The 57,122-nt window shown below is 61.1% G+C and carries 51 protein-coding genes, 7 pseudogenes and 1 other annotated feature; of the genes and pseudogenes, 45 read left to right on the forward strand and 13 right to left on the reverse strand.

Features of this window, described 5'->3' with window-relative positions; all coding sequences use genetic code 11:
• Window positions 1-253: 253 nt before the first annotated feature.
• The 6 genes and pseudogenes from IVB50_RS34615 to IVB50_RS34640 all read left to right on the forward strand — a co-directional run.
• A pseudogene (locus IVB50_RS34615) lies at window positions 254-556 on the forward strand (zincin-like metallopeptidase domain-containing protein); the annotation flags it as partial.
• Between the two features lie 108 nt (window positions 557-664).
• Window positions 665-907 carry a hypothetical protein gene (locus tag IVB50_RS34620; RefSeq protein WP_247299363.1) on the forward strand — a complete coding sequence of 81 codons (243 nt, stop codon included), beginning with the start codon at window positions 665-667 and terminating at the stop codon, window positions 905-907.
• The gene (locus IVB50_RS34625) at window positions 907-1,968 is read left to right on the forward strand and encodes a toprim domain-containing protein (RefSeq protein WP_247299365.1); all 1,062 of its coding nucleotides are present in this window, start codon (window positions 907-909) and stop codon (window positions 1,966-1,968) included. The genes IVB50_RS34620 and IVB50_RS34625 overlap by 1 nt, the downstream gene beginning before the upstream one ends.
• A 328-nt stretch (window positions 1,969-2,296) precedes the next feature.
• Window positions 2,297-3,220 carry a DUF2493 domain-containing protein gene (locus IVB50_RS34630; RefSeq protein WP_247299368.1) on the forward strand — a complete coding sequence of 308 codons (924 nt, stop codon included), beginning with the start codon at window positions 2,297-2,299 and terminating at the stop codon, window positions 3,218-3,220.
• 134 nt (window positions 3,221-3,354) lie between these two features.
• Window positions 3,355-3,829, forward strand: a pseudogene (locus IVB50_RS34635) (hypothetical protein).
• 558 nt (window positions 3,830-4,387) lie between these two features.
• Entirely contained in the window at window positions 4,388-4,708 is a 321-nt protein-coding gene (locus tag IVB50_RS34640) for a DUF736 domain-containing protein (RefSeq protein ID WP_027562526.1), read from the forward strand.
• Window positions 4,709-4,860: 152 nt separating this feature from the next.
• Here IVB50_RS34640 and IVB50_RS34645 read toward each other — a convergent pair whose 3' ends face one another.
• Entirely contained in the window at window positions 4,861-5,088 is a 228-nt protein-coding gene (locus tag IVB50_RS34645; protein ID WP_007594546.1) for a helix-turn-helix transcriptional regulator, read from the reverse strand.
• Between the two features lie 230 nt (window positions 5,089-5,318).
• Here IVB50_RS34645 and IVB50_RS34650 point away from each other — a divergent pair, with 230 nt between their 5' ends.
• The 13 genes and pseudogenes from IVB50_RS34650 to IVB50_RS34710 all read left to right on the forward strand — a co-directional run bounded on the left by IVB50_RS34650 (window position 5,319) and on the right by IVB50_RS34710 (window position 17,330).
• Window positions 5,319-5,591: a DUF2285 domain-containing protein gene (locus IVB50_RS34650; RefSeq protein WP_247299371.1), complete on the forward strand. Its 273-nt coding sequence runs from the start codon at window positions 5,319-5,321 to the stop codon at window positions 5,589-5,591.
• A 165-nt stretch (window positions 5,592-5,756) separates the two neighbouring features.
• Complete coding sequence (locus IVB50_RS34655; protein WP_247299373.1) at window positions 5,757-5,951, forward strand: DUF6499 domain-containing protein; 195 nt, start codon at window positions 5,757-5,759, stop codon at window positions 5,949-5,951.
• 307 nt (window positions 5,952-6,258) lie between these two features.
• Window positions 6,259-6,531 (forward strand): DUF2285 domain-containing protein, encoded by a 273-nt coding sequence (locus tag IVB50_RS42825; protein ID WP_345956925.1) that lies wholly within the window; start codon window positions 6,259-6,261, stop codon window positions 6,529-6,531.
• Window positions 6,532-6,661: 130 nt separating this feature from the next.
• Window positions 6,662-6,940: a helix-turn-helix domain-containing protein gene (locus IVB50_RS34665; RefSeq protein ID WP_247299377.1), complete on the forward strand. Its 279-nt coding sequence runs from the start codon at window positions 6,662-6,664 to the stop codon at window positions 6,938-6,940.
• Between the two features lie 21 nt (window positions 6,941-6,961).
• Window positions 6,962-7,816 (forward strand): annotated as a pseudogene (locus IVB50_RS34670) (replication initiator protein A); the annotation flags it as partial.
• 191 nt (window positions 7,817-8,007) lie between these two features.
• Window positions 8,008-8,472, forward strand: coding sequence for a DUF2840 domain-containing protein (locus IVB50_RS34675; RefSeq protein ID WP_247299379.1), 465 nt, complete (start codon window positions 8,008-8,010; stop codon window positions 8,470-8,472).
• Window positions 8,469-8,981 (forward strand): S26 family signal peptidase, encoded by a 513-nt coding sequence (locus IVB50_RS34680; protein ID WP_247299381.1) that lies wholly within the window; start codon window positions 8,469-8,471, stop codon window positions 8,979-8,981. The genes IVB50_RS34675 and IVB50_RS34680 overlap by 4 nt, the downstream gene beginning before the upstream one ends.
• A 206-nt stretch (window positions 8,982-9,187) precedes the next feature.
• On the forward strand, window positions 9,188-9,865 hold the full coding sequence (locus IVB50_RS34685; protein WP_247299383.1) for a lytic transglycosylase domain-containing protein: 678 nt from the start codon (window positions 9,188-9,190) through the stop codon (window positions 9,863-9,865).
• 197 nt (window positions 9,866-10,062) lie between these two features.
• Window positions 10,063-11,114 (forward strand): annotated as a pseudogene (locus IVB50_RS34690) (IS110 family transposase).
• Window positions 11,115-11,661: 547 nt separating this feature from the next.
• Entirely contained in the window at window positions 11,662-13,425 is a 1,764-nt protein-coding gene (locus tag IVB50_RS34695; protein WP_247299503.1) for a DUF3363 domain-containing protein, read from the forward strand.
• Window positions 13,426-13,462: 37 nt separating this feature from the next.
• A complete protein-coding gene (locus tag IVB50_RS34700) occupies window positions 13,463-15,448 on the forward strand; it encodes a conjugal transfer protein TraG (protein ID WP_247299385.1) in 1,986 nt (661 codons plus the stop codon).
• A gap of 6 nt (window positions 15,449-15,454) precedes the next feature.
• Window positions 15,455-15,883 (forward strand): CopG family transcriptional regulator, encoded by a 429-nt coding sequence (locus tag IVB50_RS34705; protein ID WP_247299387.1) that lies wholly within the window; start codon window positions 15,455-15,457, stop codon window positions 15,881-15,883.
• Window positions 15,884-15,995: 112 nt separating this feature from the next.
• Window positions 15,996-17,330: an MFS transporter gene (locus IVB50_RS34710; protein WP_247299389.1), complete on the forward strand. Its 1,335-nt coding sequence runs from the start codon at window positions 15,996-15,998 to the stop codon at window positions 17,328-17,330.
• A 10-nt stretch (window positions 17,331-17,340) separates the two neighbouring features.
• Here the strand turns inward: IVB50_RS34710 and IVB50_RS34715 are convergent, their stop codons facing one another.
• On the reverse strand, window positions 17,341-18,660 hold the full coding sequence (locus tag IVB50_RS34715; protein WP_247299391.1) for a type II toxin-antitoxin system HipA family toxin: 1,320 nt from the start codon (window positions 18,658-18,660) through the stop codon (window positions 17,341-17,343).
• Complete coding sequence (locus tag IVB50_RS34720; RefSeq protein ID WP_018454777.1) at window positions 18,660-18,911, reverse strand: helix-turn-helix domain-containing protein; 252 nt, start codon at window positions 18,909-18,911, stop codon at window positions 18,660-18,662. Before IVB50_RS34720 ends, IVB50_RS34715 begins: the two co-directional genes overlap by 1 nt.
• A 440-nt stretch (window positions 18,912-19,351) precedes the next feature.
• On the opposite strand from IVB50_RS34720, the gene trbB reads away from it, so the two are divergent.
• From trbB to IVB50_RS34775, 11 genes are all read left to right on the forward strand, one after another.
• Window positions 19,352-20,266: a P-type conjugative transfer ATPase TrbB gene (gene trbB / locus IVB50_RS34725; protein WP_247299506.1), complete on the forward strand. Its 915-nt coding sequence runs from the start codon at window positions 19,352-19,354 to the stop codon at window positions 20,264-20,266.
• Between the two features lie 37 nt (window positions 20,267-20,303).
• Window positions 20,304-20,594 (forward strand): TrbC/VirB2 family protein, encoded by a 291-nt coding sequence (locus IVB50_RS34730; protein WP_018454775.1) that lies wholly within the window; start codon window positions 20,304-20,306, stop codon window positions 20,592-20,594.
• Complete coding sequence (locus IVB50_RS34735; protein ID WP_247299393.1) at window positions 20,594-20,857, forward strand: VirB3 family type IV secretion system protein; 264 nt, start codon at window positions 20,594-20,596, stop codon at window positions 20,855-20,857. Before IVB50_RS34730 ends, IVB50_RS34735 begins: the two co-directional genes overlap by 1 nt.
• 10 nt (window positions 20,858-20,867) lie before the next feature.
• Complete coding sequence (gene trbE, locus IVB50_RS34740) at window positions 20,868-23,309, forward strand: conjugal transfer protein TrbE (RefSeq protein ID WP_247299396.1); 2,442 nt, start codon at window positions 20,868-20,870, stop codon at window positions 23,307-23,309.
• Window positions 23,306-24,037, forward strand: a complete 732-nt coding sequence (trbJ, locus tag IVB50_RS34745; RefSeq protein ID WP_247299398.1) for a P-type conjugative transfer protein TrbJ — start codon at window positions 23,306-23,308, stop codon at window positions 24,035-24,037. Before trbE ends, trbJ begins: the two co-directional genes overlap by 4 nt.
• On the forward strand, window positions 24,037-24,393 hold the full coding sequence (gene trbK-alt / locus IVB50_RS34750) for a putative entry exclusion protein TrbK-alt (protein WP_247299400.1): 357 nt from the start codon (window positions 24,037-24,039) through the stop codon (window positions 24,391-24,393). The genes trbJ and trbK-alt overlap by 1 nt, the downstream gene beginning before the upstream one ends.
• Window positions 24,390-25,619, forward strand: a complete 1,230-nt coding sequence (gene trbL, locus IVB50_RS34755) for a P-type conjugative transfer protein TrbL (protein ID WP_247299402.1) — start codon at window positions 24,390-24,392, stop codon at window positions 25,617-25,619. The genes trbK-alt and trbL overlap by 4 nt, the downstream gene beginning before the upstream one ends.
• Before the next feature lie 98 nt (window positions 25,620-25,717).
• A complete protein-coding gene (gene trbF / locus IVB50_RS34760; protein WP_247299508.1) occupies window positions 25,718-26,401 on the forward strand; it encodes a conjugal transfer protein TrbF in 684 nt (227 codons plus the stop codon).
• 17 nt (window positions 26,402-26,418) lie between these two features.
• Window positions 26,419-27,432, forward strand: coding sequence for a P-type conjugative transfer protein TrbG (gene trbG, locus IVB50_RS34765; protein WP_247299511.1), 1,014 nt, complete (start codon window positions 26,419-26,421; stop codon window positions 27,430-27,432).
• On the forward strand, window positions 27,429-28,631 hold the full coding sequence (locus IVB50_RS34770; protein ID WP_247299404.1) for a TrbI/VirB10 family protein: 1,203 nt from the start codon (window positions 27,429-27,431) through the stop codon (window positions 28,629-28,631). Before trbG ends, IVB50_RS34770 begins: the two co-directional genes overlap by 4 nt.
• Window positions 28,632-28,635: 4 nt before the next feature.
• The gene (locus IVB50_RS34775; RefSeq protein ID WP_247299406.1) at window positions 28,636-28,881 is read left to right on the forward strand and encodes a DUF2274 domain-containing protein; all 246 of its coding nucleotides are present in this window, start codon (window positions 28,636-28,638) and stop codon (window positions 28,879-28,881) included.
• On the opposite strand, the gene IVB50_RS34780 is transcribed toward IVB50_RS34775, so the two are convergent.
• The 4 genes from IVB50_RS34780 to IVB50_RS34795 form a co-directional block, all read right to left on the reverse strand.
• Complete coding sequence (locus tag IVB50_RS34780) at window positions 28,848-29,807, reverse strand: LysR family transcriptional regulator (RefSeq protein WP_247299513.1); 960 nt, start codon at window positions 29,805-29,807, stop codon at window positions 28,848-28,850. The genes IVB50_RS34775 and IVB50_RS34780 overlap by 34 nt on opposite strands.
• Before the next feature lie 82 nt (window positions 29,808-29,889).
• Entirely contained in the window at window positions 29,890-30,522 is a 633-nt protein-coding gene (locus tag IVB50_RS34785; protein WP_247299408.1) for an acyl-homoserine-lactone synthase, read from the reverse strand.
• A gap of 83 nt (window positions 30,523-30,605) precedes the next feature.
• Window positions 30,606-31,358 carry a LuxR family transcriptional regulator gene (locus IVB50_RS34790; protein ID WP_247299410.1) on the reverse strand — a complete coding sequence of 251 codons (753 nt, stop codon included), beginning with the start codon at window positions 31,356-31,358 and terminating at the stop codon, window positions 30,606-30,608.
• A 751-nt stretch (window positions 31,359-32,109) separates the two neighbouring features.
• Window positions 32,110-33,012: a LysR family transcriptional regulator gene (locus IVB50_RS34795; RefSeq protein WP_247299412.1), complete on the reverse strand. Its 903-nt coding sequence runs from the start codon at window positions 33,010-33,012 to the stop codon at window positions 32,110-32,112.
• A 150-nt stretch (window positions 33,013-33,162) separates the two neighbouring features.
• Between IVB50_RS34795 and IVB50_RS34800 the strand changes: the two genes are divergently transcribed.
• The 12 genes and pseudogenes from IVB50_RS34800 to IVB50_RS34855 form a co-directional block, all read left to right on the forward strand.
• Window positions 33,163-34,365 (forward strand): pyridoxal phosphate-dependent aminotransferase, encoded by a 1,203-nt coding sequence (locus tag IVB50_RS34800; protein WP_247299515.1) that lies wholly within the window; start codon window positions 33,163-33,165, stop codon window positions 34,363-34,365.
• Window positions 34,366-34,400: 35 nt separating this feature from the next.
• The gene (locus tag IVB50_RS34805) at window positions 34,401-35,219 is read left to right on the forward strand and encodes a transporter substrate-binding domain-containing protein (RefSeq protein WP_247299414.1); all 819 of its coding nucleotides are present in this window, start codon (window positions 34,401-34,403) and stop codon (window positions 35,217-35,219) included.
• 21 nt (window positions 35,220-35,240) lie between these two features.
• Window positions 35,241-35,933 carry an amino acid ABC transporter permease gene (locus IVB50_RS34810; RefSeq protein ID WP_247299416.1) on the forward strand — a complete coding sequence of 231 codons (693 nt, stop codon included), beginning with the start codon at window positions 35,241-35,243 and terminating at the stop codon, window positions 35,931-35,933.
• Window positions 35,930-36,658 (forward strand): amino acid ABC transporter permease, encoded by a 729-nt coding sequence (locus tag IVB50_RS34815; protein WP_247299418.1) that lies wholly within the window; start codon window positions 35,930-35,932, stop codon window positions 36,656-36,658. The genes IVB50_RS34810 and IVB50_RS34815 overlap by 4 nt, the downstream gene beginning before the upstream one ends.
• Window positions 36,658-37,380: an amino acid ABC transporter ATP-binding protein gene (locus tag IVB50_RS34820; RefSeq protein WP_247299420.1), complete on the forward strand. Its 723-nt coding sequence runs from the start codon at window positions 36,658-36,660 to the stop codon at window positions 37,378-37,380. The genes IVB50_RS34815 and IVB50_RS34820 overlap by 1 nt, the downstream gene beginning before the upstream one ends.
• A gap of 23 nt (window positions 37,381-37,403) precedes the next feature.
• Complete coding sequence (locus IVB50_RS34825) at window positions 37,404-38,111, forward strand: ribonuclease activity regulator RraA (protein ID WP_247299422.1); 708 nt, start codon at window positions 37,404-37,406, stop codon at window positions 38,109-38,111.
• A 199-nt stretch (window positions 38,112-38,310) separates the two neighbouring features.
• The gene (locus IVB50_RS34830) at window positions 38,311-39,570 is read left to right on the forward strand and encodes a Glu/Leu/Phe/Val dehydrogenase (protein WP_247299424.1); all 1,260 of its coding nucleotides are present in this window, start codon (window positions 38,311-38,313) and stop codon (window positions 39,568-39,570) included.
• A 31-nt stretch (window positions 39,571-39,601) separates the two neighbouring features.
• Window positions 39,602-40,387 carry an SDR family oxidoreductase gene (locus tag IVB50_RS34835; RefSeq protein ID WP_247299426.1) on the forward strand — a complete coding sequence of 262 codons (786 nt, stop codon included), beginning with the start codon at window positions 39,602-39,604 and terminating at the stop codon, window positions 40,385-40,387.
• 1,035 nt (window positions 40,388-41,422) lie between these two features.
• Complete coding sequence (locus tag IVB50_RS34840; protein ID WP_247299428.1) at window positions 41,423-42,769, forward strand: MFS transporter; 1,347 nt, start codon at window positions 41,423-41,425, stop codon at window positions 42,767-42,769.
• Window positions 42,747-43,793, forward strand: coding sequence for a C-terminal binding protein (locus IVB50_RS34845; RefSeq protein WP_247299430.1), 1,047 nt, complete (start codon window positions 42,747-42,749; stop codon window positions 43,791-43,793). The genes IVB50_RS34840 and IVB50_RS34845 overlap by 23 nt, the downstream gene beginning before the upstream one ends.
• Before the next feature lie 321 nt (window positions 43,794-44,114).
• A pseudogene (locus IVB50_RS34850) lies at window positions 44,115-45,049 on the forward strand (IS3 family transposase); the annotation flags it as partial.
• Window positions 44,399-44,515, forward strand: a sequence feature (AL1L pseudoknot). Its footprint overlaps the pseudogene before it by 117 nt.
• A 46-nt stretch (window positions 45,050-45,095) precedes the next feature.
• Window positions 45,096-45,875 (forward strand): annotated as a pseudogene (locus IVB50_RS34855) (helix-turn-helix domain-containing protein); the annotation flags it as partial.
• Window positions 45,876-45,931: 56 nt separating this feature from the next.
• Here IVB50_RS34855 and IVB50_RS34860 read toward each other — a convergent pair.
• Window positions 45,932-46,828 (reverse strand): annotated as a pseudogene (locus tag IVB50_RS34860) (transposase); the annotation flags it as partial.
• Window positions 46,829-46,925: 97 nt separating this feature from the next.
• Here IVB50_RS34860 and IVB50_RS34865 point away from each other — a divergent pair.
• Entirely contained in the window at window positions 46,926-47,321 is a 396-nt protein-coding gene (locus IVB50_RS34865; protein ID WP_247299432.1) for a hypothetical protein, read from the forward strand.
• Window positions 47,322-48,313: 992 nt separating this feature from the next.
• On the opposite strand, the gene IVB50_RS34870 is transcribed toward IVB50_RS34865, so the two are convergent.
• From IVB50_RS34870 to IVB50_RS34880, 3 genes are read right to left on the reverse strand one after another with little or no spacing between them, the layout of a single operon-like run.
• Window positions 48,314-49,312 (reverse strand): SIS domain-containing protein, encoded by a 999-nt coding sequence (locus IVB50_RS34870; protein WP_247299434.1) that lies wholly within the window; start codon window positions 49,310-49,312, stop codon window positions 48,314-48,316.
• 11 nt (window positions 49,313-49,323) lie between these two features.
• Window positions 49,324-50,277 (reverse strand): N-acetylmuramic acid 6-phosphate etherase, encoded by a 954-nt coding sequence (locus IVB50_RS34875; protein ID WP_247299436.1) that lies wholly within the window; start codon window positions 50,275-50,277, stop codon window positions 49,324-49,326.
• A 19-nt stretch (window positions 50,278-50,296) separates the two neighbouring features.
• Complete coding sequence (locus tag IVB50_RS34880; protein WP_247299438.1) at window positions 50,297-51,235, reverse strand: BadF/BadG/BcrA/BcrD ATPase family protein; 939 nt, start codon at window positions 51,233-51,235, stop codon at window positions 50,297-50,299.
• 118 nt (window positions 51,236-51,353) lie between these two features.
• Here IVB50_RS34880 and nagA point away from each other — a divergent pair, with 118 nt between their 5' ends.
• Window positions 51,354-52,562 carry an N-acetylglucosamine-6-phosphate deacetylase gene (nagA, locus tag IVB50_RS34885; RefSeq protein WP_247299440.1) on the forward strand — a complete coding sequence of 403 codons (1,209 nt, stop codon included), beginning with the start codon at window positions 51,354-51,356 and terminating at the stop codon, window positions 52,560-52,562.
• Window positions 52,563-53,084: 522 nt separating this feature from the next.
• Window positions 53,085-53,465: a hypothetical protein gene (locus IVB50_RS34890; protein WP_249807136.1), complete on the forward strand. Its 381-nt coding sequence runs from the start codon at window positions 53,085-53,087 to the stop codon at window positions 53,463-53,465.
• Between the two features lie 131 nt (window positions 53,466-53,596).
• On the opposite strand, the gene IVB50_RS34895 is transcribed toward IVB50_RS34890, so the two are convergent.
• Entirely contained in the window at window positions 53,597-54,025 is a 429-nt protein-coding gene (locus IVB50_RS34895) for a heme-binding protein (protein WP_247299444.1), read from the reverse strand.
• Window positions 54,018-57,029: an FAD-binding and (Fe-S)-binding domain-containing protein gene (locus IVB50_RS34900; RefSeq protein ID WP_247299446.1), complete on the reverse strand. Its 3,012-nt coding sequence runs from the start codon at window positions 57,027-57,029 to the stop codon at window positions 54,018-54,020. Before IVB50_RS34900 ends, IVB50_RS34895 begins: the two co-directional genes overlap by 8 nt.
• Window positions 57,030-57,122 lie beyond the last annotated feature (93 nt).

Raw genomic sequence — 57,122 nt, forward strand, 5'->3', positions numbered from 1 at the left:
GGATCGATAGGTAGGTCTTGACCGTGCCGGCGCTGTAATTCTCCGCCGCAAAACTCGCTGCGAACGAGCCAAGATGCGGCTCGATGCAGGTCTGCAAATTTTGAGACATGATCTTCGTGCTCCTTGTTGTTGGAGCGACGAAGATTATGCCGAATGGGATTGGCGCGATCATGCCGCCAACCGGGCCCAGCCGAGCAGATGCGGCATAATCTGGATCGCGGCATTATGCATGTTATGCCGATATCGGCATAAGGCGCATGCCAGTGGCCATCCATCGCGTCTCAATCGCGACCTGTCAGGCAGCTACGGTACCAAGAAGTATGCCTTTGAGGAGCTGGTTGCGGAAATCTCGTCTGCGTTCAGTTGCGCCTCGCTCGGCATCGTGCCGACGGTGCGGCATGCTGACTATATCGGCTCATGGCTTGAAGTCTTGCGCGAGGACAATCGTGCCATTATCCGGGCTGCTTCCAAGGCCAGCAAGGTTGCCGATTATCTGCTTGGCTTTCTCCCAGAACCCGTCGGCGACATGCCGAGGGAGGGCCAGCAGGCGGCGTAAGGCTCTGCTCGGTGGCCGCGGGCACAAGAGTAAGAGGGGCAGGGTCGTTTCCGTGACGGGTTGGAGGCCGAGAGAGAGGCTCCCGGCTGCCCGTCGTGGAGAAGCAGCATGCCAAAAGCTGTCCAAAAAACCGCGTCGGCCGATGTCGCAGTGACCCGTGGAAAGCACATCGAAGTGTCGGGATCCAATGCCAAGATGCGCAAGATCTTGCGAGGTTACGGGCGCTTTGGAGAGATCATCTTCTGTAATCTCCGCATGTTCGTGCGGATGCACGCGAGCGGCATAGAGATGCTGTCGAAGGTACGCGACCGGTATCCAGCCGAAGGTGCCAGTTGGCAGGAGGCGGCCTGATGTCCCGCCAACCCTGCGAACTGGCACGCCGCCTCGCGCGCGAGGCGGAGGCGGTATGCCGACACTATCTCTCCAATGGCAAGCGGGCGGGGCGGTATTGGGTGGTCGGCGACGTCCACAACAACCCGGGCCGCTCACTATTTGTGCGGCTCCAGGAATCGCCGAAGGGAGCGGCGGGCAAGTGGACCGATGCTGCAACCGGCGCGCATGGTGATCTCCTCGACATCATCCGCGAAACTCTGGCCTTACGAGACTTTCGTGAGGTCGCCGAGGAGGCGAGGCGCTTTTTGAACCTGCCTCGCTCTGAGCAGAAACCCGCCCCAAGACGTATTCCCTCGGTCGTACCGCCCGGATCGCAGGAAGCCGCCCGTCGGCTCTTTGCGATATCTAGCCCGATCGAGGGGACCATTGCCGAGGCTTATTTGAAGGGCCGCGGCATAACCCGCATCCACCATGGCGGCAGTCTGCGCCTCCATCCACGCTGCTACTATCGGCCGGACGACCATCTGCCGACCGAAACCTGGCCGGCAATGATTGCCGGCGTCACGGATCTCGATGGTCGGATCACCGGCGTGCACCGGACCTGGCTCGATCCGGACGGCTTTGATCGCGTGCGGCTCGGTAAGGCTCCGATCGATACCCCACGACGCGCGATGGGCGATCTGCTCGGTAACGCCGTTCGGTTCGGCCTGGCGGATGACGTGCTCGCAGTCGGCGAAGGTATCGAGACCATGCTTTCGCTACGCTACCTGCTGCCGACTATGCCGATGGCGGCCGCGCTTTCGGCTAATCACCTCTCCGCCATGACGCTGGCGTCTAGCCTGCGCCGGCTCTACATTGCGCGCGATGCCGATGCCGCCGGTGGTGCGGTGGTGGCAACTCTCAGCCAGCGCGCAGCAGACGCCGGCATTGAAGCGATCGTGCTCTCGCCCCGGATGGGCGACTTCAACGAAGATCTGCAAGTCTTCCGTCTCCAGGCCCTCCGAGCAGCGCTGCGGTTTCAGCTTGTGCCAGAGGATGTCGTTCGCTTCCTGCATTCGCCGACGGCGGCCGCGGAATAGCTCCCGGTGTTCGATTAATGTTGATAGGCCGGTCACAAGCGAGGCCAATACCGGAAACGGACGCGACTTCGGCCTTCTAGAGGGCGATCAGACGGCAAGCGGCCCGGGCCGGCAATGGCTGCGTCCGGCTATTTTCCGCCGCGCGCCAGCGATGTGAGACACATCATGCAGTTGGCCGCGCGCTTTGCATCGCGAAGCAAAATAGCCGGCCTCCGCCATCCTCCGCTGCCGCTTCGGCCCTGTCGGGTTCTGGCCCGGTCCGCCCGCCGTCAGAGGATCGCCACGAAGGCCGCGAAGGGCGCGGCCGATCCGACAAAGGACCTCCTCCATGACCGACCACGACGACATCGAACCGCCGCACGCAACATCTTCGACCGACCACGTCCTCACCGAATTACAGCTCTTCGGCTACCGTCCCTTCGACGACCAGCCCGATCCAAGGCCGCTCCCCGAGGGCAAGATGATCGTCGGAGCCGTGGTCGATATCTTTGACGCCCTTGTCGCGACCCTGAACGACACGCGGCTTGAGCCGGACCTTGACGATCTGCTCTGGTCGACTGTCAACCTGTTCCATCGTGCCCTCGACCGCATCGAACGGCAGCTCGATAACAACGAACAGGCGCAGCATAAGAGCCAGCGCGAGCAGAATGGCTCGGAAGTGCGATCGGTCGAACTCGAGCGCCTGACGGCCGAAGGCATAACGCTGATCGAGCGCCGCAACTGCCTGGAGCTCTTCCGCGACCAGGCCATCGAACAATTTGAGGTCCACACCGGTTCAGCCTGGCGCCCACGATCGGGATCATTGGTCAATCACCGAACGCTCACCGCGGCAATGATCGACTCCCGCGACTTCATCGCCGCCAAGCGTCGTTCCGAGACCGAGGTCATGTTGCCACCAGGACCGAAAATTGCACTCACCGGTGGGCTCGACTTCAATGACCACAACCTCATCTGGGACCGCCTCGACAAGGTTCACGCCAAGCACCCCGACATGGTCCTCCTCCATGGGGGCTCCCCGAAAGGCGCCGAACTGATCGCCTCCAAATGGGCGACCACCCGCAAGGTACCTCAGATCGCCTTCAAGCCCGACTGGACGAAGCACGCCAAGGCAGCGCCCTTCAAGCGCAACGATGTTATGCTCGAACTCCTGCCGATCGGCGTCATGCATTTCCCGGGCACGGGAATTCAGGACAATCTCGCCGACAAGGCGAAGCGGCTCGGCATTCCCGTCTGGAAGTTCGGCGGCGCATGAGTGCCGTCGCCTCGAAGGCGCCAAGGTGGAGTTGCACGCCGCAACTCCGCCTCGTTTCGTTTTTACATTCAAAACTGCGCCGTGGTGGTGGTGGAAGGCGCGATTGATAAATCCATGCACATGGAGCCACCACCATGCTTGGCATTGGGCTTGTTCTCAACGCAGTCAGTATCGGTTTGTTTTGCTGGGCGATCTTTGCGCTCGCGGTGTACGCTTTGCCGTTTTTCGTCGCACTCAGTATCGGGACTTTGGCATTTCGCGATGGCGCGGGCGCCTTCGGCGCACTGCTTATTGGAGTTGCTTCGGGCGCGCTGACGCTTGCCGCTGGTCGGGTCGCCGTTGCCTTTAGTCGGTCCTTGGCGCGTCGCCATCGCAACCGTATTCGCGGTCCCTGCGGCAATCGCCGGCTATCATGTGGTGTTCGCCCTATCGCAGATCGGTGTGCCGTCATCGGCTCGGCGCCACGTCTTCGCTTGTTTGGGCGCCGCTTGCATCAGCGGCACGGCATCGGCGCGTTTGACTGTTTTCGCGAAGACCCGCCCGTCGAAGTCGGACGGGGTGCTGGAGAATACGGCTCGCCCAGTTCTTCCAGCAGCGACGCACGAGTGATGAGGCTTCGTCGCCATCATCGGCAGAGCAAGACCGCACAGGGCACCACGTTGAACGAGGGCGTCGAGCTTGAGCGAGAGGTAACCGCACTTCTCGTCAGAGCGCTCTAAGCAAGCCGTAGCAATCTCTGTCTGATCCACATAGTTGCGTGGAGCGGCGCGCCGCGCTCGATCATTCGTTCCGAGACGATACCGCCCTTTGCGGCAGATTGTTTCTCTTTGTGCGGCGAACCGTACCGACCTCTTGTTCTGCACAATCGAGATTCGCCAAATCTTCTCCCAAGGTTGCGGTTCAGCACGCGGACGCACGTGGCCTCTTTGATGGCTTGATCTGGCCGAAGACCGGCTGCGCCTCGATCGTCTGAGCCGCAACGCCGTTGATGCGACTTTCTTCCCCTGGGCTTACGCCCATTCCTCGCGAGGCAAGAAAGTCGCAACAACGGCGTCCTCCGCTGCGCTCCGGCCCGCGAGCGGGTGCGTCGCCGATCGTCCTCGGCCTCTAGATCGCCATCGAGGTCGCGGTGGTCGCGGGCTCGAAACACAACAGGAGAAGTGACACATGGCTAACATCGGTTCTTTCAAGAAGGTCGGCAACGACTTCCAGGGCGAGATCGTCACCCTGAGTCTGCAAGCCAAGGGCGTCCGTATCGTCGCCGAGACCAACCGATCCAACGACAACGCTCCCAGCCACCGCATCTACGTGGGCCGGGCCGAGATCGGCGCAGCTTGGTCGAAGCGCTCCGAAGAGGGCCGCGATTACCTCTCGCTCAAGCTCGATGATCCATCGTTCAACGCGCCGATCTACGCCAACCTGTTCGATGATGAAGGCGGCGAGGGCTACACCTTGCTCTGGTCGCGGCCCCGCAAGAGCGGCGAGTAGACGCTCCGCCAAGCCCCGTCCGGTCCGCCGGGCGGGGTGTGGGCGCCTGTTCGAGGCCTCACGCACGGCCGCCGATCCAGCAAGCCGGATCGGGGGCAGTGACGCGTGTCCGTGTCGGGCGCTCCCTGGCTACCGGCCCGGCTCGCGGAAGTTCATGATCGAACTTTGGACACCTTCTCCTCAAGCAGATCTGCAGGCCGGACCCCTAGAGCTTGGGCAATCTGCCAGATCGTTAGCAATGTAGCGTTCTGCAACCCTCGCTCCATGCTACTCACGAAGGCTCGATCGACGCCCATGCGTTCCGCCACCGCCTCTTGGCTCAAGCCAAGGGCTAGTCGAAATCGACGCGCGTTCGCTCCGAAAACCTTGCGGATATCCATCCGCAGGATAGGAAGCAATCGCGTATTTTGGCGCTACGTGTTATAATACGCGGAGCTGGGTGTTGAAGGTCACGGACGGAGCCTCGATTGCTGATTATGTGGGGAACGCGGCTTCTTGAACGCTCGCCCGAGCTCGTGGCATGCCATATGCTACAGAACGGAACTGTTCGAGCCGGCAAGGCTTTCGCCTCGCAATTTTATTTTCAATCCCGCGCACATAGTAGCCTCTGATGTCGAAGCCGTCGCTGGATCCCGACGTCGCGGATGTCGCGCCGAACGAGCCGGCGCTGACAGCCTATGACGAACAGCATGTCGTCACGTACATTCGCCTTCTGCAGGCGGAGGGCGAGGGGGCGAACTGGCGCGAAGTGGCTCAAGTCGTCTTGCACATGGATCCAGAGCGAGAGCCGGACCGCGCGCGGGCCGCATATCAGAGCCATCTTGCGCGCGCCAAGTGGGTGACTGAGCAGGGACGCCTCTTACGCGGTACTGGCTCAAAATAGAAGAGAATTGCCGACTACAGACGTGCAGCAAGAACGATTTTCTCCCGCTAACCGGTGGTCATTCTCATGCACCACGTGGTGCCAAACTAGGGGCTTCCTACAACCGCCTCGTTCATAATTATTGCGCCGCAATCCTTGTTCGTTAAGTGCAATGGGGCGGAAGCAATGCCTGAATTCGACTGGCGATCGCCGGATTCGTTTAAGAGTCTAGAGAACGCTGAGATCACTGAAATCGCCTGGGTAGGCCTTCGTATGAACGTGGACTACCAACGTGACTACGATGCGATCGTCGCTAGCAGCTCAGACGGCGAGGTGAGCGAGGAATTCAGGAGGAGGTGGGGCCTCTGCTTTCGCGCATGACCCGCAGAGGTCGTTCCACGAGCAGACAATCTTTTGGGCGCCCGAGGTTCTCCCGACCGTCGTCCCGGTCGTTGTAACCGATTCAACGCCTGGTCAAAGCCCAACGCCTCAGCCGCCGCTTGATCTTGCATCTGGTCAGGTGCGCCGTGCCGCTGACGGCTGGCATGCCGTGCTGCAAATCGGTTCGGTGAAGCATCGCATCTGGTCGAAACAGCCGCTGACCGCAGGCGCTCGCTATGCGGCCGAGTTGCCATTTGACGGCGATTTCGAGGCGCGCGCGCATGCCGCCACGCGGCTGTGGCGCGCGATGAATGGACGCGCGCCAGGGCCTCCGCTTCATCGCGTGCCCAAACAGCGGCGCGAACGACTGTGCGCAGCCCTTCGCGCGGCCGCCGCGTATCTCGCTGGCGCTACTTATCGCAGCATCGCAGAAGCTCTGTTTGGCAAGCCGCGCATATCCGATCGTGGCTGGAAAACACACGATCTGCGCAGCCGAACCCGTCGCCTTGTACAAAGCGGCCTCGCATTTGTGCGCGGAGGCTATCGCAAGCTGCTTCGGCCGAGGCGCAGGGTCGAGTAGCGCCTTCATGGGTGGCCGAAAATGGACCCCCCAATATTCGGCATCCCCCTCCGAGATCGCGCTTCTCCATGATGACCCCACACACGCCGGCGCCGCCATCCGCGGTGCGCTGTCATCCTGGAGTTCTCAAATGCCCGATTCGACGGCCGGTCTACCGCGATTCCTGCGAACACCGGAGGCTGCGCGTTACCTTGGCCTCTCCGGTCGCACCCTGGAGAAGCACCGCACGTACGGCACCGGGCCGACGTATCGGAAGATCGGCGGACGTGTCGTCTACGCCGTAGACGACCTGAAAGCCTGGGCTGACCTCGGCGCCAAAACGTCGACGTCTGACCCCGGGAAGGGGACCGTGCTGCCGGCAAAGAAGCATCCGGTACTGCGCCCATATGCGGGCCAGGAACGTCGCTGATCGCGGGCGAGAGCAGTGACCATGCGGCGCAAACAACATTCCGAGCGCGATCAGCTGGAGCTCTTTAGGGCGCTACCCGGCGATCTCGCGCCACGCGATGCGCAGGATCTGATGGCTTATCCGTTCTTCTCGCTTGCAAAAACGAAGCGAATTATTCCGATCGACTTCCGTGTCGGCGCGATCGCAATTCGGGTCGAAGCGGTGCCGGAACACGGCATGGCGACCATCTGGAATGCCGACGTTCTGATCTGGGCCGCATCCCAGATCGTCGAAGCCCGTGACAACGGCTTGAAGACCTCGCGCCTGATGGCTGCAACGCCTTATGAAATTCTGACATTTGTCGGCCGCGATACGAGCGCGCGAGATTTTGATCGCCTCAAGGCCCGTCTCGACAGACTTCAGTCAACGACCGTGCTGACCTCGATACGTCAGCCGACAGAGCGCCGGCGGCATCGCTTCTTCTGGCTTAACGAGTGGAAGGAGACGGCCGATGCAAATGGCCGTCCATTTGGGCTCGAGCTGATCCTGCTTGATTGGTTCTATGCCGGCGTTATCGATGACGCGCTCGTGCTCACGATTGACCGCGGCTATTTCGAACTTACGGGCGGGCTTGAACGGTGGCTCTACCGCCTCGCGCGCAAGCAGGGTGAACGTCAGCACGGCGGCTGGAGTTTCGACCTTGTACCCTTCCATACCAAGTCCGGCATCCTCTCCCCGCTCGAGCATTTTAGTTCCGACATACGGCAGATCGTCCAGCGTCAGACATTGCCCGGCTATCGGCTCGTGCTCACGCGCGATCCGAGCGGAACAGAGCGGCTGAACTTCGTGCCCACGCTCGTTGCTCCCTTAACGGCACGCCTTCGTCGGCGCGGACTCACTCCAATTCAGAGGACAACCTGTGAATCAGTTCGTGCTATCGAGGAGCGCAACCTTCGTGCCATCAGGGACCCGATCTTCGTGCATTGGCGAGCGCGGGCTGGAAGTCGTGCTTGCCTTCGCCTGCCGCATACGTACTTCGCCGAGCGCAAAGCTTACGGCTCTCAGCTCCAGCATCAAGGAGCCGCGGCATGAGTGACCTCACCGAAGTAGAAATCTTGTGGCTTGAGATGCGTATCGAAAACCGCATTCGGTTCGGTCGCATCGTCAAGGAACGGAAGCTTGATGGTCACCGGCGTGTACTGTCATTCGCGCCTGGCAGCATCTTTGCCTTCGTCCGTTGGACCTCCAGCGACTTTGGCACGATCATCTCGCGGATTGACGTCTTGCGCGCGGTCGCACCAGGACAGCGCTGCTCGACCGTGCCGTATGTGAAGCCGGGCGGAGAGATTTTGCTGCGGCTCTCCGGTTGGTCGAAGGTCGAACGGGTGCTGCAGATGGTCGATGCGGTCGAAGCGCTCGGCATCGATCCCGCCGATGTCGCTCCTGATCATTGGCATCACGTTCATAACCGTCTGTCCGTGAACGAAAATCCGCGTCCGTATACGAAAGCGCGCCATCAGGCGTGGCTTAATCGTCAAAAGGTGATGCGATGACGTGCCGTTTCATCATGCTGATAACGACGTTCGTGGTTGCTGCCGCCCTTGTCACGACAATCTTTCTGGAGCCGCTTCCGCTCTACATCTGGAATGCATCGACGAGCGTACCTATCGGTCTCTATCGCTTACGAGCGGCAAAACTCTTTCGTGTCACTGAGCTGGTCGCCATTCAGCCGCCGGAACCACTTGCGACCTTTCTAGACCTGAACGGCTATCTGCCGGTCGGCGTCCCCATGCTCAAGCGGGTCTTGGCGCTGCCGGGGCAGACGGTCTGCAGAAGCGGTCTCACTATTTCCGTGAATGAAATTGAAGTCGGCGAGGCCCGGGATCGTGACGGACGCGGCCGGCCGCTGCCGAAATGGCAGGGCTGCCGAGTCGTCGGGGAGGGCGAGCTCTTTCTCATGAATTGGCAGTCGGATGACTCCCTTGACGGCCGATATTTTGGATTTCTTCCGGCGTCGGGCGTGATCGGCCGTGCCCTCCCGGTGTGGACGTGGGAGGAGTGATCGTGCGTGTTCTACGTTTCCGTTCTGCCATTCCTCTGTTCGACCAAGTGCAGGACCATTCCTCCGTCCCGACTAAAGCTTGCAAAGCCGACGCGCGCAGCGGCGGTCCAGCGCGGCCGAAAGGCCGGCGCGAAGCGGCTTTACCCTGGACGGGCGCGAGCACGCCGGCACTCTTGCATTTTTTCGAGAGGAGCCTGTGCGCTGCCGTGCCCCTGTTCGTGGCACTGACTGTGAGTAACGCTGCTGCTGTCGCCGAGACGCGGCCGGCAGAGCTCACAGCGAGTTATCGAACTGGCAATTCATTTGCGGATTTCGTTGAAGCGGCCTCGCGTCGCTTTGGCATGCCGGTGCGCTGGATACTGGCAGTCATAGACGTCGAGAGCGCCGGAGACATGCGCGCCAAATCACCCAAGGGCGCCATGGGGTTGATGCAGATCATGCCAGAAACCTGGGCGGAGCTACGTCTGCGGTACGACCTCGGCAACGATCCTTACGATCCCCATGACAACATACTTGCAGGTACGGCGTACCTGCGCGAACTGCGCGACCGTTACGGTGCGCCGGGCTTATTTGCAGCCTACAACGCGGGGCCTGCTCGTTACGATGAGCGTCTCGCCGGCCGCCCATTGCCAGTAGAGACCGAAGCCTATTTGCGGAAGCTCGCGCCAGTCATCGGCAGCGACCTTACTACTTCCAGCGCAGTCGCTCGTCTGCGGTCATCCGCTGGAGAACTCTTCGTTGTGCGGCCTGAAAGCCCAATGAGCGCTGCCAGGCGTCCACCGAAACGGGCTCCGACGGCTGCCTCCATTCACGACGTCTCGGCCATTGTGCCACAAGCAACAGGGTTGTTTGTTGCGAGATCTGGTGCGGGAGGCGCGCAGTGATGGAACGCGCAAGCTCGCATGCGTTGGCGTGCTCTGGAGAAGAACGGGCGGAATGGGGAGAGCGGTGGGCAAGCACGACAGCAGGACGGCTCTTCAAATCGGGCTTCGAGAAACCGGTGCACGACGATAGCCGCCGTGGCCGAATCCGGAGCCTGGTGCAACGACTTAGGCCTTCGTTGCCACACAGGAGAGCTCCGCTGAAGCTATACGTTGGGTCGGATGTCGGTCTTGAAGAAACTAGTCTTTGCATCGTCGATGGCGAGGGTCTCACCGTCCATGAGCTCAAGGTGAGCACCGAGCCAGCGGCGATCCGCTCCGCAGGAGAGGGCTACGCGGATCGCCTCGAGCGAGTGGGCGTCGAGGCGTCATCCCTTGGTATCTGGCTGTATCGTGAACTTCAGCCGGCCCGGCTTCCAATCATTGTTGTTGAAGCGCGCCGCATGCGCGTTTCATTGTCGACAATGCGGAACAAGACCGACCGGAACGACGCGCGGGGTATCGCGCAGACGATGCGACTGGGTTGGTACCGCGCCGTTCATGTCAAGAACATCGACATGCAGAAGATGCGCACCTTGTTCACCAGCCGGAAGCTGTTGAAGCGCAAACTGATCGATCTCGAAAACTACATTCGTGGTGCGCTGCGGGCCTATGGATTGCTCGTCGGAGCCGTCGCTCGAGGGGCCTACGAAGCACGCGTCCGCGAGCTGATCGAGCACAGCGATCCGATCTTTGTGATGACCATCGAGGCCATGCTGGACATGCGTCGCGTCATCCTCGAGGGCATCGTGTGCTGTTGCAAGTGGTCCAGCATGACCCCGTCTGCCGGCGTTTGATGACGGTTCCCGGCGTCGGTCCCGTCGCGGCTCTGTCGTTCAAAGTCGGCGTCGACGACCCCCATCACATTGCGCGATCACGAACGGTCGGCGCCCATTTTGGTCTAACGCCGAGGCGGCACCAGTCCGGCACGTCGATCGACTTTGAAGGGCGCATCAGCAAACAGGGCGACGTTGCCGTCCGAGAGGCGCTTTGCGAGGCAGCCGCAAGCCTGCTGCTGCGGGTCAGAAAATGGTCGGCCCTGCGAGCGTGGGGCCCGCGGATCGCCAAACGGTCCAGCATGTTGTGCGCGATCACCGCGGTGGCGCGCAAGCTCGCAAGCATTCTGCACCGGATGTGGGTCAGCGAGACCGACTTCCACGTCGGGTTTGGCGCAAAGATCACGCAGCGGCTGCGGTTGAAACCGGCGCAGTAGCCGCGGTGCAGGTGACGATAGATTGGCGCTGGGTCTGCGCCCGGCATGTTGAGGAGGAACGTAACTACAGATCCGCGCGCGCGGTGAGCGTCCCCTGGCGGGCCGCGAAACGGGAAATGTCCGCTATCGCTTGCCTGCTGCCGCCCTTCGGGGACGAGAGCGCCGGACTGCTTGGACATCCCTGTTTACGAACCTGATGAAGAGCATGCGACGGCCGAAGTGCTAAACGCGAAGGAACGCACGGACCCCGCCTGGTGAATGCAAGTGGCGTACGCGGCTGCGGTGAAGTTGCGCGTTGTTGGTGCAGGGAGTCGGTAATGACTGAAGTTCGAAGAGTCGAAGAAAAGCGTAGGAATGAGTTGACTCTGCCCGCCCGATTAGGAAGGCGAGATAAAAGGGGCTCGCCGGTCGAACCGCAAGCCATTGACATGGCTTGGGTCCTGGCGTGCCGGTCGGTCGGAGCACGTGCCGCGCGTTGGATTTTGGCGAATGCAATCAAAGGCGTTTTCGGCACTGTGTGCGCTTTTGTTCGTTGGGAGGCCCTGCCATGAGCGTGGGCGACAGCGATTTACGTATTCGGCCTGGGCGTATCCGGAGTACCCGCTCGCCGAAGCCCAAGAGCTTTATCAACCAGGTGCTACGTGCCGCGACGAAAGCCGGTCACACCTCAGGACAGGCCGCGGCTGGCAGGCGTTCTGTGGCCTATGGGCGCTCCACGTTTGGCAGCGGGCGCCTCGCCTTTAGCCGCGCCAGATTGTTCAGCCCGGCACGACGCGTTGTGGCGAAGGCGCGTGTTGTCCGGCACAAGGGCCGAGCCTTCCGTTCAGCGCCACTGACCGTCCATCTTTCGTATCTCAAGCGCGACGGCGTGACTCGAAGTGGTGAGCGGGCCGAGATGTTCGATGGGGGCAGCGACCGCGCCAATAGCGCAGCCTTTGCTGACCGGTGCAAGGACGACCGGCATCATTTCAGGTTCATCGTCTCACCAGAGGATGCCGGCGACATGACCGACCTGAAGGCCTTCACCCGCGATCTCGCGAAGCAGATGGAGACCGATCTCGGTACGCGGCTCGATTGGGTGGCCGTCGATCACTGGAACACGGATAACCCTCACGTCCATCTTCTCGTGCGGGGAGTAGATGAGCAAGGGGCAGATCTCGTGATCTCCCGCGACTATATCAGCCAGGGCCTGCGCTCGCGCGCCGAGGAACTGGTCGCCATCGAACTGGGCCCAAAACCCGAGCACGAGATCCGCAATTCACTGGAGAGGGAGGTTTCGGCTGAACGATGGACGCGGCTCGATCGGGAGATCCGGCTGGCGGCCGATGAGACCGGGTATGTCGATCTTCGGCCAGAGAATCCCGGCAAGTCTGATCCCAAGGTCCGGCGCCTGATGGTCGGCCGCCTTCAACATCTGGAGAAGATGCGCCTTGCCGTATCCGCCGCACCAGGCGAATGGATGGTCGGCCTCGAGGCCGAGCGCAGCTTGCGCGACCTCGGCATGCGCGGCGACATCATCAAGACCATGCACCGCGCCTTTACCGAGCGTGGAGAAGCGCGCGGCGTTGCGGACTTTGTCATCGAAGGTGGACAGCCTTCGTCCCAGATCATCGGACGGCTGGTCGATCGGGGATTGCACGATGAGTTGACGGGTGAGGCTTACGCGCTGATCGATGGAACTGACGGACGCGCGCACCACGTCCGCTTCCGAGAGATCGAGGCCTTCGAACAGGCGCCGCCGATCGGCGGCATTGTCGAAGTCCGGCGCTTCGGCCAAACCGGCGAACCGCGCCCCACCTTTGTGCTCGCGACCCGCTCCGATCTCGATCTCAGTGGGCAGATCACCGCAAGAGGAGCAACCTGGCTTGACCACAGGCTGGTCGAACGCGACCCCATGCCGCTCGCCATGGGCGGATTCGGCCGCGAGACCCGCGACGCCGTGGAAGCCCGTACCAAGCATCTGGTTCAGGAAGGTCTGGCGCGCCGGAAGGGCCAACACATCATCTTGCAGCGCGACCTTCTGGACACGTTGCGCCGACGTGAACTGGACGAGGTGGCGGCAAAAGTCTCGACCGACACCGGCCTGCCTTACGTAAAGGCGGCCTACGGGGAGCATGTGGCGGGCACCTATCGGCAGCGCCTGACGCTCTCCTCGGGGCGCTTCGCCATGATTGATAATGGGCTCGGCTTCCAGCTCGTGCCTTGGTCGCGCGAGCTCGAGAAGAGGCTCGGCCAGCACGTCACCGGCGTCGTGAAGGACGACGGTGGCATCGAATGGGGCTTTGGTCGGAAGCGCGACCTCGGCCTCTAGCATTCTCTCCAATGCAGTTGCGCAAAGGACTTTCGCGATGTCTGGAACCAAGATCCTCTGGGGACAGGTGATCGTTGTCGGCCTGATCGTCTTGCTGGCCATCTGGGGCGCGACCGAGTGGACGGCTTGGCGGCTCGCCTGGCAGCCCGAATTGGGACGTCCCTGGTTCGAACTGGCGGCCTTCAAAGTCTACTACCCGCCTGTCTTCTTTTGGTGGTGGTTTGTCTACGACGCCTATGCGCCGCACGTCTTTGTTGAGGGCGCCTTCATCGCGGCGTCGGGGACATTCATTTCGATCGCCGTGGCGATTGGCATGTCGGTCTGGCGGGCGCGCGAAGCCAAGAATGTCGAGACCTATGGCTCGGCGCGCTGGGCTGATGCGGGAGAGGTTCGAGCGGCAGGGCTCCTCGGTCCAGATGGCGTGGTGCTCGGTAAGCTTGGCCGCGACTACCTCCGCCATGACGGACCCGAGCACGTATTGTGCTTTGCGCCCACCCGGTCGGGCAAAGGTGTCGGCCTGGTCGTTCCCTCGCTGCTGGCCTGGCCCGGCTCGGCCATCGTTCATGACATCAAGGGCGAGAACTGGCAACTGACCGCCGGCTTTCGCGCGCGGCATGGCCGCGTCCTGCTGTTCGATCCGACGAATCCAAAGTCGTCAGCCTATAATCCGCTTCTCGAGGTCCGTCGTGGGGAGTGGGAGGTTCGCGACGTTCAGAACGTGGCCGATGTCCTGGTCGACCCCGAAGGCTCGCTCGACAAGCGGAACCATTGGGAGAAGACCAGTCATTCGCTCCTGGTCGGCGCCATTCTCCATGTCCTCTATGCCGAGGCGGACAAGACCTTGGCTGGCGTGGCCGCCTTCCTGTCGGACCCGAAGCGGCCGATCGAAGCGACGCTGAAGGCGATGATGACCACGCCACACCTCGGCGAGCATGGCCCCCATCCCGTGGTCGCCTCGACCGCACGTGAACTACTCAACAAATCCGAGAATGAACGCTCCGGCGTCTTGTCCACTGCCATGTCGTTCCTCGGGCTCTACCGGGATCCTGTCGTGGCCCAGGTGACCCGACGTTGCGAGTGGCGGATTGCAGATCTGATCGCTGATAGCCGGCCGACGACGCTTTACCTGGTGGTGCCACCCTCCGACATCTCGCGGACCAAGCCGCTGATCCGCCTGGTGCTGAACCAGATCGGCCGGCGCCTGACCGAGGACTTGCACGGCCGTGAACGGCGGCATCGTGTCCTGATGATGCTGGACGAGTTCCCAGCACTGGGGCGGCTTGATTTCTTCGAGTCCGCGCTCGCTTTCATGGCGGGGTACGGGATCAAGAGTTTCCTGATCGCGCAGTCGCTCAATCAGATCGAGAAGGCCTATGGGCCCAACAACGCCATCCTCGACAACTGCCACGTCCGGGTCAGCTTTGCGACCAATGACGAGCGGACCGCGAGGCGAGTATCCGATGCGCTTGGTACGGCGACGGAGATGCGCGCGATGAAAAATTATGCCGGGCACAGGTTGAACCCGTGGCTCGGGCATCTGATGGTCTCGCGGCAGGAGACGGCGAGACCGCTGCTCACCCCTGGCGAAGTCATGCAGCTTCCGCCGATGGACGAAATCGTCATGGTGGCGGGTACGCCGCCGATTCGAGCTCGGAAGGCTCGCTACTATGAAGATCGGCGGTTTACCGAGCGGGTCTTGCCGCCGCCCGATCCAGCCGCATCCGGCCGGTCACCGCGAACGGACGGATGGTCTGCATTGGGAGCGCCCAAGCCGGCGTCGCTTCCAACCGAAAGGGGGCGAGCGGAGGAAGATTCGGCGAATAGCGGCCTTCGTCGCGAGCCCGAACTCCCCGATCACGTCGCGATCGCCAAGGAGACGGCCGAACCGACGCCAGCCGAGGAATTTGCCGTCGTTCTTGACGACGACGAGGACGCGGTCCGCCAGTCCCGGCTTCTCCGTCAGCAAATGCGCGGCGTCGCCCGTCAAGCCGCTATGGACCCGAATGACGGCATGGAGCTCTGAGACACAATGCGCGACCGGATGAACGTGTATTTCCCGCCAGAGCTTCTGAAACAGATCTCGGATTTGGCCGATCGCAAGAAGATTTCTCGGTCCGCGATCGTCGAAGCGGCCGTTGCTTCGTTTCTGTCGCCGGATGGATCGGACAGGCGGGAGGCGGCGTTTACCCGTCGCCTGGATCGGCTGTCGCGTCAGATGCAGAGACTGGAGCGTGACGTTGGTTTGACAGCCGAGACCCTGGCTCTCTTCGTCCGTTTCTGGCTGACGGTTACGCCACCGCTACCGAACGACGCGCAGGCGGCTGCACAGGCAAAAGGCCGAGAGCGGTTTGAAGGATTTGTCGAGGCGCTCGGGCGTCGTTTGCAAAAGGGGCAGAGCTTTCTGCGTGAGATACCGGAAGATATCGTCCGTCAGGAGCCCGCCGGCGGACCTGACTGATCGCTCTCAATGCGCCATCGCGCAAACTCTTCTTTTTCTACGCCAGCCTACGACCGCAGCAATTTAGCCGAGCCTATAAAAAGCTGAACGCGCTATCGGCTCGAATGAGTTGATGAGCAAGAAGGCCGGCATGCGAGTTACAAGGACGTGGGGTCTCACCGTGCGCGTATTTCTACCGTTTGCTGCTGGCTACTATCTTTCGTATCTATTTCGGACGATCAACGCCTTGATCGTGAGTCATCTCAGCTCGGATGCCGGGCTTGGGTCAGCCAACCTCGGACTACTTACGTCAGTCTATTTCCTGGTCTTCGCGGCCGCTCAGATCCCGGTCGGTATATTGTTGGACCGCTTTGGTCCGCGTCGGGTCCAGAGCGCGCTGCTCTGGTTCGCAGCACTGGGCGCCGGACTGTTCGCCGTATCGACCAGCTTCCTGTCGTTTTTGATCGCGCGTGCGATGATCGGGCTTGGCGTGGCGGGGGCGCTGACGGCAGGACTCAAGTCCATCATCCTTTGGTTCCCCAGGGAACGAGTCGCCTTGCTGAACGGCTACATGATCATGCTGGGATCACTAGGAGCGGTGACCGCCACAGTTCCCGTCGAACACTTGCTCGCTTGGATGGGCTGGCGGCAGCTCTTTGAGGTCCTGGCGGCTACGACCGGTGCCACAGCGATCCTCATCTATGTCGTAGTTCCAGAACAACGCGTTATCCCATCGAAAGCACCAGTCTCCGCCACCCTGGGATCGGTTTTCAGCGACAGGCGCTTCTGGCGGATAGCCCCGTTGTCGGCGACTTGCGTTGGTTCAGCTTGGTCGCTGCAGGGATTGTGGGCATCACCGTGGCTTGCAGACGTGGAGGGCCTCGATCGCGCAGGCCTCGTCAGACAGCTGTTGATCATGTCGATCGTACTCAGCGGCGGTGCCTGGTTGTTCGGTATGACGATCCATCATGTCAAACGAACAGGCCTCACGGCTGAGACGATATTCGCGATGGTGGCCGTGCTATTTATCGCAGCCGAGCTAGCCTTGATCCTGCGAGTACCTCTGCCGTCCATCTTGCCCTGGTCGGTTGTCGCAATCATCGGAACGGCAACTGTGGTCAGCTTTGCCGTGATAGCTGATTACTTTCCGTCGGAGCTTGCCGGCCGTGCCAATGGCGCCTTGAACGTCTTGCACTTTGGTTGGGCATTTCTGGCACAATATGCGACGGGACTGATCCTGGAGCAATGGTCCACGAACGATGGCCATAGGTCGATCTTGGCTTATCAAGTCGCGTTCAGTCTCAACGTAGCGCTGCAGATCGCGGCGTTGGTTTGGTTCGGGCTACCTTGGATCCAATCCTTTGCTTGCTGGATGAATTCAGTCCCTTCCACCATGCCGGTCAGCGCTTTCGATGTGGTCGAAGCAAGCATTTTCTGCGAGCAATCGGACGGCGAGGTGGAGTGGTGACCCGTGCGACCTAAGCGCCACTCTCCGTCGTGACGAGGCTGCCGAGGCGTCGCTTCGCGCCGGTCGCGATAGATTCTGCCATCGCCTGCGGGAAGTCCTTCGGCAGCTTCGCAATCGTTGCGTCGATCTTCGTGCCAGCCGTATCCGCGAGCTCTTCGATGATACCGCGAGCCACGCTGTCGGGCAGGCCGCAAGTCTTTGCGGTTTGCACGAAATGTCGGCCGAGAATCGTGTGTACTACGTAGTGGCGACTATTGCCGACCGCCATGGCGAGCTTCATCTGGTTTTGCGTGATCTGCTTGGCATCGAGGCTCGGTTGCGTTGAGATGATGTCGTACAGCGGCGCGAGGACGAATCGTCCGCCGGGCGAGAGGTGGATGCTGAAATTCTTGGCGTGGCCGTCAGTAGCCGCCAGAAGCCAGAAAACGATTTGTGCCTTGAAGAAGGTCGCCTGGTCGGTCGCCGGTGTATCGCTGCCTTTGAGGAGATCAGAGATATTTCGGATGCCCGGGCCGCCGTCCGATTCGTATTTGCGCCCGGGCGGGACGGAAAGCGCCTGACAGCAATCTTCCTGTGGCAGGCGCAGAAGCCGTCCGTCGTGCGCCCATGTGCGGTCGAAGCGCTCAACGGCGAGCACGCGCCTCCCCGCGAAATCAACGATGCGCGACTTGGCGACGGGCAAGTCGAGCGCGGCGACGAGCTTCAGGCAGAGATGCTCGTTTTCAACGCTGTGGGTCAGGTCGACGCCGCTCGGTAACCTGCCGATCTGCGGTTTGATGATGTGCGTGGTGGCGGTCGTGCCGTGCGGCACATGCCACTTGTCCTTCCAGTAGAGAAGGGCGGTTTTTTCCTGGGCTCCAGCCAGAGAGATACGAAACTCCTGATCGGGACCGATGCCGAGCGGATTGTTGGCGAGATTGGCAAGGATCGCCGCGATGTCCTGGTCGCTCGCGACGCGAGCGTCAATCGCGCCCGCCGCTCCGGGTGCCGTTCCATCCGGAAGGAATTGCAGGGCGCCGACACAGTCGCGGCCGATCGCGGAAAGCAGGCTGTAAGCATCGGCTCCGCCGGCATGCGCGCGTTCGGCGACACGCCGGCGGATGTCGTCGTTATCGGGAAGCAGGTTATCGAAGACTGCAATGATGGGGTCACCGATATAGCGGTCTTCGCGTAGAGGCATCGATACCGAGACCGGGATGGCGTTCTCCCATCCCAGCCAGGCTTCGTCGTATTGGAAATCGATGGCGCCGCTGCTCTCCCGCCGCAGCCGCCCGACCAGACGAGCGTTCAGGTAGACGTTGAGAGGCGCTCGGATAGGACGGCGTCCCATCAGAACAGATCCTCGATGGCTTTGGCCGACACCTTCGTGCGTGGTCGGAGGACCAGTTCCAGGTCGAGCGCGGCCAGCGCATCCATGAGGATGCGCAGTTGCGTCGCTGGTTCGCCGGCCTCCAGCTTCGAGACAGTCGCTTGGCGCGCGTGCATCTCTTCGCCTAGGCCGCGCTGGGTGAGTTTTTTTTGCCGGCGGTGCCGCTTAATGGCGGCGCCAAGCTGCTGCGGGGTGCGAGCGATCGTATCCATTGGAGCTTGATACGGGAACGCGTATAAAATGTCAATATACGTGGATGCGTATATAAAGAAATATACGATATCGCGTATATAATATTAATATACGCACTCGCGTATAACGCTTTGGCCGATCACACCGCAGGCGGAACGTTGCAGTGATTGAATGAATAGCGCCGGCGCCACGGTCATACTATGAGCGCGTATGATGAGGCCGAGTGGTGAGCAGCAACTCGCAAGCGACCCGATGCGATTGAGTAAGCCTCAAACATCGGTTCTCGGTCTTTCTTTTTCTTCGCCAGTCTACGATCACCGAAAGCGCTCGTTGCGCCAAGCCCATTGATGCCTTTTCTAATCATCCCCACCTGAGGGCCCGCTGTGGAGGTCCTCATTCGGTGGGGACGTCGGTGGCAATCCATTCCATCCAATCGGAAGCGAATTCGCGCGGTGCGCGAATGCTGCGTAGCGCGCTTGGCGCGGCGATTGCCAGCTACCTCGAGGATGAAACGATCATCGAGGTGATGCTGAACCCGGATGGCCGGTTGTGGATCGATCGGTTGTCGAGCGGCTTGATCGATACAGGCGAAACTTTGTCCGCAGCAGATGGCGAGCGCATTGTTCGCCTGGTGGCGCATCACGTCGGCGCCGAGGTGCATGCCGGCGCGCCTCGGGTCTCGGCCGAATTGCCCGGAACCGGGGAGCGCTTCGAAGGTCTCTTGCCTCCCGTCGTGGCAGCTCCGGCGTTCGCGATCCGCAAGCCCGCTGTCGCCGTCTTTACGCTCGACGACTACGTCGCCAGAGAGATCATGTCCTCGAAGCAGGCCACAATCCTGAAGGGTGCGGTCGCCGCTCGTAAGAATATCCTTGTCGCCGGTGGGACATCGACCGGCAAGACAACGTTGACGAATGCGCTCCTGGCCGAGGTGGCAAAGAGCTCCGATCGGGTCGTTCTGATCGAAGACACGCGCGAACTTCAGTGCAAGGCGCCCAATCTTGTAGCGCTGCGGACCAAGGACGGCGTAGCCACGCTGTCGGATCTCGTCCGCTCCTCGCTGCGCCTCCGTCCTGACCGCATCCCGATCGGCGAGGTCCGCGGGGCCGAAGCTCTCGACCTTCTCAAGGCGTGGAGCACCGGTCACCCCGGCGGCATTGGCACCATTCATTCAGGCAGTGCGCTCGGCGCTCTGCGGCGTCTTGAGCAGCTGATCCAGGAAGCGGTCATCACGGTTCCGCGTGCCCTGATCGCCGAGACCATCAACCTCGTCGCCGTGCTTGCGGGGCGCGGCGCCGATCGTCGCCTCGCAGAACTCGCTCTCGTGACGGGGCTTGGTGCCGCCGGCGACTACAGCCTTTCACCAGCAGGAGACTGACATGCGTCCACGATTTCGTATCCTTGGAGAAGCTGCTTTGCTGGCGATTGTCAGCCCGGTTGTTCTGACGACAGCGCCCGCATGGGCGGCCGGCTCGAACATGCCATGGGAGCAGCCACTCAATCAGATCCTGCAGTCGGTCGAGGGGCCGGTCGCGAAGATCATCGCCGTCATCATCATCGTCGTGACCGGACTCACGCTCGCGTTCGGGGATTCGTCAGGTGGCTTCCGCAGGCTGATCCAGATCGTGTTTGGTTTGTCGATCGCATTTGCGGCCTCTAGCTTCTTCCTGTCGTTCTTCTCGTTCGGCGGCGGCGTGGTGATCTGATGGACGAGGCGGTCGCAGGTTTTGTCGTGCCGGTTCACCGTGCGCTTACCGAGCCGATCCTGATGGGCGGTGCGCCGCGGGCGGTCGCCATCGTCAACGGCACGTTGGCGGCCGCCCTTGGACTCGGACTGCGGCTCTGGATCGCAGGTCTTGTCCTCTGGTTTGTCGGCCACATGGCCGCCGTCTGGGCCGCCAGGCGCGATCCCGCCTTTGTGGATGTCGTGCGGCGCCATCTGCGCATTCCCGGTCATCTCAACCTCTGAGTTCTCGGTCATGATGAACCTTGCCGAATATCGCCATTCCAATGCGCGTCTTGCCGATTTCTTGCCTTGGGCCGCCCTCGTCGACGAGGGCATCATCCTGAACAAGGATGGCTCGTTCCAGCGGACAGCGAAGTTCCGTGGACCCGACCTCGATAGCGCGGTGCCAGCTGAACTTGTCGCGGTCGCCGGTCGTCTAAACAACGCACTTCGCCGCCTGGGATCCGGCTGGGCCGTGTTCGTTGAGGCGCAGCGCCATTTTGCCGGCAGCTATCCTCCGAGCACATTTCCGGATGTCGCATCCGCGCTGGTCGACGCCGAGCGCAGGGCCCAGTTCGAGGAGGCCGGCGCCCACTACGAGTCCAGCTACTTCCTGACTTTCCTCTATCTGCCTCCGGAGGAGGGCGCAGCCAAGGCAGAGCGACTGCTCTATGAAGGGCGCGATCGGACCGTTGGAGCCGATGCTCGCGAGGTACTTCGCGGCTTTATCGATCAAACCAGCCGCGTACTCGGACTTCTGGAAGGATTCATGCCCGAATGCGCATGGCTCGATGATCAGGCCACGCTGACCTACCTGCACTCGACGATCTCGACCAAGCGTCATCGGGTTCGCGTGCCCGAAATTCCCATGTACATCGATGCGTTGTTGGCGGACCAGCCGCTGACCGGCGGGCTAGAGCCGATGCTGGGATCAGCCAATCTGCGCGTTCTCACGATCGTTGGCTTTCCGGGCGCGACGACGCCAGGAATTCTGGATGATCTCAATCGCCTGCCGTTCTCTTACCGCTGGTCGACGCGCGCGATCATGCTCAACAAGACCGATGCCACCAAGCTTTTGACCAAGATCCGGCGGCAGTGGTTTGCCAAACGAAAGTCGATTGGCGCGATCCTCAAGGAGGTGATGACTAACGAGGCGTCGACACTGCTCGATACCGACGCCCACAATAAGGCGCTGGACGCCGACGCGGCGCTACAGGAACTGGGTTCGGACCAGATCGGACAGGCCTTTATCACCGCGACCATCACGGTCTGGGACTCCGACCCCGGTGCCGCCGATGAAAAGCTCCGCCTGGTCGAGAAGGTCATTCAAGGCCGCGATTTCACCTGCATGATCGAGACGGTGAACGCCGTCGAAGCCTGGCTCGGCAGTCTCCCCGGGCATGTCTATGCCAATGTGCGGCAGCCGCCGGTCTCAACTCTCAACCTCGCCCATGTGATTCCGATGTCGGCCGTGTGGGCGGGCGAGGCGCGCGATCTGCATTTTGGCGGCCCGCCGCTCCTGTTCGGCAAGACGGAGGGATCAACCCCATTCCGGTTTTCGCTCCACGTCGGTGACGTCGGCCATACGCTGGTGGTGGGGCCGACAGGAGCTGGCAAGTCGGTCCTGCTCGCCCTCATGGCAATGCAATTCCGCCGTTACCCGAACTCCCAGGTCTTTGCGTTCGATTTTGGCGGTTCAATCCGGGCGGCCGCGCTCGCCATGGGTGGCGATTGGCATGATCTCGGCGGTGCCTTGTCGGACGGAGGCGATCAGCCTGTCGCGTTGCAGCCGCTGGCCTGGATCGACGATCCTTCGGAGCGCGGATGGGCTACCGAATGGGTCGGTGCAATCCTGGCACGCGAAAAGGTCGAGATCACCCCGGAGGTCAAGGACCATCTGTGGTCGGCACTGACGTCTCTCGCGTCAGCGCCGAGGGAGGAACGTACGCTTACGGGCCTGTCGGTCCTCTTGCAATCGAACTCCCTGAAACGCGCCCTGCAACCCTATTGCCTCGGCGGTTCTTCTGGCCGGCTGCTTGATGCCGAATTCGAGCGCCTTGGCGAGTCCTCGGTTCAGGCGTTCGAGACCGAAGGGTTGATCGGAACGAGCGCGGCGCCAGCCGTGCTGGCGTACCTGTTTCATCGCATTGGAGATCGTCTCGACGGCCGTCCCACGCTTCTCATTGTCGATGAAGGCTGGCTCGCGCTCGACGACGAGGATTTTGCCGGCCAGCTTCGCGAGTGGCTAAAGACGCTTCGCAAGAAAAATGCGTCCGTCATCTTCGCCACCCAGTCGCTTTCGGACATCGATGGTTCGGCGATCGCGCCGGCGATCATCGAAAGTTGCCCGACGCGTCTGTTGCTGCCGAACGAGCGGGCGATCGAACCGCAGATCACGGCCATCTACCGTCGCTTCGGCCTCAATGATCGTCAGATCGAGCTTCTGAGCCGGGCAACGCCCAAGCGTGACTACTACTGCCAATCTCGCCGCGGCAACCGGATGTTCGAACTCGGGCTTGGCGAAGTTGCGCTCGCATTCACCGCAGCCTCCTCCAAGACGGACCAGGCGGCCATCGCACAGCTCCTCGCCGAGCATGGACCTGATGGCTTCGTGCCGGCCTGGCTCCAGCATCGCGGCGCCGCCTGGGCCACGGACCTGATTCCGAGTCTCGTCAATCTGGAGAAGTCGCAATGAGACGCCTTGGCCTATTCGCCGCGGCTGGCACGATCGCCCTGACGATTTGCGTCACGGCACCCGCTCGAGCGCAGTGGATCGTCTTCGATCCCAACAATTACGTCCAGAACGTGCTGACTGCCGCGCGTGAGCTGCAGCAGATCAGCAATCAGATCACCTCGTTACAGAACGAGGCGCAAATGCTGATCAATCAGGCGAGGAATCTGGCAAGCCTGCCGTATTCCTCGCTCCAGCAACTGCAATCCTCGATCCAGCGGACCCAGCAGCTGCTGGCCCAGGCCCAGCGCATCGCCTACGACGTCCAGCAGATCGACCGTGCGTTCTCGACCAGCTATGCGCCTGCCAGCGGCAGCCAATCCAGCCAGCTGCTGATCAGCAATGCCCAATCCCGCTGGCAAAACTCGGTCGTCGCGCTGCAGGACTCGCTCCGGGTCCAGGCCGGTGTTGTCGGCAACCTCGATACCAATCGCGTCCAAACATCGGCGCTTGTGACGTCGAGCCAGGGTGCGAGCGGCGCCCTGCAGGCAACCCAGGCCGGCAACCAGATCCTCGCGCTTCAGGCGCAGCAACTCGCCGATCTTACCGCCACTGTCGCGGCACACGGCAGGGCGCAGAGCCTTGAAGCGGCGCAGCGAGCGGCAGCCCAGGACCAGGGGCGCGAACAGCTCCGGCGATTTTTGACGCCGGGGCAGGGCTATCAATCCCAGGACGTGCGGATGTTTCACTGATGACTGATGCAGGCCCATTCAAAACGTTATCGCTGCTTATGTCGGTCGGGGTGCTGGTGGTCGCAGGCTGCGCGATCCAGCTTCGTGGCAGAGAAGATGCCTCTGCGAAGCTAGAAGCCGAGCAGACCAAAGGGATTGAACGTTCCGAGCTTGCCCGCTGCCGCACCGTCTCTTCCGAAGATGCTGCGTATTATCAGCATTGCCAGAAGGTCTGGGCTGAAAACCGGGGCCGCTTCTTTGGCGGGCGGAACGGTGCTGCCGCGGCAGAAACCGCCGCGACACCCGTACTAAAAGATCAGAGCCGGATGCCGCAAGGATATCCGCCCGCCGGGGTGCCCGGGGAAGATAAGCCATGACAGGCACCGGCATCATCGACCAGTTCCTTGAGACATTCACCCGCTATATCGACAACGGCTTCGGGCTGTTGGGTGGCGAGGTCGGGTATCTCGCGACAACGCTTGCCGCCATCGACATCACGCTTGCCGCGTTATTCTGGAGTTGGGGCACGGACGACGACATCATCGCGCGTCTCGTCAAGAAAACGCTGTTCGTTGGAGTCTTTGCCTATCTGATCGGTAATTGGAACAACCTCGCCCGGATCGTCTTCGAGAGCTTTGCCGGCCTCGGCCTGAAAGCCTCCGGTTCGAGCCTCTCGGCGTCAGACTTCCTGCGGCCGGGAAAGATCGCTCAGGTCGGACTCGACGCCGGTCGGCCGATGCTTGATTCGATCTCGAACCTGATGGGCTACATCAGCTTCTTCGAGAATTTCGTCCAGATTGTCGTTCTCCTGTTCGCCTGGGTCGTGGTGCTGCTCGCCTTCTTCATTTTGGCGATCCAGCTCTTCGTCACGCTCATTGAGTTCAAGCTCACGACGCTGGCCGGCTTCGTGCTCATTCCGTTTGGCCTGTTTGGCAAGACTGCATTCGCGGCCGAGCGGGTCCTCGGCAACGTTATATCTTCCGGGATCAAGGTTTTGGTCCTGGCCGTCATTGTCGGCATTGGCTCAACGTTGTTTTCACAGTTCACGGCGGGATTTGGCAGCGCGCAGCCTACAATTGAAGATGCCATGACCCTAGTGCTCGCGGCGCTCTCCTTGCTGGGTCTCGGCATCTTCGGTCCGGGAATCGCAAACGGCCTGGTATCGGGCGGGCCGCAGCTCGGCGCTGGCGCCGCAATTGGGACGGGCCTTGCTGCCGGCGGCGTTGTTGCGGCAGGTGCTGGCCTTGCCGCCGGTGGCGCTGGTCTCGCTGTTGGTGCGCTCGCCGGTGCGGGGCGTGGTGGGGCTGCAATGGTCAGTGGCGCATCCGCGGGGTATCGAAGCGGCGGCCTTGCTGGCGTCGCGGAGGCGGGTGGATCTGCTGCGATGAGTCCGTTACGTCGAGCCGCGGCTGCATTCGCCGGCAGCGGGCAAGCGAGCGAGCCGGCCGCGAGTACGTCTACCGAGGGGCAGCCCGATTGGGCGCGCCGCATGAAGAGGGCCCAGACCATTCGGCACGGCGCCTCGGCGGCCGGTCATGCTGTCCGCTCTGGCGATCATGGCGGCAGCGGCTCTTCTGTCGATCTCTCGGAAGGAGAGCGCTGACAAGCAATCAACCTGCCGGTTCGCCGGACGCGAGCAGTGGCGTCAAACGGCACACGGTGACACTCGAAACCAATCACTCGACTCAGGGGCAACTATCGATGTTCAGACGACCTTCCGTTCACTACGGGCGCATGCCCGCGCCGGTCACGCCCTACCAAAAGGCAGCGCAGGTCTGGGACGAACGCATTGGATCGGCGCGCGTGCAGGCCAAGAACTGGCGCTTGATGGCATTCGGTTGCCTCATGCTCTCGGCCGGCCTGGCCGGGGGACTTGTTTGGCAGTCAGCACAGGGATCGATCACGCCCTGGGTGGTCGAGGTCGATCGCCTGGGCCAAGCCCAACGTGTCGCGCCAGCCAACATCGACTATCAGCCCACCGACGCCCAGATCGCCTACCATTTGGCGCGGTTTATCGAGGATGTCAGAGGTTTGCCGGCTGACGGCATCGTTCTGCGCCAGAACTGGCTACGAGCCTATGACTTTACGACCGATCGCGGTGCCGCTGCGCTTAACGATTTTGCGCGTAACAATGACCCGTTTGCCAAGCTGGGCAAGGCGCAGATCTCCGTCGATGTGTCGAGCGTCATCCGTGCGTCTTCAGAGAGCTTCCGGGTCGCCTGGATCCAACGCATCTACGAGAATGGCTCGCTGAGTACGACCGAGCGCTGGACCGCGATTCTCACGGTGGCAATCGAGACGCCGCGAGACGCCGAACGCCTGCGCAAGAATCCCCTTGGCGTCTACGTCCGCGCCATCAACTGGTCAAAGGAGCTGGGTCAGTGATCAAGACGACGCGTGACATGTGTTCAAAAGGTCCGATCCAATACCGCAGGTTCAGCTCGAGCAAGTGCAAGCTCGCCGCTTTGAGGCGAGCCCTTTTACCAGCTCTGCTGCTTAGCACATCAGCCCTCGCAGGATGCGCCACCTACATTCCCCCCGAAATCAGCTATGACGCCGAGGTCCCGCCATTGCCGGCGCCTCCAGTGGCGCTCGATACGCGGGCTCAGCCGCTTCACGTTCCACCGCTCTGGAAACCCGTTCTCGGCGGTAAGTCGGGGGCGAAGGAAGACGCCGAACCGGTAAGCCGGGTTGAGACCGCAAATAGCGCCGCGCGAGTCGAGCCGCGCAAAAGGGGATACTTTAACGCAGCGCAGATTTACGCCTTCAGCCCGGGGGCGCTCTACCAGGTCTACGCCGCTCCCGGACAGATCACGGACATCGCGCTGCAAGAGGGAGAGCAATTGACGGGATCCGGACCGATCGCGGCCGGCGATACCGTGCGCTGGGTCGTCGGAGATACCGAGAGCGGGAGCGGGGATACGCGTCGCGTCCACATTCTGGTGAAGCCGACCCGGGCTTCGATCGAGACCAATCTTGTCGTCAATACCGATCGGCGCACCTACCTGATAGAGCTCCGCTCCCGCGAGCGGCCCTACATGCCGTCCGTTGCCTGGTACTACCCGGAAACCGTTCGCGAACGGTCGCGCTCAGTCGCCCTCAGACCCGCAATTCCAGATCCGGCGCAGCGTGCCTTTCGGTACGCGATCGAGGGCGACAGCCCACCGTGGCGGCCGCTCGCGGCGTATGATGACGGGCGGAAAGTTTATATCGAATTCCCGCAAGGGATCGTCCAGGGCGAGATGCCACCGCTCTTCGTCATCGGCCCCGACGGCAAGACCGAACTCGTCAATTATCGCGCCCACGGCAATGTGCTGATCGTGGACCGGCTTTTTGCAGCCGCAGAACTGCGGCTCGGGGGTGAGCATCAGCAGAAGGTCAGAATTGTCAGGACTGACGGGAGGCCGTCGTCATGAACGCGCAGAACGAAAACAATCCTAACGGGGGCATTCCGCCGCAAACACCGGAGGAGCACTCCGTGAGCTTCCGGCTCCGAGCCGAACCTCCGCGGGTCACCCGATTGTCTCGCAAGGTACTGGCGGGAGGAAGCGCGGTTGCCCTGCTGGTTATCGGCGGAACTGTACTGTGGTCATTGCAAAGCAATCGCCCACGCAGCCACGCGACCGACGAGCTCTATAGCACGGATCATCACAATCTTGCCGATGGTATCGAGGCGCTGCCGAAGGATTACACTGGAGTCTCACGCCAAACCGTGCCGCAGCTTGGTCCGCCGCTCCCAGGCGACCTCGGTCGACCGATCCTGGCCGCTCAAGGCCAGTCGCCGACGACCGGTGGAGACCCGGAACAGCAGCGCCGGGATCAAGAGAGCGAGGCGGCCCGTATCAGCCATCTGTTCGCTTCGACCAATGGCAGAGAAGTGCGTCCGCCTGCCGCTACGGCAGCTGGAGGCGACCGCGTCATGCCGCCGAACGCGACAAGCAGTGGCGACGAGCAGAACGGGCAGGACCGCAAACTTGCCTTCGTGAACGCTTCTGTGGATCGTCGCACAATTAGCTCTGACCGCGTCACCAGGCCGGCTTCGCCATATATCGTGCAGGCTGGGACGGTCATTCCGGGAGCCCTGATCACCGGAATCCGATCGGACCTGCCCGGTTTGGTTACAGCGCAGGTGACCGAAAATGTTTTCGACACGCCGACCGGGCGCTTTCTGCTTGTGCCTCAGGGAGCGCGTCTGATCGGCATGTACGACAGTCAGGTCACCTTCGGCCAGTCACGTGTACTGCTCGTCTGGACACGCCTGATCATGCCAAATGGACGTTCGATTGTTCTCGAGCGGCAGCCTGGCGCTGATACCGCCGGGTATGCAGGCCTCAAAGACCAGGTCGACAATCACTGGGGTGAGCTATTCAAGGCGGCAGCGCTGTCGACCTTCTTGGCTGTCGGGACAGAACTGGGTGCGGGGTCCGACACCAATAGCAACGACAGCGCCATCATCCAGGCGTTGCGGCATGGCGCCTCCGACTCACTAAACCAAACTGGACAGCAGGTGGTTCGGCGCAGCCTGAATATTCAGCCGACGTTGACCGTACGACCTGGTTTCCCAGTTCGCGTTCTCGTCAACCGCGACCTCATCCTTGCGCCATACGGAGAGTAATGCCATGCCCAAGCTCAAAATAGGGGCGTTGCCCGACGACAAGCCGGTCAAGGTCACTACGGAGTTGCCAGCATCGGTACATAGGGATCTCGTCGCCTATGCAGAGGCTTTGGCGCGCGAAAGTGGGCATCCTATCGATCCGGCAAGGCTAATCGCGCCTATGTTGGCGCGTTTCATGGCCACGGACCGTGGATTTGCAAAGGCAAGACGACTTGGTCACCCCCCGAGAGCCGGCGAAGGTGAGGGATAGCGTTCTGCTAACAGATTGAGGAAACGCTTCAGAGCCGGATTTTCGCTGTCATCGCGCCAATGCGCATAGAAGTCCAACCGGCTTGGTCCCGTTCCGTCCTGCAATTCTCGATACACCAAGCCGGCGAAGCTCGCTCCGATATCCGATTCCATCACGAGGCTAAGCCCCATGCCCATACTGACGAGGCTCTTGATGATGCCTCGGCTAACGTCATGACGTTCGATCTTGGGACGATCCTCGGGCATTACGAGCTTCGAGATCAACAGATCCTCAAGCTCTCGTCCCGGATCATACTGGCTTAAGAGAATTGTTTCATTACGCAGATCGGTCCAGTAAACAATCTCGCGTGCTGCCAGACCGTGATCCTGTGGCAACGAGATCAGGATGCGTTCGCTCCAGAGGGGTAGTGTTCTGGTGTTTTTCGAAAGCAGACGTCCGGGGCTGATCACCACATCGACAGTCCCGCCGCAAAGTGCAGTCATCAGGCGAAGCCGAGAACGTTCTGCCGTTGCCAATTCGACCTGCGGGAGCCGCGCCCTGAACTCCCCTAAGCTAGCTCGCAAATTCCCGGTAGAAATAGACGTACAAAGGCCAATCGTAAGGTGACCGGATTCGCCGCGACCACCCGATATTCCCGTTTCGACAAGTGTGTCCACCTGGTCCAGTATCAAGCGTGCAATCCGCAGGACCGCTCGACCCGTGACAGTTGGCCTGATTCCCCCGCTCGATCGCTTGAACAGAGCAGTCCCAATAAGATGCTCAAGCTGGCCGATGGATCGGCTAAAGGCGGTGTGCTTGATCGAGAGTGCATCCGCGGCTCGACGAAAGCTCCCATAGTCGCAAGCAGCAACAGCGAGTCGAAGTTGCTGCAAATCGATGGCTCTCGCTGCGATCCGTGAATTGTTCTTGATTTCGAGTTCGCCCATGTTCCATGGCTCTGTAATAATCAGCAAGATATTGACGTCCCCGCTCCAGCGAGGACGTCTCGCTTGTGGGCGCAATTCGCTTCTAGGCAGCAGCGGAGATTACTGGCGTCCAGAGCGCCGGCATCGAGAGACCGCCAGCCCTGCGCAGGTTCGAGAGAACCGAGTCTGAAATAGCAAGGTAACCTGCCACAGCTGAAGTGTTGCCGATCGGGAGAGAACAACCAATGCGTCGCAGGGGCCAGCCGGCTCTCCGAAGGATTCGTTCCATTCTGACGTCGGTAACAGTGACGATATCGGTGAGTTGCCGGGAAATCCCGAATTCGACCATTCCTGCAAACAGTTCATAGGTCGCGCGGGCGATGCCGTGATCTCCTTTGGGAGCGTCCGCAGCAACATCGATTGCGAATCTACTACTTTCCCAAATCTGAGGGGCTGAAGGCGCTGGTTGAAGTTCAAGCAGCGCGGGAAAGGTGTCTCGAAGCATGGTCGGGCCGATGCTTGGGAGGAGGCGAACGGAACCTTGCACTTCGCCGCTATGAGATCTCTGCACCAGGTAGATAGGAGTCAATGCGTCAAAAGCATCGACCTCCATGTCCCCGCTGGTTTGAACGTCCCATCCCATGCGAAGCTTGAAAACACGATACCGCAGCCGATGCATTTCAACGAGAGTGCCGGAAAACTCCCCATACGAAGGTGGCGTGATGAGCTGAATCATAATCCCTCCAAAGGTGTTCATCATTCCTTTGAAGCGAGGTTATTGATGCGAGTCATTACCTGCAGTTGTAGGGGGCGTGCGTCCTAATTCTGCTTTCTTTTGTTAGCAGCGGCTAGATACGTCACCGCTTGCGCGATCGTGCGAACGCCCAGCTTTTCCTTTGCGTTTTCTAAGTAGGATGCAGCTGTGTTGCGCGAGATACCGAGGATGCAACCGATCTCCCAGGCACTTTTCCCTCGTGAAGCCCATTTCAAGCACTCGATTTCGCGACGTGATAAGCGTATTCCGTGCACGCCAAATTCGTTCATTAGCTTGCGGCGGGCCTGGGCGTGAAAGTACATCGCCATGAGCTGAAGAACTCGACCATGTGTATTGACGAAATGTTCAAATCGCGGCCGTGCTTCGTCAGTGGCAAACGTCAGTGCGGCGACTGGACCGTGCCCGTCGTGCATTGGGACAGTAAAGCCAACTCGAATTCCGAACTGTGCAGCCTCGTCGAAGAGTTGCTGCTGCGCCATCGAAGTAAATTTCGCCCGGAAATCGATTCCCCATCGAAAGGGTTCGGAGGTCTGAAGCGCCTGTTTGATGACGGGATCGATGGTTTGATAGCGATTCCGCAAATAATGAGCCGTCCATCGCGAGGGATAAGTGGAGACTAGGCGAGGCTCCTCTTTCTCTGATCGCGGCAAGGCTAGGTAAGCAAAGCAGGATAGATCCAGGGCGGTGGCCGTGTCCGCCATGGCTTTGGAAAAATCCTGAGGATCATCTGCTGTCGACAGCAGATCGATGAAGTTCTGGAATATGCGATGCAATCCGGGACCTGCCGTATTTCCCATAAGTTGCGCGTAATGTCAGGTTCGTGCTTATTCTGAGCTCGGCGGAGCACGCATTTTAATCTAGCTGAACACGCGGCCACTTTGCCGACTTAGCCCGTGGAAAGCAACGTGGGCATTGCGAATGAAACGAGGAATTAAATTCAACTCACTCTTGAATATTCGGCGAGTATCTAGTCGGGCCTGCTTCACTCCACAAATTAAACCGTGGTTGCTAACGGGTCACTAGGCGGCGACCATTGGCGATCCGAGGCCAATCAAGACGCGTTGCTCTGAGGGGCTAATCACGTAGCCAACGTGAGCAACGAAAGCGATAGTGTCGCATTCTGTAAATTTTATTGACGACGTTTTCGACGGACGACAAGTTGCGGGCGGGCCGATCGAATTTACACATGTCTGGCGCAAGGATGGAAATAAGAAATAACCGGAGAACGCCTGAACGCGGTCGAGTCCCTTGAATGACCGGGTGAGCCCTGCGCGCGATGTGTCGCGATGAGAATGCCGAAGAAGCGACGGTTCGTCACTCAATAAGATTGATCGTCCGTTCCTCACTGACTGGCTGCGATTCAGCGACGCCGCGCTTTGCGCAGCGTTTTTTTTTTGCGACGATGGCGGCGGTGTGCATCTTTGCGCGCGTCGATAGGAACGTGACGACAGAACTGTCGAACTCTCACAAGCATGCGATAAGATGGCTCATTTCGTATTTTCCATCAGTTGCTTCGATTGCTATGTCGTTGCCCGTGCCGCGTCTCGGTCAAAAAAGCACGCACCCGGCTGCGAAATCGGCTGTCTCGCTGACGAGCGACATGACGGATGCGTGAATGTCGTCGTCGCGAACTCGTTTACCGAGTAGGACATACGGTACTCGCGGAAGCTTCGGCTTGGTATCAATAACGCATAGTCGCCCGGTCGCAATCATCGGCTCGAACATGCGTCTCGGTAGATAACTGACGCCGTGTCCCGCCACCGTAAGAGCCGCTATTGCTGACAGGCTGCTGCTTGGCAAGGAATTCGTGATCTCAATTCGCCGCTCGGAGAGCCAGCGACGAATGATGTCGCCGAGTCCTGAAGCGTGCGCCTGATCGATGATCGTATATTTCATAAGTTCACCAAGCGAAAGGGTGCGGGCCACCTCGACGTAACCCGGACGACACATCCATGCGTAGTCGACCGCGCCCAGTGACAGGACCTGGAGCGTCGGATTGTGGAAGGCATCAGGAACGACCGCCATATCTAACCGGTCATGCTCAACGGCGGTTACGAGTTCCGCGCTCGCGCCAACGACAGGTTCGATAACGACTGACGCCGAGAGCGTTTTTGCCCGTTCAGTGAGTGCGTGTAACCAAGTCATAGCCGTGAGTTCGGTCACACCAAGGCGAAGCACCTTCGGAGCAACGACTGATGTCTTCCCCAGGTCGACGATGCGCGTTCGTAGTGCCAGCATTTCGCGCGCGAGCAGTAGCAACCGTTCTCCGGTTTGCGTGAGGCGCATCCGCCTTCCGTTGCGCTCAAACAGCTTCACTCCTAACGCCTCCTCGAGTTCTTGGATCCGCTTGGATATCGCTGACTGCGTGGTGTTGAGATGACGGGCTGCTCGCTCGAGCCCGGACAGTTCGGCTGACCAGTAGAACCCTTCGATTTGTCTTAGCGAGAACATTCTGGCCTCCCGACGATAGTGCCCTTGGCGTACGTAATATGCCGAGATGGAAACTCTTATGATCGGTAAATTCCTTTTACGAATACAACGAAATGAGTCATTTTCAAACCCGCTCGCATCATTGTCTCGTTTTAAGAGAGAAGGGGAGGAATCCTCGTGTTACTTGCCGACAGGTTGAATCTCATTCAACCATCGCCCAGTATCGGCGCGCTGAGCCGCGCGCGGGACCTCATCTCAAGCGGCCGCGACGTTTGCAATATGGCTGGCGGCGAGCCCGAGTTCGCAACTCCTCCTCATATCGTTGAAGCTGCGCACCGCGCCATGTTGGACGGCCAAACGCGCTACACGGCCGTGGATGGGACCCGGGCCCTCAAGGAGGCCATCTGCGCGAAGTTTTGGCGTGAGAACGGCCTGCGCGTCGAACCCTCTGAAGTCTCGGTCGGGGCGGGAGCCAAGCAGGTCATCTTCAACGCGCTCACCTGCTCTGTGCAGCCCGGCGACGAAGTCATCGTGCCTGCTCCGTACTGGGTCTCCTATCCGGACATCGTGCGTCTAAACGGCGCTAAGCCGATATTCATCGAGACTGACTATCGGGCAGGCTTCAAGGTTACGCCGACACAGCTGCAGGAAGCCATCACGCCACGAACCAAATGGCTAATTCTGAACTCGCCCAATAATCCAACCGGCGCCACCTACGGCGATGACGAGTTGCGGGCGATCGGCGCGGTCATCGAAGCCAACCCGCAGATCCACGTCCTCACAGACGATATCTACGAGCATCTGCGCTATGACGAGGCGCCCTTCACAACTTTCGCCAAAGCCAACCCCGATCTTGCCGATCGCACGTTGACCATCAACGGCGTCTCGAAGACATACGCCATGACTGGCTGGCGCATCGGCTATTGCGCAGGTCCCAAGTCCTTGATCAAGGCGATGGAGACGATGCAATCACAAAACAGCGGAAATCCAGCTTCGGTTAGCCAGGCAGCAGCTCTGGCCGCGTTGGACGGTCCGCTCGACTTTCTTCCCAATTGGATCGCTGAGTACCGAATGAGGCGGGACCTTTTGGTGTCACGCCTCGACGGGCAATACGGGTTGCGTTGTCCGACCCCGCAGGGTGCGTTCTACGTGTACGTCTCTTGCGAAGCACAGATGGGAAAGAGAACGGCGCACGGATCCACCGTCGAAACCGACAGTGACTTCGTGATCCATCTGCTCGAGCACGGAGTCGCTGGCGTGCAGGGGGCAGCCTACGGCTTGCCGCCGGCATTCCGACTCTCCTTCACCCCCAAAACCGAGACCGTTGAGAAGGCGATCGACCGAATTCTGCAAGCTTGCGCGGTTCTGCGATGACCGCATTCCCAGCAATGTCACAGAGGAGATGCACGATGAAAGCGGCATTCGCAGGACTGATAGTTGTTGTCGGCTGTATAGGGGCTGCTCACGCCGCACGCCTTGATGATATAAGGGCGCGCGGCACGCTAGTGTGCGGGGTTTTTGGCGATCTTGTGCCGCTCGGGTTTGAGGATCCAAAGACGCGCACGCTCGTCGGCTTTGATGTCGATGTCTGCAAAGGCGTGGCCGACAGCCTGCACGTCAAACTTGAACTGAAGACGCTGTCCGTTGCCGCGCGCGTTCCCTCACTGCAGACAGACCGCGTCGATGTTGTAGCCGCTGCTATGGGTTATACCTCGGAGCGTGCGAAGCAGATAGCTTTCTCTGCCGCCTATATTCAGGTGCCGATACCTATCCTTGTACTATCCGATTCCGGTATCGACGGCTTCAACGATCTCCGCGGCAAGAAAGTTAGCGCGATCCGTGCGTCCACGCCGGAACTATTCGCCCGTCAGAAGCTGCCTGTTTCCGAGATCGTCACCTTCGACGACGGCCCCCTCGCTTATCTAGCTCTGCAGCAGCACAAGGTGCAGGCAATGGCGATTTCACAAGGCGCCGGCATCGGGTTCCGAAATCGCTCGGAAGGCAAGGTCCGCTTCCTCGCTGAAGTGCTGCATTGGGAGCCGGATTGCATCGGCGTCAAGCTGGGGGAGACGGCGCTTTTGGATGCCGTGAATGCCGGATTGGGCGAAATGGAAAAATCTGGTCAATTGCAGACGATCTGGGACAAGTGGTTCGGCGAGGGCACGGAGTACAAGCTTACGCGTGAGAAGAAGCTGGCGCCGCTCGCTGAATTCGAGAACCAACCCTAAGCCTGAGCAGGGATTGTCCTCATGACGTTCGCGATCCTCGGTCTGGCGGATACTTGGCACCTCTTCGCAGCCGGCTTGCGGTTGACGACAGAGCTCTTTGTGCTCGCGGCGGTCCTCGGATTCGGGCTGGGCGCAGCGCTAGCAGCCTTGCGACAATCGAACCGCTGGGCCGCACCTCTTGTCGTCGGCTTTGTCGAATATCACCGTAATGTGCCCAGCCTGGTCCAGCTGTTGGTTTGGTATTTCGCAATCCCGCAGGTCCTACCTGAAATATTGAGAGGATGGATTGAGCGGAACCTGGATGGATTCGTGTTCGCCATTGTGGCGCTTAGCCTGAACGCGGCAGCTTACATCTCCGAGGATCTTCGTAGCGGCTTCCGCACCTTGCCGAAGGGACAGTTCGAAGCCACCGAAGCTCTGGGTCTATCCCGGTTCCAAGCGCTTCGACTTGTCCTGCTACCGCAGGCTGTTCGGGCTTGCTTTCCCGCGCTCGTCAGCCAGACCTTAAGTCTCTTCAAGGCGACCACACTGGCGATGGCAATCGGTGTAGGGGAGCTGATGTACGTCGCCCGACGCATCGACGGCGAAACATACGCGACATTTGCCGCATTCCTCGTGCCGACGATTATGTATCTGTGCTGCACCCTTGCGATCATGTTCGGAGGTGAGCGGATGCAGCAGCGCCTCGTTGCAACGGGAGTCGATAGCAGATGATCGACATTCTCTCCCGCTTCGGCACCTCCCTACTCATCGGCCAGTTTCCGCATGGACCGCTTGGCGGCATCGCCCTTACGGTCGTGATGTCCGCTGCGGCGCTGCTGTGCGCCTTCCCCTTCGCAGTCGGGATAGCAATGGCGCGGACATCACCGGTCGCAGCCGTCCGCCGACTGGCTGCCGTGTATGTCTATTTCGTCCGTGGCGTGCCACTTTTGCTATTGATCTTCTGGGCGTATTTTGTGGTGCCCCTCGTTGTTGGATTCGGAACGTCCGCGACCATCACGGTCATCTGCGCCCTTGTTGCCTATGAAGGCGCTTATCTCGGTGAAGCTATCCGTGGAGCGCTTGAGGCGTTGCCTCGCGGACAGGTCGAGGCCTCTCGTTCGCTCGGCCTCGGATACTGGAGCACCACGACTTATGTCGTACTCCCGCAGGTGCTGGTGAGCTGCCTGCCCAGTATGGTCAACCAATTCATCATTCTGGTGAAGGACACTTCCTTAGCTTCGCTTGTCGGCGTCCACGAACTGACCTTTTCAGCAAACCAAATCAACGCGCAACTGCTTACCCAGCCGCTAGAAGTATATGCGCTACTGGCAGCCGCCTATTTTGTTCTCTGCTTCGCGCTCAGCCGACTATCGCAGTTTCTCGAAGGTAAAATCGCTCGGATCCGGTCCGGGTCGAGGGGCATCGCGGCAGTCGCGGCAACCGCGGAGGCTATTTGATGATCCAGTTTAGCGGCGTTGAGAAAAGCTATGGCGGTTACCTGGCGCTACGCGGGATCGATGGAGAAGTCGCGCGCAGTGAAGTCGTGGTCCTGTGCGGCCCTTCCGGCTCAGGCAAGTCGACACTGATCCGCACGGTGAATCGCCTCGAGTCGATCGACAAGGGCACGATTACGATAGAAGGTGTCGATGTCCGCGATGAACGTCAAAACCTACTGCGCGCGAGGATCGGGTTCGTTTTCCAACAGTTCAACTTATTCCCGCACCTCTCTGCGCTTCGCAATGTAACACTCGCGCCTGTATCGCTAGGAAAATGGCCCAAGCGCGAGGCGCGAGAGAGAGCTCTCCACCTTTTGAACAGAGTCGGCCTGGGGTCGTTGGCAGACCGGTACCCTTCTCAACTGTCGGGTGGCCAGCAGCAACGCGTCGCGATCGCCCGCGCGCTCGCCATGGAGCCGCCGGTCATGTTGTTCGACGAACCGACGAGCGCGCTCGATCCCGAGATGGTGGGCGAAGTTCTGGCTGTGATGAAAAGCCTGGCCCGGGACGGCATGACCATGATCTGCGTCACTCACGAGATGGGCTTTGCCCGTGAGGTTGCGGACAAGGTCTGGTTCATGGCTGAAGGAAAGGTTCTCGAGCGAGCATCGCCGACAGAGTTCTTCACCGCTCCATCGCACCCGCGAACGCAAAACTTCCTCGCCGCCATCCGTGCGGCATGACATTAAACGACCTGGATCCCGGCATGACCGACACTCGAACCGATCTCGTCTCGCGGCTGCGGGATGTCACAACGGCGACGCTTACAACCGTGCTTTTGAAGCGCGGCCTTCGAAACGTATGGATGCGTGGGACGCGGCCACTACGGTCTGATCAAAGGCGAATCGTCGGGCCCGCCTTCACGCTTCGGTTCATTCCGTTCCGGGAAGATCTCGCGACCCCAGCGGCTTGGTCCGCGCCAATCTCGACGCGCACGGCCGTTGAAGCAATGCCGAACGGCTGTGTCGCGGTCGTGGACGCCATGGGCTGCACGGATGCAGGAATTTTCGGCGACATCCTCTGTGCCCGTATGGTTCAGCGCGGTGTGGCCGCGCTCGTCTCCGACGGCGTGATAAGGGATGCGGAAGGCATCGGCAAGACGGCGCTTCAGGTGTGGTGCCAAGGTGTCGCTGCGCCGCCCGCCGTATCGTCACTGACCTTCGTGCATTGGGACCAGCCCATCGGTTGTGGCGGCGTCGCGGTGTTTCCGGGCGATCTGATTGTGGCGGATGGAGACGGCGCCATCGCGCTTCCCTCCGCACTTGCCGCCGATATCGTCGACGAAGCAGTCGAGCAAGAACGGGCGGAAGAATGGATCCTGGCAGAGGTGAATCGGGGCACTCCGCTGGGCGGGCTCTATCCAATGAACGAGCAGACGAGGGCGCGCTACCTCAAGTTCGGTGGCAAGGCCTAAACCCATGGCTCCAACCAACCGTGCCGAGAACCACTGCGGCGCCCGCTCTGACGTAGATGGCGGCTTGTTCCGCTCCTGATGATTGAGCACATCCGCCTTGGCATCTGAGTAGCTGCGTGAACTTGTCTGGACTGCCGAGGCGGATATTCGCCTTGACAAGGAACGGCCTCAACCTGAGTGCTGACGGAGAGAAACGGAAATGACGATCTACACAGGGCCAGTATTCGATATGGCCCGAACCCAGTTTGAGGCTACTGCCGATCACTTGGAAATACCGTTGGAAGATCGGAAACGACTGCTCTATCCGAAGCGAGCTATTTCCGTATCCATTCCCGTCCACATGGATGATGGCCTCACCGAGGTTTTTCAGGGCTACCGTGTTCAGCACCACCTTACCCTTGGTCCCACCAAAGGCGGGACGCGCTTTTCTCCAAACTTGGATGTGGGTGAGGTTGCGGCGCTCGCAGTCTGGATGAGCTGGAAATGTGCTCTTGCAGGCCTTCCCTATGGCGGTGCCAAGGGCGGCGTGGCATGCAATCCGTCGTCTCTCTCACGTAGGGAATTGGAGGCCATCTCTCGTCGCTATATGCAGGAGATGATTCCCTTCGTCAGTCCGCAGACGGACGTCATGGCGCCAGATATGGGCACCAACGAGCAGGTTATGGCTTGGTTCATGGACACCTATTCCATGCACCAAGGCCACGCCGTTAGCGAGATCGTCACCGGTAAGCCCGTTGCCCTCGGCGGGACGGAGGGACGGCGCGAAGCTACCGGTCGCGGGGTGTCCTTCCTGGTGAACGAGGCCTGTACGGTCGTTGGTATTCAACCTTCGAAAGCCACGGCCATCGTTCAGGGCTTTGGTAACGTCGGAAGCGTTTCCGCATACACGCTGGCGCGCCGCTACGGCATGCAAATCGTGGGTGTGAGCGACCACACTGTGGCTTACCACGATCCGGCGGGCCTTCCATTAGACAGCATTGAACAGCACGTCGCTCGGCACGGTGTGCTGGTCGGCTGGAGCAACGAGGCCGTTATCGCCCCCGAGATCCTGCTCGAACAGGCGTGCGACATTCTTGTCCCGGCCGCCACCGAGCGGGTAATCACTGAGACCAACGCAAACCGCCTTCGTTGCCGCATTCTTGCCGAAGGAGCTAACGGTCCGACCACGCCCGAGGCGGATACCGTGTTGAACGATCGGGGCGACGTGTTCGTGATTCCCGACATCCTGTGCAATGCGGGCGGCGTGATCGTCAGCTATTTCGAGTGGGTGCAAGATCTCCAGCGCCTGTTTTGGACGGAGCCGGAGGTCAACGATCGGTTGGAGCGGCTTCTGCTGAACGCTTTCACTCAAGTCTACCGACGGGCCGAGGTGGATCGCGTCTCCATGCGGATGGCTGCCTTGGCCATTGGCGTGGGAAGGCTGCGCGCAGGCAAGCAGATACGCGGACTCTTTCCGTGATCGAGCCAACCCTCATCAAAGGAGATTCTCAATGGACCTGGGTCTGACCGGTAAAACGGCGCTCGTGCTAGGCGCGGGCGGTGGTCTCGGCTCCGCGATAGCGGCCGGCCTTGCACGAGAAGGCGCGCATGTGGCTGCGGCCGATCTGGACGTCGGCGCGGCGGAGGTGACCGCCAGAACGGTCCGGGAAGCGGGTCGGGACGGGCTGGCCCTCGGCTGGGATCTGGCCGACCTCGACGCGATCGATCGTCATGTCCAGCGGATCGAGCACGAGTTGGGTGATATCGATATCCTGATAAACAATGGCGGCGGGCCAGCGCCGTCGCCCGCGGCGGGGCAGGATTCCACGACTTGGAGCTCGAATTTCCAGTCGATGGTGCTGTCTGTCATTGCAATTACCGATCGAGTGCTGCCCGGCATGCGCAAGCGTGGCTGGGGCCGGATTATCACTTCGGCCTCGTCCGGCGTGGTGGCGCCCATTCCCAATCTGGCAATATCGAATGCCCTGAGGCTCTCGCTCGTCGGCTGGTCCAAGACCCTGGCGAGGGAAGTGGGCCGGGACGGAGTGACGGTTAATGTCACCGTGCCGGGCAGGATCGCGACGCCTCGGATCACTTTCCTTGATGAACAGAGAGCGAAGCGGGAAGGCCGCGACCCAGCCGAAGTGGCGATCGAGAGTACAGCTTCCATACCGGTGGGCCGCTACGGCGACCCGCGAGAGTATGCAGACGTCGTAACATTTCTGTCGAGCCCGCTCGCATCCTACGTCACGGGATCGATCATCCGGATCGACGGTGGTCTCATCCAGAGCGTCTAGCCCGACGTAGGCTCAAGAATATTTCGCGAAATTAGAAGACTTGGAAACGCCGAGGGGGCACTAGGCGGCTCCTAAGCGAGATACCGATGAAGCTTGCCCCTTCGCCGGAATGTCCGCGAGAGTCTCTTGGTCACAGTGCAAAATGGAGATTTTCGGCGGCACAGTCTCGACGAGCCGTAGTTGGTTCGACGCGAGCAGGTGGCAGATCGCGCGATTGGGCAGGCGGCTAGTGCCAAGCGCTGACAACGTCAGCGACACTTGCGTAGGGAGGCTTCTTGTCGACAGCGAGCTGACGAGGTTGTCGTTTTTCAGCCGTATCTGACCATGTCACCGGGACAACCTCCGCGCCATTGGGAGGATCGTGGGAGTCCGCAACCTGCTTAGCGGAACGTTTTGGCGGTCGACCGCGTAGGTCCGACTGTGGAACAGTGGCGAGCGCGAGGGTTCGAACGTGGATCGCGAAATGAGTCCGGCACGACCGCCATATCAATATCTCCGCTTCGTGATTTCTCAGTCAGCGGAAAGCTTGCGTCCACAACCGCTCAATGATCGCCGAAGAATGCCATTGCGGATACGGCGTCGCGATAGGCCTCAAAACGCGCTCAATTGGCGTCAACACAGCACCCTAAAGCAGTCAGTGGCGATGATGCAGAAATTCCGACGTGATCACGAGAGTACGGCGGTCGTCTGCCGTTAGTTGGATTCGCCATCGCGCTCTGTCAATAAGGTCGAGCTTCTATTCCACCGTTTGTAAACGGCTGGAAATCGCGGACTACGCAGCATTAGCCGATCAGCAGCTGCCTTCCACCTGCTTAAGCGTGATCAAAGCCTTGATGGTTCAGCTTCCCGCCGACACCCGAGACGGAGCCACTCTCCGATCACTATGTACGCTTTCTTCTGCAGAGTCACATTCCATGCTGGAAACTCACTGACGAATAAAAATCGTTTTTATTCTAAGTCGCCCATTTATAGCCTCTGCATTCTACCGAAAAATCATCGTCGGGAAAAACGCCGAGATGTTTAAAGGGGGGCCACGTGTCCGAAGACGAGAAGATTGAAAAGCGCGTCATACACAAGCTCCACAGGCGCCTCGTTCCGCTTTTGATGCTTTGCTATTGTATCGCTTATCTCGATCGCGTGAATGTCGGTTTCGCGGCGTTGACGATGAATAAGGACCTCGGATTTTCGTCCACGGTCTTCGGCATGGGGGCCGGTATATTCTTCTTCGGCTATGTCCTGTTTGAAGTCCCCAGCAATCTCATGCTCGTCCGCTTCGGAACGCGGATCACGCTCGCGCGGATCATGATTCTCTGGGGATTGATTGCGGCCGCGATGGCGTTCATCCCAGGCGAAACCACCTTCTACATCGCGCGTTTCGTGCTTGGCGCGGCGGAGGCAGGTTTTTTTCCAGGTGTTCTATTTTATCTTTCGCTTTGGTTTCCGAGTGCACACCGAGGTCGCATCGTCTCGCTCTTCATGACCGCCATCCCGATCTCCGTCGTGATCGGCTCACCAATATCTGGTCTGCTTCTCGCCTCCGATGGCGTGATGGGCCTGCACGGCTGGCAGTGGCTGTTTATCATCGAAGGGCTGCCGGCGGCGGTGCTCGGACTAGTTGTCCTCCGCGTTCTCGTCGATGGCCCCGCCGAGGCCCCCTGGCTGTTGCCGGAAGAGCGCGACTGGCTCGTCAGGCGACTCGCCGGCGAGGCGGCGCAACATGCGAACTTGCGTCAATCGAACCTCTTGCTGGTATTGCTTGATCGCCGCGTGCTCATCTTTGCTTGTGCCTATTTCGGGCTAATTACGTGCACGGTAGGTATCAGCTTCTGGCTGCCGCAGATCATCAAAGAGCTCGGGCTCTCCAATATTACGACCGGATTAGTCTCAGCGGTTCCATCAATAGGGGCGATCGCGGGCATGTTGTTGCTCGGGCGCATGTCGGACCGACGGCAGGAACGGCGCTTGCATTGCTCGTCTGGATTTCTGCTCGGGGCGATCGGGTTGGTGGCGGCTGCCTGGACGCATTCGCCGGTGGTGCAAGTTGCTGCCTTCACCTTGGCCGCGTTCGGACTGCAAGGCGGCCAGCCAATCTTCTGGACGATGCCGAGCGCAGCTCTCTCCGGTTCGGCTGCCGCAGCCAGCCTCGCGTTCATTAATTCGATTGGCAGCATCGCCGGCTTCATCGGACCAACGATGATCGGCATCATCCGGGACGTTAGCGGCGGATTTTCCATCGGCATCATTGCGATCGCCGCCTTCGCCCTCGTTGCCGCTCTGCTCGTCTTCGTGGTCGGCAGGAACCTAGACGATCGCGCCGCCGAGCCCGATGCGGCCGAGGGTGAGCCAAGAGCAGGACCAGTTGTTTCTCACCTACACCGATGAAAGCCATTCAATGAAGATTGCAATCGTGGATCCGCAGTTCGGCAACGATTTCGATATCGAGCGTCAAGTCGTCGGGTCGGACGCCGACCTCGTCGCCGTCAATCCTGGTCGAGACGGAGTATCGGGCGCCGATCGCGCGGACATCGAAGCTATCGTGCATTGCCGCAGCCGACACAAGCTCCGCGCGACCGATATCGAGAAGCTGCCGAGGCTGCGGATCGTCGTTCAAGCGGGAGTCGGCACAGATCATATCGACATAGCGGCTTGCTCTTCGCGCGGCATTCCCGTCTGCAACGTGCCCGATTACGGTACGTGCGAAATCGCGGACCATGCGATGGGACTGATCCTCGACCTATGCCGCGGCATTTCGGCCCACAACGAACATGTCCGTAGCGGTGCCGGCTGGTCGCCCTACGCTCTGCCGCATGCGCCGATCATCCGGCTTGCCGGACGGACTCTCGGTATCGTCGGACTTGGCTGGATTGGCAGCGCACTCGCTCTTCGCGCCAAAGCGTTCGGATTGACCGTCGCCTACCATGATCCGTTCTCTCCGCCCGGCCAAGACCTTGCGCTCGGAATCCTCCGCGTGGAGCACCTCGGAGATCTGCTGGCGGCTGTGGACATCCTCTCGCTCCACTGCCCACTGACCCCCGCAACTGCCGATCTCATAAACGATGAACGGTTGGCTCAAATGAAGCGCGGCGCGATCCTCATCAACACGGCCCGAGGCGGGATCGTATCGCTCGATGCGCTTCATCGCGCCATACGAGACGGAATATTGGGTGGCGCGGGACTTGACGTCCTGCCGCAGGAACCGCCGGACCTTCAGCATCCGCTGCTTTCAGCATGGAGCCGGCGCGAGGCTTGGCTTGAGGGACGACTACTGATCACGCCGCACGCTGCGTTCTATACAGCTGAAAGTGTGATCGATCTAAGGCGCAAGGCTATGCAGACAGTCGTCACCTATCTTGAGCGTGGCACGTTACGCGCCTGCCTCAATCGCAATGCCATACGCTCGGGGTGATGCAAGGGTGCATTCGGAAACGAGCTGAATATTGCGACCGCTATTTGCGCGATTGCAGGCCTATCTGCTGCGCTGGCAACAGCACAATCAGACGGGATAACTCTGCAGTGCTAACGTTCTGGGCTTGCGCCAGCGGCAATCCTTTTGGTTTCCGCCATCCTTGCTCGATCTTGCCGACATGCGTGATCTGCGGGCGCGTTGTCGCCGGACCAATTGTCTTCAGTGTCTGGGGTAACGGTGGTGCACCTCAAGAAGGATGGTCTGTGATCTCTGAACCGCCCCGGGTTTGTCGGAGGCTCCAACTCCTGAGAGGATGGCGCCATGACGAGCAAGACGACGAACAAGTTTTCACCCGAGGTCCGGACCCGAGCGGTTCGGATGGTTCTGGATCACGCCGGCGAGCACCCGTCGCGCTGGGCGGCAGTGACGTCAATCGCGGCCAAGATCGGCTGCCCGCCGCAGACGCTGCATGACTGGGTCAAGAAGGCCGAGGTCGATAGCGGGCAGCGGGCCGGTGTTCCGATCGACACGGCCGAGAAGCTGAAGGCGCTCGAACGGGAGAACCGTGAGCTTCGGCAGGCCAACGAGATCCTGCGCAAGGCAAGCGCCTATTTTGCGATGGCGGAGCTCGACCGCCGGTCCAAGCCATGATCGCCTTCATCGACGATCATCGTGGGGCGCATGGGGTCGAGCCGATCTGCAAGGTCTTGCCGATCGCCCCCTCGACCTACCACGCCCATGTCGCCAAGCGGCACGATCCGGCCAGGCTGTCGGCGCGCGCTAGGCAGGACGCCGCGCTGAAGATCGAGGCTCGGCGCGTCTTCGATCAAAACTTCTCCGTCTACGGCGTGCGCAAGGTCTGGCGGCGGCTCAAGCGTGAAGGCTTCGATGTTGCCCGATGTACCGTGGCGCGACTGATGCTGGACATGGGTTTGCAAGGGGTCATCCGCGGCAAACCCGTCAAGACTACGATCAGCGACAAGGCCGCGCCATGCCCGCTGGATCACGTCAACCGCCAGTTCAAGGCACCAAGGCCGAACGTCCTCTGGCTCTCCGACTTCACCTATGTCGCGACCTGGACCGGCTTTGTCTACGCCGCCTTTGTGATCGACGCCTACGCCCGCAGGATCGTGGGCTGGCGAGCCTCGCGCACGGCGCATGCAGGCTTCGTTCTCGATGCGCTGGAACAGGCCCTACACGATCGCCGGCCGGTTCATCGCGGCGGGCTCGTGCACCACAGCGACAGAGGCAGCCAAGGCGGATTCAAACGGTCGTCGCAACACTCGGAGTTTGGAGGTTGCGATGAACGCTGTAAGGCGCAGATCGGAGCGGTCAGGACGAGCCCCATTGCCGTCGCCAGGACGGCCCTCTGTTGCGGGGCGCAATGAACAGAATAAATTTTGGCGGGCGATTGCCGCTGGGTTAAGCAGCGAAGATGCTGCACTCGAAGCCGGATTGTCACAACCTGTCGGAAGCAGATTATTCCGAAAGGCGGGCGGCATGCCACCAGCGATGTTCAGATCTTCGGCAAAGGCGCTCTCCGGGCGGTACCTCTCTTTGATTGAGCGCGAGGAGATCGCACTTCTCAAGGTGCAGGGCCATTCCATACAGGAGATCGGACGTCGCCTGGGGCGGGCTGCTTCGACAGTCTCCCGTGAACTGCGGCGCAATGCGGCCACCCGCGGCGGCGGGTTGGAGTATCGGGCAACAACTGCCCAATGGCATGCGGATCGATCTGCTCGCCGGCCCAAGCCGACCAAGCTTGCGCTCAATGCGACCTTGCGCACTTATGTGGAGGAGAAACTTGCTGGCGGCGTCGTAGCCACGACCGGCGCTCCCGTTCCTGGTCCCGCCGTTCCGTGGAAGGGGCGCTGGCATGGCCCGCGCAAGGATCGGCGATGGGCCAAAGCCTGGAGCCCTGAGCAGATTGCCCGACGCTTGCCGATCGACTTCCCCGACGACAAGACGATGCGCATCAGCCACGAAGCTATCTATCAAGCTCTCTTCGTTCAGGGCCGCGGCGCGCTACGCCGGGAGCTGACGGCCTGCTTGCGAACAGGGCGTGTATTACGGATGCCCAGAGTGTCATTCGGCCTGCAATATTGGCTCTGACGCATATTCGATGATAGTGATTGTTTTTATGGCGCGCCAATCAGCCTAGCCTGAAGGAGATCGAGCTTGGCGCGCCCGTACATTTGCCGTTTGACCACCTTGAGCTTGGTGATCTGAGCTTCCACTTGGCCATTGGACCATGGTTGCGTGATAGCCGCGTGCACCGCGGCCTTATCGTTGGCAATGCCATTCGCGAACGAGGCAATGAGGCTCCGCTTGGAGTCATCAATCCAAGGTTCGAGCTCCATCTCGGCCTTCTTTCGGATCATCGCGTGGAAGCGGCCAACGAGAGCTTGGGCATCGGCCAGCATAGGAACGTTTTGTTCGATGACCGCAAGCGTGACGGTCTCGGCCTTGGTTAGGTGGTCGCGCTTCGTCGTCATCAGCTGCGCTATCGTCCTGGCGGCGGGGACCTTCTGCAATTGTTGATGGCTGATAGTCTCGGCACGTCGCCGTCGCGTCGCCCATTCCGCCACGACGCGCAGCGATCCCTTGAAGCCTTGTCCCTTCAAGCGGCGCCAGAGCTCGGCACCGTTGCGACAGCCGACTGACCACTGCGCGTCCAGGAACGGCAGATGCCCGTCCAGGGTGCTTTGACGGGTGCGGAACATATCCGTACCGCCGCCGCGGCTAATTTGGCGAACCAGATTGCGACTATGTCCTGTGCGGCGGACGATCTCCTTGAGCGACACACCGTCGCTGACGAGAGCCGTAATTACGGCATGGCTGTCCTGCCGCCGCAGATAGCCCTGATAGCGCAGCTTTTCCGCACAGGTCAGCAATTCCGGGTTGATCGTCGTCGCTCCAATTGCGGTTCGGATTCTGTTCATGGAGCGGCGCACCGCATCAAGGAAGGCCGCGCTCGCATTTTCCATCAGATGCCATCGGTCGGCGACTTGGATGGCGTTCGGCAGCGCCTTGGCTCCCGGGACCTGTTGGTGCGGCAGCGAACCCAGCTCATCAACGCGGTCCGAGGACACCTCACGGAACGGTTGGATAGCGCCCAAGGGGCCATCGCATGTGGCGACGCTTGCCGACCTGATCGAGGAAGAAGCGATGGCCAGCTCCCTTCCCGAAGCGGCCCGTCCCATGTTCCGAGTGATGCTAGACCTTCTCGCCGAGTTGAATGGCAAGATCGCGGATCTCGACAAGGAGATCACGCGACGCGCTCGCGAAGACGAGGTATCGCGCAGACTGATGACTATTCCTGGCGTCGGCGCGATCTCCGCCACCGCGATCGCCGCCCTAGCGCCGCCGATCGAGACTTTCACCAAGGGACGCGACCGTGACAGCGGCTGGCGTTTTGGTCGGCAACGGATCCAGAAGCAGCGATGCTCTGATGACAAGGACGAATTGGGCGAACGAGGCGAAGGAAATTGCCGCAGGTACCGCCAGACCTGCAGAGGGCGCTTGTAAAGCGCTGATGGTCAGTGTGGCACAGTGATCCGCCATCGCTCGCGACCCCACATGCACAGCGCACCCGGAGGCCGCGCCAATCGGCGGCTTTCGTTGATGTCGGGTCTAGCCTGCGACGTCGCCTTGGGCCGGCCCATAACCGAATTCGAGACGCATCTCATTAACGCCCGCTTCATGGGGCCGGAGCGGACGTCTGACCGCCATCTTCGCGCCAAGCTCCTCCGTGAGGATTATCGAAGCCGTGTTATCCCGCCGCGCGTTCCTGCTGCGCGCCAACGGAGCCCGTCATGTCAAAATTGGCAACCGTATTAGTGTCGGCATTTGCTGTCACTTTGGTCGCGGCGCAAGATACTGCGTCAGGACAAAGGTGAGGGATGCGAGGTGATGGCATCCGGCACCGAGGGCCAGCCCACAATCGTCACCCCAACGCTGGGGCCATTGACCCCTGAGGCAGTGGAGACCCCCGACAAGTTTCGGATCATTCCCGACCGCACTAACGCGAGCTGGCCCGGGGTGCGGCGCGTCTCAGCATTTCCCGGCCTCCCTCCGGCCGAAGCCCTCGATCATACCTTAGATACGATCACAGCCCGCGACGGAGAGCGCACAACCAACATGGTAGCCATGCAACTCGAATATCCGCGAGGCTAGGCGCGCTCTGAAGTACCGCTGATGCATCTCTAGGGGACTTACAAGAAGGAAGCGGTGCCCTGTTAAGACATCTGCGGCATCTCAGCGGTCCCGTCCTCCAAGACCGATAGCTAACAACCTCTGCAAGTGCGGCACACCGCGCCCAGCCACGTGATGGACTACGTCATCAATCGACCCCTTTGCGGTCAGGCTAACATTGGCCAGCGGCTTCTAGTATCCCTTTTTGAAGGCAGGCAATACGTTCGGTGCACTCACCGCTTGTTCGGCTTGTAGATAAACATAGCAAAGGCCGCGCGTTGTGCGAAGTCCCAGCTTTCGGTGACTAGCCAACGATTGGTCAGCCGTCAGAACGTCTCGGTAATCTTGCTCAGGCGAGGTGGACGATCCGGGTCAAATCCGCAGGCCCGGGCTGCCTGCTCAATCATCCGATAGGCCGGAATCAGCATGGTCATCGGGTCGGTGGCAGGATCATCCGCGGCCAACCAGGGCAGCGAGCCACGCGATCCGCCGCATAGATGAAGCGCGATTTTTTGCCCGCGCAATTCTTCTGCCAGCGCGTCCACCATGGCCGCCGTTTCATCCATCAGGCGCATCATGATGACCGGCGTGCGCGAGGATAACGCGGCGCGCGGCCCATGCTGCAGCTCGGCGGCGCTCAGACCCATGGAAGGCAGGCGCAGGATTTCCGAAAGTTTGAGCGCGATCTCCCGCGCGGAGCCCAAGCCTAGGCCCCGCGCGGCCACAAACACCGCTGACGCTTTGGTGAGATCGTCAGCAATTCCGGACCAGTCGAGCGGTAGCGCGCAGTGCAGGCGCTCGGGCAGCCTGTCGAGGGCTGACCGCAGCGCATGATCTCCCGCCAGCTCGGCAACAAGTCCGGCCCCGGCGGCCATCGAGCCGATCACGGTCTTGGTCGCCGCTACGGAGTGCTCCTGGCCGGCTTCGATCGGAACAACGAATTCCGCTTCGTCAGCCACCGGCGACGACGTCGCATTGACGATGGCGATGGTGCGGGCGCCCGCGGCGCGCGCCGACCTGGTCGCCGCGACGAGATCCGGGCTGCGCCCGGATTGCGAGATCACGATGAACAGCGCATGGCGCAGCATCAACGGAGTGCGAAAAGCCGTGATCACCGAAGGAGCGCTGGCTGAAACGGGAAGGCGAAGCCGCGTCTCGACAAGGTATCTCAAGTAAACCCCGGCATGCCCCGAGCTGCCCCGGCCGCACACGACGCACAGGGGCGCACAGCCAATCCCAATTCGCTGTGCGATGTCGCGCGTGGCCGGGCGATTACCAAGGCTTTTGGCGACAACATCCGCGCTTTCTCCGATTTCGCTCGCCATCGCGGATGTCGTCACGGCTCGACCCCTCCGCCTTGCTTGCGCGCCGCTGCCTTGGGATGCCGATCACGATGCGAGTCACGATCCCCGGCGAGCTCGGCAAACACGCGCCGAAGATTGCCGTCACAGTTTTTCAGGATGGTCTCGGCATCGACGCTGTCGACACCCAACGCCAGCAGGCCTGCCGTCTTGATGTCTCCCTCGGCCTGCTCAAGCCAGTGTGCCGCGTGCGACGGATCACAGTGCGCGATTTGCGCCACCATGGCCTCGGCACGCCGCTTCAGCTTGGCATTGGTCGGCTGCATGTTCACCATCATGCCGCGATACACCCGGCCAAGGCGCAGCATGATTCCTGAGGAGATCAGGTTCAGCACGACCTTTTGCGCGGTGCCCGCCTTCATCCGCGTGGAGCCGGCGATCAGTTCGCGGCCGGTCTCGATGAGCACCGGAAACTTTGCGGACGCCAGCAGTACGGTGCCGGGATTGTTGGCAACACCGATCGTCACTGCACCAAAAGAGCCTGCCTGCTGCAGCGCCGCGACCGTGAATGGCGTTGTTCCGCTGGCGGCAACGGCGATCACCACGTCGTGCGGCGTGAGCCGCGCGGCATTGATCTGTGTGACCGCGTCATCGATATCATCCTCAGCACCTTCGATGCTGGTGACGAACGCGCTGTCTCCGCCGGCGACGATGAAGTGAACGCGCTCGCTGGGCCATGCGAAGGTCGGCATCAACTCGGCGCCGTCCTGGACCGCTACGCGGGCCGAGGTGCCGGCGCCGACATACACCAGGCGTCCATGATCACCCAGCGCGGCTTTGGCGGCCTCGGTCGCCGCAGTAATCGCGGGAAGGGCATGGCCGATCGCCGCGACTGCCGCAAGCTGGCCCTCCCACATCGCTTCCATCGCTGACGCGAGCTGCCATGCATCAAGATCGGCAAAGCGGGGATCGACTTCTTCGGTGGCCATATAATTGATCCATGCTCCATCAAAGGCGGAACTTTGAAGCCTGCTCTTGGTCAGCTTCTCTCTTGGGTAGGTCTTTGTTGGGCACCTCAAGCCGCCCTCGCGCCACCAGTAATGCGCCGGCCGCCCCGTCGGCATCAGGACACCTCAGGCGCGCGCGCAGGTCTGGCGTCAGCCACGGCGTAATGGCATCCGCGAGCCCGCCTACCAGCGAGAGGCGGTCAATTCCTCTCGCCAGGAAAAGATCAAGCAGATCGCCAATGGCATCGGCCGCGCGTTCGACAATGCGACGGCCGACCGGATCGCCCTGATTGGCGTGCCGCATCACGATCGGCGCGAACGCTGCGTAGTCGGTGGCCCTGGCTTCTTCAGACCAGGCCACCGCCTGATAAGGATCATGATCGAAGGCGCCCAGCACCTCTGAAAGCAATGGGGTTAGCTGGCCGCGGCGATCCGCGGCCCGCAGCGCCAGTCGGACAACCTGCAGGCCGATGTCGGCACCGCTGCCTTCATCCGACACGGGGAAGCCGTAACCGGCGAGACGGATTTCGCGGCCGTTGATCAGGCCGACACCCACCGAGCCTGTGCCGGCTACCACGATGGCGCCATCCGCGCCGCTATGGGCGCCGAGACAGGCCGCCAGGCCGTCGCTGATGAAGATGACCGACGCAAAGGGATGCGCGATCTTGTTGAGCGCCGCTTCCGCGCCCCGGCGGCCAAGACCGGCAAGGCCAATTCCGGCGTGCATCCGCGCGAAATCCTCGCGCGTCAGTCCGGCCTGTGCGGCTGCCGCTTCAGTGGCTTCCATGATGGACCGCCAGGCATTGTCAAAGCCAATCCGCGTCGTGGCAGGCCCCGCGCTTGCTGCACCGAGGAGCGTGCCATTTTCGTCCTCGATCCGGGCGCGGCAGCGAGTTCCGCCGCCATCAATGCCGAGATACGTGGTACCTTTTGTTCCCATGGAACGTTAACGCGGAGGTTTCTTTCCGGGTCCCGCCGAAGCTGCCTGGTGTACATTTGAGGACCTTCTACGGGACTCGCCTCACGAGTCCGTGACTGCCATTCTCGGATCAATACAGATGGGCAACGCTGGTTATTCCGCTCCCACGATTTCCGCGCAGCACATCTTTGATGGTGCCGACATGCGCGGGCCGGGGTCGGTCAGAATCTCGCAGGGGCGGATTGAAAGCATCACCTTCGGCGAGGCGGAGGCGCGCGCCTCAATCCATCTTCCCGCGGACGCGATCCTTGCGCCCGGATTCATCGACATCCAGGTGAACGGAGGCGGCGGCCTTCTTCTCAACGACCAGCCAACCGAGGCTGGCGTTCGACGCATCGTCGAGGCGCACCGCAAGGCGGGGACCACGGGCTGCTTGCCGACCCTCATCACCGATCGCAGCGAGGTCATCGAGCGATTGGCTACAGCCGCGGAGGCTTGTCTGAAGATTCCCGGCGTTCTCGGCTTTCATCTGGAAGGACCGGTCCTCAACAGGTCGCGCAAAGGCATTCATCCGGAAGCCGAGATACGCGTGCCCGATCGGCGCGATCTCGCCGCGATCAAAAGTTTCGGGGGCCGCGGCCGCTCGATTGTGACCTTGGCCCCGGAATGCGTGCCGGCGTCCATGATCGATGAATTGATCGGCGCCGGATTGCGCGTCGCGGCTGGCCACAGCGACGCCACTGCAGCCGAAATCGGGCAGGCGGTCGATCGCGGTGTCTCGGGGGTGACTCATCTGTTCAATGCCATGTCGCAGTTGAACGCCCGGGAGCCGGGCCTGGTGGGCGCCGCGCTTTGGGATGACCGGCTGTTTGCAGGCATCATCTGTGACGGCATACACGTTGACCGTGCCGGCTTGCGCGTTGCCTTCCGTTGCAAGGGACGCGATCGATTGATGCTGGTCACCGATGCCATGCCATTGGTGGGCACCGACGACCGCCAATTCATGCTGCAAGGAAGGCAGGTCACGTTGCACGAAAACCGCCTGACGGGTCCCGATGGGACACTCGCTGGCGCTCACCTCACCATGATCGAGGCGGTGCGCAATGTTGTTGCGCTGCTCGAAATCTCCCTTATCGATGCCCTCATCATGGCCTCTCGGACGCCCGCGGCATTTCTGGGCCTTGAGTCCGAGCTTGGACGGATCGCGCCGGGATACCGCGCGGATTTGGTCGCCTTCAATCGGAACTTTGAAATCGTCGGCACGTGGGTAGGCGGTGTCGGTTCGATGGGCAGAGACTTCACGCCGAAGATTGAAGGAGAGGACGCAAGTCTGCCGCCCGGTTCATAGCGGACCACCGACTCGCAACCCGACATTGAAGCGGGCGATGTTGCCATCTCTTCCCGCTGGTGGTTGGGAGAACCGAGCCCACCCCTAATCCCTTCGTAAACTTGTTCTTCTCACTTGATGAACTCAAGCAGGTTCGTATGGTGCTTGAAAGCATTGAAGATCATCTACGCGGCTGGAATGGTAGCAAGCAGGGACTCGGAGGCGAGCGGGTCTCCCGTGCAAAATTGGCGATTGAGCATGTGATGCCGCGGAACTGGCAGCAGCATTGGCCGGTGCGGGGAATCGATGAGGAGGATCGAGATCGCCTCATACACACGCTGGGCAATCTTACCCTGCTGACCGGAAAGCTTAATTCAACAGTCTCTAACGGTCCTTGGTCAGGCGCAAACAGCAAGCGCGTGGGTTTTGAGGGTCACGACGTACTTATCTTGAACAGGGACTTGTTGAAGAGGGGCGGTAGCGAGTGGACAGACGCGGCCATCCGAGAACGTACCAAGAGCTGGTGCGTCTGATTGCGGAGATTTGGGCGGTGCCTCCGAATCATCGCTCGGGCTTTGCCGCCCTCGGCAGCGATCTGTAAGGAAGGTGGAGCTTACAGACCTGATCAATGCAGGTCATTTACACCCCGGAATGTCTTTGATTCCGAAACGAAAGAAATACAGTCATCGCGTGGCAACTTTGCTGGCGGACGGGCGCGTGGAAGTCGATGGTCAGCCTTTTGAGACCGCAAGGGAAGCGGCGATCGCCATCTATGGAAAGAAGACCGGGGGATGGTGGTTCTTCCTGGCCGATCCGACATCGGGTCGCACGCTGCGGGATGTCCGCCGTGACTACATCGAAGCTATGGCTGTCGATTCGGATGATGACGATCAGGATGACGATGGCGACGTTGATGAAGCCTGACTCGCAGCTCGATTCGAGAGCTTAAGTCAAAATCCGGCCATATGATCTTTAAGCTAAGCTGAGAATGGCGATGTCGGCCCCTCTTTCGCCCTGCGGGGGCGGATCGTTTCATCTGGGTGCGTGGATGATCGCTATCCCGCGTTGGCCTTCAACCCTGCCGCCTGGATGCCCGCCACCGCACACGCCTCGTCATTGTCCGATGTGTCGCCGGAGACGCCGACGGCGCCGAGCAGCGTCGTGCCGTCCATGATCAGCACGCCGCCGGGGACCGGCACCAGCGCGCCGTTGGCCATGGTGTTCACAGCGTCGATGAAATAGGCCTGCTCCTGCGCGCGCTGGAAGAGAGCGCGCGAGCCCATGCCCAATGCGAGCGCGCCATAGGCCTTGCCGTGCGCGATCTCGGCGCGCATCAGACTGGTGCCGTCCTGCGCCGCGGCGATCTTCAGCACGCCGCGGGCGTCGAGAATGGTGACGACGAGCGGCTTTAGCTTCAACTCGGTGGATTTCGCGAAGGCGGCTTCGAGGATCTTGCGGGCGGTGTCGAGGGTGAGATCAGCCACGGCTGGTTTCCTTTGCAAGGGGAGGGGTTGTGGATTGGGTCTTCGCACGATCGAGGCTCATCGCCAGCACGCGCGCAACGTGAAGCGCCTCGCGCTGGGCACAGTCTTCGATCTGGTGCCGGCAGGAGGTGCCGTCGGCAACGACCAACGTCGCCTGGTCCGCGCGCCGCACGGCGGGTAGCAGCGAGAGCTCGGCCATCTCGATCGAGGCATCGTAGGTATCGGCGCCATAACCGAAGGCGCCGGCCATGCCGCAGCAGCTCGACTCGATGGTCTCGACCTCAAGGCGAGGGATGAGGCGCAGCACCTGCTCGACCGGCTTGAACGCGCCAAATGATTTTTGATGGCAATGGCCATGCACCATTGCCTTGTCTGCGATCCGGCCGAGCGGCAGTTGCAGCCGGCCGGCCTCGGCCTCGCGCACTAGGAACTCCTCGAAGGTCAGCGCGTGGGCGCCGACGGCCTTGGCGTCATCGTCCTTGCGCAGCGAGGCGAGCTCGTCGCGCAGAGTCAAAAGGCAGCTTGGCTCGAGGCCAACGATCGGGACGCCGCGCGCGGCGAAGGGCGCGAATGCGGCGACGAGACGATCGAGCTCGGATCTGGCTTCGTCGACGAGACCCGCTGACAGGAAGGTGCGGCCGCAGCACAGCGGACGGCTGCCGCTTGCAGGTTTCGGTAGATGCACGCGATAGCCGCCGGCTGCGAGCACGCGCAACGCGGCCTCGAGGTTCTCGCGCTCATAGATGCGATTGAACGTGTCGGCGAACAGCACCACCTCGCGCCCGGTTTCCGGCCCGACCGCCTCGGCCGGCGGCACGAACACGTCGCTGCGGAACGCGGGCAGCGCGCGGCGCGCACTGATGCCGGCAAAGCGCTCGAACAGCTTTCGCAGCAGAGGGCTGCGGTTGCGCAAATTTGCCAGCGGCGCGAAGCGCGACGCGAGGCCGGCATAGCGCGGCAGGTAGCCGACCAGGCGATCGCGCAAGGTCAGACCATGCGAGGCCGCGCGCGCGGCGAGCACCTCGATCTTCATTTTGGCCATGTCGACGCCGGTCGGACACTCGTGGCGGCAGGCCTTGCAGGATACGCAGAGCTTCAGCGTTTCCATCATCTCGTCGGAGGAGAGCGCGCCTGCGCCGAGCTGGCCGGAGATCGCGAGCCGTAGTGTGTTGGCCCGGCCTCGCGTCACGTCCTTCTCGTTGCGCGTCGCGCGGTAGGACGGACACATCACGCCGCCCTCGAGCTTGCGGCAGGCGCCGTTGTTGTTGCACATCTCGACCGCGCCTTGGAAACCGCCACCGGCTCCGGGATAAGCGGACCAGTCGAGTTTCGTCTTTAGCTCAGCGACGCGATAGTCCGGCTTGAAGCGAAACAGCGATCGATCGTCCATCCTGGGGGCGTCGACGATCTTGCCGGGATTGAGCACGCCCTCGGGATCGAAGCGCTGCTTCACTTCCTTGAAGTCGGTGACGAGGCGCTCGCCAAACATCGTTTCGTGGAATTCGGAGCGCACCAGGCCGTCGCCGTGCTCGCCGGAATGCGAGCCCTTGTATTCGCGCACCAGTTCGAAGGTTTCTTCGACGATGGCCCGCATCGCCTTGACGTCCTTCTCCAGCTTCAAGTTCAGCACGGGCCGCACATGCAGGCAGCCTTCGGAGGCGTGAGCATACATGGTGCCGCTGGTGCCGTGCCTGGCAAACACCTCGCTCAGACGCGCGGTGTAGTCGGCGAGATGCGGCAGCGGCACGGCGCAGTCCTCGACGAAGGAGACCGGCTTACCTTCCTGCTTCATCGACATCATGACGTTGAGGCCGGCGGCGCGGAAATCGGCGATCCCGCTCTGCAGCGCGGGGTCGGTGATTTCGACCACGCCGCCCCATTTGCGCTTGTCGTTGTTCCAGCCGAAGCCGAGATCGCCCATCAGCTCGCCGAGCTGCTTCAGGCGCACGAGGTTGTCCGCCTGATCCTCCTCGGCGAACTCGACCACGAGCACCGCATCCGGATCACCCTCGATCGCCGTGGAGATGATGGGCCGGAACATCGCGATGTCGCGGCCGAGCGCCAGCATGGTGCGGTCGACCAGCTCGATCGCAATCGGCTTCAGCTTGACCAGATGCTGGGCCGCGTCCATCGCCTCGTAAAAACTGCCGAAATGGCAGATACCGAGCACCTTGTTGCGGATCACGGGCCACAGCTTCAGCTCGACCTTGGTTGTGAAAGCGAGTGTACCCTCGGAGCCGACGAGAAGGTGCGCCATGTTGTTGCGCGCATTGCGCGGCACCAGCGCATCGAGATTGTAGCCGCCGACACGGCGCTGCACTTTTGGGAAACGCGCCGCGATCTCCCCGGCTTCGCGGGCGCCAAGATCGAGCATGTCGCGGAACAGGGCGCGGGCGCTGTCGTTCGCATCGAGATCGGAGAGATCGCGCGAGACCTCGCCGAAGCGGCTCAGCGTGCCGTCGGCGAGCGCGGCCTCCATCGACAGCGTGTTGTCGCGCATGGTGCCGTAGCGCAGGCTACGGCCGCCGCAGGAATTGTTGCCCGCCATGCCGCCGATGGTGGCGCGCGACGCCGTGGAGACGTCGACCGGAAACCAGAGGCCGTGCTTTCGGAGTTGGCGGTTGAGGTCGTCGAGCACGATGCCGGGCTCGACCACGCAGGAGCGCCCTTCGACGTCGAGCGACAGGATCCGGTTGAGGTGTTTGGAGAGATCGACAACGAGGCCGTCATTGACGGTCTGGCCGCATTGTGAGGTGCCGCCGCCGCGCGGGGTCACCTTCAGTCCCTCGTCGCGGGCGATCGCCAGTGCCTTGAGGGCGTCGTCCATGGTGCGCGGCACCACCACGCCAGTGGGCACGATCTGGTAGAAGGAAGCGTCGGTGGCGTAGCGGCCCCTGCTGAAAGCGTCGAACAGGACGTCGCCGGTGATTTCCCGAGCAAGACGGGCCGCGATGCCGTCCTTTTTGGCCAAATCCTGTGATTTCCCGGGCACTTCCGCCGCCATGGTCCGCTCTTGCCTGTTCGCCGCCCCCGTCTTGCCCCCGGTCACGGCCCTTGGCAAGGCGAGCCCTGCTTCTTGTGCATTGACGGACCCCGC

This window comes from Bradyrhizobium sp. 87, from assembly GCF_023073015.1.
Lineage (GTDB): Bacteria > Pseudomonadota > Alphaproteobacteria > Rhizobiales > Xanthobacteraceae > Bradyrhizobium > Bradyrhizobium canariense_D.

Coding starts and splice junctions, on each gene's coding strand:
- IVB50_RS34620 (WP_247299363.1), top strand. CDS start 665: ATGCCAAAAGCTGTCCAAAAAACCGCGTCGGCCGATGTCGCAGTGACC.
- IVB50_RS34625 (WP_247299365.1), top strand. CDS start 907: ATGTCCCGCCAACCCTGCGAACTGGCACGCCGCCTCGCGCGCGAGGCG.
- IVB50_RS34630 (WP_247299368.1), top strand. CDS start 2,297: ATGACCGACCACGACGACATCGAACCGCCGCACGCAACATCTTCGACC.
- IVB50_RS34640 (WP_027562526.1), top strand. CDS start 4,388: ATGGCTAACATCGGTTCTTTCAAGAAGGTCGGCAACGACTTCCAGGGC.
- IVB50_RS34645 (WP_007594546.1), bottom strand. CDS start 5,088: ATGGATATCCGCAAGGTTTTCGGAGCGAACGCGCGTCGATTTCGACTA.
- IVB50_RS34650 (WP_247299371.1), top strand. CDS start 5,319: ATGTCGAAGCCGTCGCTGGATCCCGACGTCGCGGATGTCGCGCCGAAC.
- IVB50_RS34655 (WP_247299373.1), top strand. CDS start 5,757: ATGCCTGAATTCGACTGGCGATCGCCGGATTCGTTTAAGAGTCTAGAG.
- IVB50_RS42825 (WP_345956925.1), top strand. CDS start 6,259: ATGAATGGACGCGCGCCAGGGCCTCCGCTTCATCGCGTGCCCAAACAG.
- IVB50_RS34665 (WP_247299377.1), top strand. CDS start 6,662: ATGCCCGATTCGACGGCCGGTCTACCGCGATTCCTGCGAACACCGGAG.
- IVB50_RS34675 (WP_247299379.1), top strand. CDS start 8,008: ATGAGTGACCTCACCGAAGTAGAAATCTTGTGGCTTGAGATGCGTATC.
- IVB50_RS34680 (WP_247299381.1), top strand. CDS start 8,469: ATGACGTGCCGTTTCATCATGCTGATAACGACGTTCGTGGTTGCTGCC.
- IVB50_RS34695 (WP_247299503.1), top strand. CDS start 11,662: ATGAGCGTGGGCGACAGCGATTTACGTATTCGGCCTGGGCGTATCCGG.
- IVB50_RS34700 (WP_247299385.1), top strand. CDS start 13,463: ATGTCTGGAACCAAGATCCTCTGGGGACAGGTGATCGTTGTCGGCCTG.
- IVB50_RS34705 (WP_247299387.1), top strand. CDS start 15,455: ATGCGCGACCGGATGAACGTGTATTTCCCGCCAGAGCTTCTGAAACAG.
- IVB50_RS34710 (WP_247299389.1), top strand. CDS start 15,996: ATGAGCAAGAAGGCCGGCATGCGAGTTACAAGGACGTGGGGTCTCACC.
- IVB50_RS34715 (WP_247299391.1), bottom strand. CDS start 18,660: ATGGGACGCCGTCCTATCCGAGCGCCTCTCAACGTCTACCTGAACGCT.
- IVB50_RS34720 (WP_018454777.1), bottom strand. CDS start 18,911: ATGGATACGATCGCTCGCACCCCGCAGCAGCTTGGCGCCGCCATTAAG.
- trbB (WP_247299506.1), top strand. CDS start 19,352: ATGCTGCGTAGCGCGCTTGGCGCGGCGATTGCCAGCTACCTCGAGGAT.
- IVB50_RS34735 (WP_247299393.1), top strand. CDS start 20,594: ATGGACGAGGCGGTCGCAGGTTTTGTCGTGCCGGTTCACCGTGCGCTT.
- trbE (WP_247299396.1), top strand. CDS start 20,868: ATGATGAACCTTGCCGAATATCGCCATTCCAATGCGCGTCTTGCCGAT.
- trbJ (WP_247299398.1), top strand. CDS start 23,306: ATGAGACGCCTTGGCCTATTCGCCGCGGCTGGCACGATCGCCCTGACG.
- trbK-alt (WP_247299400.1), top strand. CDS start 24,037: ATGACTGATGCAGGCCCATTCAAAACGTTATCGCTGCTTATGTCGGTC.
- trbL (WP_247299402.1), top strand. CDS start 24,390: ATGACAGGCACCGGCATCATCGACCAGTTCCTTGAGACATTCACCCGC.
- trbF (WP_247299508.1), top strand. CDS start 25,718: ATGTTCAGACGACCTTCCGTTCACTACGGGCGCATGCCCGCGCCGGTC.
- trbG (WP_247299511.1), top strand. CDS start 26,419: ATGTGTTCAAAAGGTCCGATCCAATACCGCAGGTTCAGCTCGAGCAAG.
- IVB50_RS34770 (WP_247299404.1), top strand. CDS start 27,429: ATGAACGCGCAGAACGAAAACAATCCTAACGGGGGCATTCCGCCGCAA.
- IVB50_RS34775 (WP_247299406.1), top strand. CDS start 28,636: ATGCCCAAGCTCAAAATAGGGGCGTTGCCCGACGACAAGCCGGTCAAG.
- IVB50_RS34780 (WP_247299513.1), bottom strand. CDS start 29,807: ATGGGCGAACTCGAAATCAAGAACAATTCACGGATCGCAGCGAGAGCC.
- IVB50_RS34785 (WP_247299408.1), bottom strand. CDS start 30,522: ATGATTCAGCTCATCACGCCACCTTCGTATGGGGAGTTTTCCGGCACT.
- IVB50_RS34790 (WP_247299410.1), bottom strand. CDS start 31,358: ATGGGAAATACGGCAGGTCCCGGATTGCATCGCATATTCCAGAACTTC.
- IVB50_RS34795 (WP_247299412.1), bottom strand. CDS start 33,012: ATGTTCTCGCTAAGACAAATCGAAGGGTTCTACTGGTCAGCCGAACTG.
- IVB50_RS34805 (WP_247299414.1), top strand. CDS start 34,401: ATGAAAGCGGCATTCGCAGGACTGATAGTTGTTGTCGGCTGTATAGGG.
- IVB50_RS34810 (WP_247299416.1), top strand. CDS start 35,241: ATGACGTTCGCGATCCTCGGTCTGGCGGATACTTGGCACCTCTTCGCA.
- IVB50_RS34815 (WP_247299418.1), top strand. CDS start 35,930: ATGATCGACATTCTCTCCCGCTTCGGCACCTCCCTACTCATCGGCCAG.
- IVB50_RS34820 (WP_247299420.1), top strand. CDS start 36,658: ATGATCCAGTTTAGCGGCGTTGAGAAAAGCTATGGCGGTTACCTGGCG.
- IVB50_RS34825 (WP_247299422.1), top strand. CDS start 37,404: ATGACCGACACTCGAACCGATCTCGTCTCGCGGCTGCGGGATGTCACA.
- IVB50_RS34830 (WP_247299424.1), top strand. CDS start 38,311: ATGACGATCTACACAGGGCCAGTATTCGATATGGCCCGAACCCAGTTT.
- IVB50_RS34835 (WP_247299426.1), top strand. CDS start 39,602: ATGGACCTGGGTCTGACCGGTAAAACGGCGCTCGTGCTAGGCGCGGGC.
- IVB50_RS34870 (WP_247299434.1), bottom strand. CDS start 49,312: ATGGCGAGCGAAATCGGAGAAAGCGCGGATGTTGTCGCCAAAAGCCTT.
- IVB50_RS34875 (WP_247299436.1), bottom strand. CDS start 50,277: ATGGCCACCGAAGAAGTCGATCCCCGCTTTGCCGATCTTGATGCATGG.
- IVB50_RS34880 (WP_247299438.1), bottom strand. CDS start 51,235: ATGGGAACAAAAGGTACCACGTATCTCGGCATTGATGGCGGCGGAACT.
- nagA (WP_247299440.1), top strand. CDS start 51,354: ATGGGCAACGCTGGTTATTCCGCTCCCACGATTTCCGCGCAGCACATC.
- IVB50_RS34900 (WP_247299446.1), bottom strand. CDS start 57,029: ATGGCGGCGGAAGTGCCCGGGAAATCACAGGATTTGGCCAAAAAGGAC.